The organism is Neorhizobium sp. T6_25 (assembly GCF_002968555.1).
Classification (GTDB): domain Bacteria; phylum Pseudomonadota; class Alphaproteobacteria; order Rhizobiales; family Rhizobiaceae; genus Neorhizobium.
The window spans coordinates 50,048-105,617 of sequence record NZ_PVBL01000009.1 but is presented as its reverse complement, the minus strand read 5'-3'; the positions used below and the strand labels follow the sequence as shown (position 1 = coordinate 105,617).

At 61.9% G+C, this 55,570-nt stretch carries 58 protein-coding genes (2 of these 58 cut by a window edge); 30 read left to right on the top strand and 28 right to left on the bottom strand.

The window, feature by feature from the left end:
- The 3 genes from C5L10_RS14670 to C5L10_RS14660 form a co-directional block, all read left to right on the top strand.
- On the top strand, nt 1–286 hold the 3' end of the coding sequence (locus tag C5L10_RS14670; protein ID WP_105430285.1) for an ABC transporter substrate-binding protein. 710 nt of this gene lie to the left of the window's left edge; 286 of the gene's 996 nt are visible here — the last part of the coding sequence; its start codon lies beyond the left edge, outside the window; its stop codon occupies nt 284–286.
- A 118-nt stretch (nt 287–404) separates the two neighbouring features.
- The gene (gene bmt / locus C5L10_RS14665; RefSeq protein WP_105430284.1) at nt 405–1,418 is read left to right on the top strand and encodes a betaine--homocysteine S-methyltransferase; all 1,014 of its coding nucleotides are present in this window, start codon (nt 405–407) and stop codon (nt 1,416–1,418) included.
- A 23-nt stretch (nt 1,419–1,441) separates the two neighbouring features.
- Nucleotides 1,442–1,786: a hypothetical protein gene (locus C5L10_RS14660; RefSeq protein WP_105430283.1), complete on the top strand. Its 345-nt coding sequence runs from the start codon at nt 1,442–1,444 to the stop codon at nt 1,784–1,786.
- 7 nt (nt 1,787–1,793) lie between these two features.
- Here the strand turns inward: C5L10_RS14660 and C5L10_RS14655 are convergent, their stop codons facing one another.
- From C5L10_RS14655 to C5L10_RS14640, 4 genes are all read right to left on the bottom strand, one after another.
- On the bottom strand, nt 1,794–3,878 hold the full coding sequence (locus tag C5L10_RS14655) for a VWA domain-containing protein (RefSeq protein ID WP_105430282.1): 2,085 nt from the start codon (nt 3,876–3,878) through the stop codon (nt 1,794–1,796).
- Nucleotides 3,875–4,402, bottom strand: a complete 528-nt coding sequence (locus C5L10_RS14650; protein WP_105430281.1) for an RNA polymerase sigma factor — start codon at nt 4,400–4,402, stop codon at nt 3,875–3,877. Before C5L10_RS14650 ends, C5L10_RS14655 begins: the two co-directional genes overlap by 4 nt.
- Nucleotides 4,403–4,485: 83 nt before the next feature.
- Nucleotides 4,486–5,163, bottom strand: a complete 678-nt coding sequence (locus C5L10_RS14645; protein ID WP_105430280.1) for a ferredoxin — start codon at nt 5,161–5,163, stop codon at nt 4,486–4,488.
- A 101-nt stretch (nt 5,164–5,264) separates the two neighbouring features.
- Nucleotides 5,265–6,839 (bottom strand): trimethylamine methyltransferase family protein, encoded by a 1,575-nt coding sequence (locus C5L10_RS14640; RefSeq protein ID WP_105430279.1) that lies wholly within the window; start codon nt 6,837–6,839, stop codon nt 5,265–5,267.
- A gap of 264 nt (nt 6,840–7,103) precedes the next feature.
- Between C5L10_RS14640 and C5L10_RS14635 the strand changes: the two genes are divergently transcribed.
- Entirely contained in the window at nt 7,104–7,805 is a 702-nt protein-coding gene (locus C5L10_RS14635) for a B12-binding domain-containing protein (protein WP_046599807.1), read from the top strand.
- A gap of 30 nt (nt 7,806–7,835) precedes the next feature.
- Here C5L10_RS14635 and C5L10_RS14630 read toward each other — a convergent pair whose 3' ends face one another.
- Nucleotides 7,836–7,994, bottom strand: coding sequence for an entericidin A/B family lipoprotein (locus tag C5L10_RS14630; protein WP_046636313.1), 159 nt, complete (start codon nt 7,992–7,994; stop codon nt 7,836–7,838).
- A 14-nt stretch (nt 7,995–8,008) separates the two neighbouring features.
- Here C5L10_RS14630 and C5L10_RS14625 point away from each other — a divergent pair, with 14 nt between their 5' ends.
- From C5L10_RS14625 to C5L10_RS14605, 5 genes are all read left to right on the top strand, one after another.
- Nucleotides 8,009–8,650, top strand: a complete 642-nt coding sequence (locus tag C5L10_RS14625) for a DUF1638 domain-containing protein (RefSeq protein ID WP_245448005.1) — start codon at nt 8,009–8,011, stop codon at nt 8,648–8,650.
- Between the two features lie 58 nt (nt 8,651–8,708).
- Nucleotides 8,709–9,482 (top strand): formyl transferase, encoded by a 774-nt coding sequence (locus tag C5L10_RS14620; RefSeq protein ID WP_105430277.1) that lies wholly within the window; start codon nt 8,709–8,711, stop codon nt 9,480–9,482.
- Nucleotides 9,483–9,611: 129 nt separating this feature from the next.
- Entirely contained in the window at nt 9,612–9,914 is a 303-nt protein-coding gene (locus tag C5L10_RS14615) for a virulence factor (RefSeq protein ID WP_046667157.1), read from the top strand.
- A 52-nt stretch (nt 9,915–9,966) separates the two neighbouring features.
- Entirely contained in the window at nt 9,967–10,929 is a 963-nt protein-coding gene (locus tag C5L10_RS14610; protein ID WP_105430276.1) for a methyltetrahydrofolate cobalamin methyltransferase, read from the top strand.
- A gap of 11 nt (nt 10,930–10,940) precedes the next feature.
- Nucleotides 10,941–12,977, top strand: coding sequence for an ASKHA domain-containing protein (locus C5L10_RS14605; protein WP_105430275.1), 2,037 nt, complete (start codon nt 10,941–10,943; stop codon nt 12,975–12,977).
- A gap of 2 nt (nt 12,978–12,979) precedes the next feature.
- Here the strand turns inward: C5L10_RS14605 and C5L10_RS14600 are convergent, their stop codons facing one another.
- Nucleotides 12,980–13,876 (bottom strand): LysR family transcriptional regulator, encoded by an 897-nt coding sequence (locus C5L10_RS14600; RefSeq protein WP_046611350.1) that lies wholly within the window; start codon nt 13,874–13,876, stop codon nt 12,980–12,982.
- Nucleotides 13,877–14,089: 213 nt separating this feature from the next.
- Here C5L10_RS14600 and C5L10_RS14595 point away from each other — a divergent pair, with 213 nt between their 5' ends.
- Both C5L10_RS14595 and C5L10_RS14590 read left to right on the top strand, forming a co-directional pair.
- Nucleotides 14,090–14,299: a hypothetical protein gene (locus C5L10_RS14595; protein WP_105430274.1), complete on the top strand. Its 210-nt coding sequence runs from the start codon at nt 14,090–14,092 to the stop codon at nt 14,297–14,299.
- 236 nt (nt 14,300–14,535) lie between these two features.
- On the top strand, nt 14,536–15,555 hold the full coding sequence (locus tag C5L10_RS14590; RefSeq protein ID WP_105430401.1) for a GlxA family transcriptional regulator: 1,020 nt from the start codon (nt 14,536–14,538) through the stop codon (nt 15,553–15,555).
- Between the two features lie 19 nt (nt 15,556–15,574).
- Here the strand turns inward: C5L10_RS14590 and C5L10_RS14585 are convergent, their stop codons facing one another.
- From C5L10_RS14585 to C5L10_RS14570, 4 genes are all read right to left on the bottom strand, one after another.
- Nucleotides 15,575–16,183 (bottom strand): GGDEF domain-containing protein, encoded by a 609-nt coding sequence (locus tag C5L10_RS14585; protein ID WP_105430273.1) that lies wholly within the window; start codon nt 16,181–16,183, stop codon nt 15,575–15,577.
- 17 nt (nt 16,184–16,200) lie between these two features.
- On the bottom strand, nt 16,201–17,049 hold the full coding sequence (locus C5L10_RS14580; RefSeq protein WP_046667003.1) for a response regulator: 849 nt from the start codon (nt 17,047–17,049) through the stop codon (nt 16,201–16,203).
- Nucleotides 17,050–17,207: 158 nt separating this feature from the next.
- Nucleotides 17,208–19,721, bottom strand: a complete 2,514-nt coding sequence (locus tag C5L10_RS14575; protein WP_105430272.1) for an FAD-dependent oxidoreductase — start codon at nt 19,719–19,721, stop codon at nt 17,208–17,210.
- A 152-nt stretch (nt 19,722–19,873) separates the two neighbouring features.
- Nucleotides 19,874–22,354 (bottom strand): mechanosensitive ion channel domain-containing protein, encoded by a 2,481-nt coding sequence (locus C5L10_RS14570; protein ID WP_245448004.1) that lies wholly within the window; start codon nt 22,352–22,354, stop codon nt 19,874–19,876.
- A 164-nt stretch (nt 22,355–22,518) separates the two neighbouring features.
- Here C5L10_RS14570 and C5L10_RS14565 point away from each other — a divergent pair, with 164 nt between their 5' ends.
- The gene (locus tag C5L10_RS14565; RefSeq protein WP_046599797.1) at nt 22,519–22,770 is read left to right on the top strand and encodes a GlsB/YeaQ/YmgE family stress response membrane protein; all 252 of its coding nucleotides are present in this window, start codon (nt 22,519–22,521) and stop codon (nt 22,768–22,770) included.
- A gap of 11 nt (nt 22,771–22,781) precedes the next feature.
- Here the strand turns inward: C5L10_RS14565 and C5L10_RS14560 are convergent, their stop codons facing one another.
- The 6 genes from C5L10_RS14560 to C5L10_RS14535 form a co-directional block, all read right to left on the bottom strand.
- Nucleotides 22,782–23,339 carry a DUF924 family protein gene (locus C5L10_RS14560; protein WP_105430271.1) on the bottom strand — a complete coding sequence of 186 codons (558 nt, stop codon included), beginning with the start codon at nt 23,337–23,339 and terminating at the stop codon, nt 22,782–22,784.
- 11 nt (nt 23,340–23,350) lie between these two features.
- A complete protein-coding gene (locus tag C5L10_RS14555; RefSeq protein ID WP_105403487.1) occupies nt 23,351–23,842 on the bottom strand; it encodes a heme-degrading domain-containing protein in 492 nt (163 codons plus the stop codon).
- 60 nt (nt 23,843–23,902) lie between these two features.
- Nucleotides 23,903–24,454, bottom strand: coding sequence for an FMN reductase (msuE, locus tag C5L10_RS14550; RefSeq protein WP_105430270.1), 552 nt, complete (start codon nt 24,452–24,454; stop codon nt 23,903–23,905).
- A gap of 117 nt (nt 24,455–24,571) precedes the next feature.
- A complete protein-coding gene (locus tag C5L10_RS14545) occupies nt 24,572–25,957 on the bottom strand; it encodes an FAD/NAD(P)-binding protein (protein ID WP_105430269.1) in 1,386 nt (461 codons plus the stop codon).
- Nucleotides 25,958–26,105: 148 nt separating this feature from the next.
- Nucleotides 26,106–26,408 (bottom strand): hypothetical protein, encoded by a 303-nt coding sequence (locus tag C5L10_RS14540; RefSeq protein ID WP_105430268.1) that lies wholly within the window; start codon nt 26,406–26,408, stop codon nt 26,106–26,108.
- A gap of 83 nt (nt 26,409–26,491) precedes the next feature.
- Nucleotides 26,492–26,857 carry a response regulator gene (locus tag C5L10_RS14535; RefSeq protein ID WP_046636327.1) on the bottom strand — a complete coding sequence of 122 codons (366 nt, stop codon included), beginning with the start codon at nt 26,855–26,857 and terminating at the stop codon, nt 26,492–26,494.
- A 349-nt stretch (nt 26,858–27,206) separates the two neighbouring features.
- On the opposite strand from C5L10_RS14535, the gene C5L10_RS14530 reads away from it, so the two are divergent.
- The 5 genes from C5L10_RS14530 (at nt 27,207) to C5L10_RS14510 (ending at nt 32,397) form a co-directional block, all read left to right on the top strand.
- On the top strand, nt 27,207–27,827 hold the full coding sequence (locus C5L10_RS14530; RefSeq protein WP_105430267.1) for a TerC family protein: 621 nt from the start codon (nt 27,207–27,209) through the stop codon (nt 27,825–27,827).
- A gap of 306 nt (nt 27,828–28,133) precedes the next feature.
- Nucleotides 28,134–28,643, top strand: a complete 510-nt coding sequence (locus C5L10_RS14525) for a cupin domain-containing protein (RefSeq protein WP_245282787.1) — start codon at nt 28,134–28,136, stop codon at nt 28,641–28,643.
- A 208-nt stretch (nt 28,644–28,851) separates the two neighbouring features.
- Nucleotides 28,852–29,259 (top strand): hypothetical protein, encoded by a 408-nt coding sequence (locus C5L10_RS14520; RefSeq protein WP_046667011.1) that lies wholly within the window; start codon nt 28,852–28,854, stop codon nt 29,257–29,259.
- A gap of 89 nt (nt 29,260–29,348) precedes the next feature.
- On the top strand, nt 29,349–31,886 hold the full coding sequence (gene secD / locus C5L10_RS14515; RefSeq protein ID WP_105430266.1) for a protein translocase subunit SecD: 2,538 nt from the start codon (nt 29,349–29,351) through the stop codon (nt 31,884–31,886).
- A 73-nt stretch (nt 31,887–31,959) separates the two neighbouring features.
- Nucleotides 31,960–32,397, top strand: a complete 438-nt coding sequence (locus C5L10_RS14510; protein WP_105430265.1) for a YqaA family protein — start codon at nt 31,960–31,962, stop codon at nt 32,395–32,397.
- Here the strand turns inward: C5L10_RS14510 and C5L10_RS14505 are convergent, their stop codons facing one another.
- Together C5L10_RS14505 and C5L10_RS14500 are read right to left on the bottom strand one after the other, a co-directional pair.
- Entirely contained in the window at nt 32,398–33,024 is a 627-nt protein-coding gene (locus C5L10_RS14505; protein ID WP_105430264.1) for a TetR family transcriptional regulator, read from the bottom strand.
- Nucleotides 33,025–33,039: 15 nt separating this feature from the next.
- A complete protein-coding gene (locus C5L10_RS14500) occupies nt 33,040–33,705 on the bottom strand; it encodes a class I SAM-dependent methyltransferase (RefSeq protein ID WP_046636333.1) in 666 nt (221 codons plus the stop codon).
- Nucleotides 33,706–34,042: 337 nt separating this feature from the next.
- On the opposite strand from C5L10_RS14500, the gene C5L10_RS14490 reads away from it, so the two are divergent.
- Nucleotides 34,043–35,404: an APC family permease gene (locus C5L10_RS14490; RefSeq protein ID WP_105430262.1), complete on the top strand. Its 1,362-nt coding sequence runs from the start codon at nt 34,043–34,045 to the stop codon at nt 35,402–35,404.
- Nucleotides 35,405–35,407: 3 nt separating this feature from the next.
- Here the strand turns inward: C5L10_RS14490 and C5L10_RS14485 are convergent, their stop codons facing one another.
- The gene (locus C5L10_RS14485; RefSeq protein WP_105430261.1) at nt 35,408–36,088 is read right to left on the bottom strand and encodes an HAD family hydrolase; all 681 of its coding nucleotides are present in this window, start codon (nt 36,086–36,088) and stop codon (nt 35,408–35,410) included.
- 119 nt (nt 36,089–36,207) lie between these two features.
- Nucleotides 36,208–36,354 (bottom strand): hypothetical protein, encoded by a 147-nt coding sequence (locus C5L10_RS14480; RefSeq protein ID WP_172717028.1) that lies wholly within the window; start codon nt 36,352–36,354, stop codon nt 36,208–36,210.
- Nucleotides 36,355–36,458: 104 nt separating this feature from the next.
- Here C5L10_RS14480 and C5L10_RS14475 point away from each other — a divergent pair, with 104 nt between their 5' ends.
- The gene (locus C5L10_RS14475) at nt 36,459–37,229 is read left to right on the top strand and encodes an SDR family NAD(P)-dependent oxidoreductase (RefSeq protein ID WP_105430399.1); all 771 of its coding nucleotides are present in this window, start codon (nt 36,459–36,461) and stop codon (nt 37,227–37,229) included.
- A 60-nt stretch (nt 37,230–37,289) separates the two neighbouring features.
- On the opposite strand, the gene C5L10_RS14470 is transcribed toward C5L10_RS14475, so the two are convergent.
- From C5L10_RS14470 to C5L10_RS14460, 3 genes are all read right to left on the bottom strand, one after another.
- On the bottom strand, nt 37,290–40,469 hold the full coding sequence (locus C5L10_RS14470; protein WP_105430260.1) for an efflux RND transporter permease subunit: 3,180 nt from the start codon (nt 40,467–40,469) through the stop codon (nt 37,290–37,292).
- Nucleotides 40,470–40,598: 129 nt separating this feature from the next.
- Complete coding sequence (locus C5L10_RS14465; RefSeq protein ID WP_046636336.1) at nt 40,599–41,783, bottom strand: efflux RND transporter periplasmic adaptor subunit; 1,185 nt, start codon at nt 41,781–41,783, stop codon at nt 40,599–40,601.
- Nucleotides 41,784–41,844: 61 nt separating this feature from the next.
- Nucleotides 41,845–42,639 (bottom strand): alpha/beta hydrolase fold domain-containing protein, encoded by a 795-nt coding sequence (locus C5L10_RS14460; RefSeq protein ID WP_105430259.1) that lies wholly within the window; start codon nt 42,637–42,639, stop codon nt 41,845–41,847.
- Between the two features lie 157 nt (nt 42,640–42,796).
- Between C5L10_RS14460 and C5L10_RS14455 the strand changes: the two genes are divergently transcribed.
- Together C5L10_RS14455 and C5L10_RS14450 are read left to right on the top strand one after the other, a co-directional pair.
- Complete coding sequence (locus C5L10_RS14455) at nt 42,797–43,732, top strand: LysR family transcriptional regulator (RefSeq protein ID WP_046667021.1); 936 nt, start codon at nt 42,797–42,799, stop codon at nt 43,730–43,732.
- A 198-nt stretch (nt 43,733–43,930) separates the two neighbouring features.
- Nucleotides 43,931–45,136 (top strand): CynX/NimT family MFS transporter, encoded by a 1,206-nt coding sequence (locus C5L10_RS14450; protein WP_172717039.1) that lies wholly within the window; start codon nt 43,931–43,933, stop codon nt 45,134–45,136.
- 29 nt (nt 45,137–45,165) lie between these two features.
- Here the strand turns inward: C5L10_RS14450 and C5L10_RS14445 are convergent, their stop codons facing one another.
- Nucleotides 45,166–46,581 carry an aldehyde dehydrogenase family protein gene (locus tag C5L10_RS14445; protein WP_105430257.1) on the bottom strand — a complete coding sequence of 472 codons (1,416 nt, stop codon included), beginning with the start codon at nt 46,579–46,581 and terminating at the stop codon, nt 45,166–45,168.
- 98 nt (nt 46,582–46,679) lie between these two features.
- On the opposite strand from C5L10_RS14445, the gene C5L10_RS14440 reads away from it, so the two are divergent.
- Both C5L10_RS14440 and C5L10_RS14435 read left to right on the top strand, forming a co-directional pair.
- Complete coding sequence (locus tag C5L10_RS14440) at nt 46,680–47,582, top strand: LysR family transcriptional regulator (protein WP_172717050.1); 903 nt, start codon at nt 46,680–46,682, stop codon at nt 47,580–47,582.
- Nucleotides 47,583–47,654: 72 nt separating this feature from the next.
- On the top strand, nt 47,655–48,596 hold the full coding sequence (locus C5L10_RS14435; RefSeq protein WP_105430255.1) for an acetamidase/formamidase family protein: 942 nt from the start codon (nt 47,655–47,657) through the stop codon (nt 48,594–48,596).
- A gap of 8 nt (nt 48,597–48,604) precedes the next feature.
- On the opposite strand, the gene C5L10_RS34315 is transcribed toward C5L10_RS14435, so the two are convergent.
- On the bottom strand, nt 48,605–49,372 hold the full coding sequence (locus C5L10_RS34315) for a BA14K family protein (protein WP_105430254.1): 768 nt from the start codon (nt 49,370–49,372) through the stop codon (nt 48,605–48,607).
- Between the two features lie 322 nt (nt 49,373–49,694).
- On the opposite strand from C5L10_RS34315, the gene C5L10_RS14425 reads away from it, so the two are divergent.
- From C5L10_RS14425 to C5L10_RS33665, 3 genes are all read left to right on the top strand, one after another.
- The gene (locus C5L10_RS14425; protein ID WP_105430253.1) at nt 49,695–49,931 is read left to right on the top strand and encodes a hypothetical protein; all 237 of its coding nucleotides are present in this window, start codon (nt 49,695–49,697) and stop codon (nt 49,929–49,931) included.
- A 692-nt stretch (nt 49,932–50,623) separates the two neighbouring features.
- Complete coding sequence (locus C5L10_RS14415) at nt 50,624–50,902, top strand: hypothetical protein (RefSeq protein WP_105430251.1); 279 nt, start codon at nt 50,624–50,626, stop codon at nt 50,900–50,902.
- Nucleotides 50,903–50,936: 34 nt separating this feature from the next.
- A complete protein-coding gene (locus C5L10_RS33665; protein ID WP_172717038.1) occupies nt 50,937–51,536 on the top strand; it encodes a hypothetical protein in 600 nt (199 codons plus the stop codon).
- On the opposite strand, the gene ligD is transcribed toward C5L10_RS33665, so the two are convergent.
- Entirely contained in the window at nt 51,481–52,524 is a 1,044-nt protein-coding gene (gene ligD, locus C5L10_RS14410; RefSeq protein ID WP_105430250.1) for a non-homologous end-joining DNA ligase, read from the bottom strand. The two genes, C5L10_RS33665 and ligD, sit on opposite strands and share 56 nt — an antisense overlap.
- A complete protein-coding gene (locus C5L10_RS14405; RefSeq protein ID WP_105430249.1) occupies nt 52,518–52,814 on the bottom strand; it encodes a hypothetical protein in 297 nt (98 codons plus the stop codon). Before C5L10_RS14405 ends, ligD begins: the two co-directional genes overlap by 7 nt.
- Nucleotides 52,815–52,984: 170 nt before the next feature.
- Between C5L10_RS14405 and C5L10_RS14400 the strand changes: the two genes are divergently transcribed.
- From C5L10_RS14400 to C5L10_RS14380, 4 genes are all read left to right on the top strand, one after another.
- A complete protein-coding gene (locus tag C5L10_RS14400) occupies nt 52,985–53,653 on the top strand; it encodes an SOS response-associated peptidase (RefSeq protein ID WP_105430248.1) in 669 nt (222 codons plus the stop codon).
- A 13-nt stretch (nt 53,654–53,666) separates the two neighbouring features.
- Nucleotides 53,667–53,885, top strand: coding sequence for a hypothetical protein (locus tag C5L10_RS14395; protein WP_105430247.1), 219 nt, complete (start codon nt 53,667–53,669; stop codon nt 53,883–53,885).
- Nucleotides 53,886–53,991: 106 nt separating this feature from the next.
- Nucleotides 53,992–54,336: a hypothetical protein gene (locus C5L10_RS14390; protein WP_105430246.1), complete on the top strand. Its 345-nt coding sequence runs from the start codon at nt 53,992–53,994 to the stop codon at nt 54,334–54,336.
- A gap of 295 nt (nt 54,337–54,631) precedes the next feature.
- A complete protein-coding gene (locus C5L10_RS14380) occupies nt 54,632–54,859 on the top strand; it encodes a hypothetical protein (protein ID WP_105430244.1) in 228 nt (75 codons plus the stop codon).
- A gap of 1 nt (nt 54,860) precedes the next feature.
- Here C5L10_RS14380 and C5L10_RS14375 read toward each other — a convergent pair whose 3' ends face one another.
- Nucleotides 54,861–55,570: the 3' portion of a Crp/Fnr family transcriptional regulator gene (locus tag C5L10_RS14375; RefSeq protein WP_105430243.1), read on the bottom strand. The gene runs 16 nt beyond the window's last position; the window shows 710 of its 726 coding nt (coding positions 17–726); the start codon falls outside the window, past its right edge; it ends in the stop codon at nt 54,861–54,863.

Genomic DNA, 55,570 nt, shown 5'->3' with positions numbered 1-55,570 from the left:
CTGCACCGCCGTGCCGAACTGCCCGAACCCGAAGGTCAATTCCTATCCGACGTCGCAGGCCTTCACTCTGGTCACCAAACAATTCGCCCAGAAGGCCGAGGTGGCGATGGACTATATCAAGAGGCGCAAGTGGACCAATACGACGGTCAACAGCGTGCTCGCCTGGCAGGAAGCGAACAAGAGCACCAACGAAGCTGCCGCCAAACATTTCCTGGAAAGCAGTCCGGATATCTGGACCAAGTGGGTCGCTCCCGACGTCGCCGACAAGATCAAGGCGTCGCTCTGAAGCGATTGCTTGAACCGGCGCTGCTGAAGCCGCCGGCGTCGCGAAGAGGCATGCGGCTGCGAGTTGCAATCATATAAAGGTTTCTTTATATGATATTTCCATTGCAAGGAACGCCGCCATGCCGACCGCCAACGCACTGACCGAACTTCTGGCCGAAAAGGGCGTGCTGCTGGCCGACGGCGCGACCGGCACCAATCTCTTCGCCATGGGCCTCGAGGCCGGCGAAGCGCCGGAACTGTGGAACGAGGCCGCGCCTGAAAAGATCGAGAAGCTGCATCAGGATTTCGTCGATGCGGGCGCCGACATCATCCTCACCAATTCCTTCGGCGGCACGCGCCAACGGCTGAAGCTGCACAAGGCCGAGGGTCGGGTGCACGAACTCAACCGGCTTGCCGCGCAGATTGCCCGCAAGGTGGCCGACAGAGCGGGCCGCAAGGTGATCGTCGCGGGTTCGGTCGGACCGACCGGCGAATTGTTCGTTCCGCTCGGAGCCCTGACCCACGAGGATGCGGTCGCCGCTTTCGCGGAACAGATCGAGGGCCTGAAGGCCGGCGGCGCCGATATCGCCTGGATCGAGACGATGTCCGCGCCGGAAGAAATCCGCGCGGCGGCCGAAGCTGCCGTCAGGGCCGGGTTGCCCTATACCTATACCGGCTCTTTCGACACAGCCGGCAGGACGATGATGGGCCTCGATCCCAAGCAGATCCACGGCGTGGCGAAGGATGTCGGCGAAGGCCCGGTCGCGGCCGGCGCCAATTGCGGTGTCGGCGCGTCCGATATCCTGTCGAGCCTGCTCGACATGACCGCCGCCGATCCCGACGCCGTTACCATCGTCAAGGGCAATTGCGGTATTCCGGAATTTCGCGGCGCCGAGATCTTCTATTCGGGCACGCCGCCGCTGATGGCCGAATATGCAAGGCTTGCCCGCGATGCCGGCGCAAGGATCATCGGCGGATGCTGCGGCACGTCCTGCGAACACCTGGCCGCCATGCGCGCCGCACTCGACGACTACACCCCTCGGCCGCGACCGACGATCGAGGAAATCGTCGACAAGATCGGCCCGCTGCGCAATAAGACCGCCAGCGAATCGGGCGGAGATTCCGGCCGGGAAAGACGCCGCCGCCGCGGCTGACCGTTGGGCTGAAGGACACAGACATGGCAAACATATCCCCGATCGGCAGCCGCGAAACGGTGGCGGAGAGCCTTTCCGCTTTCTCGGCCGAAAATCAGTCCTGGCTTATTCTGTTGATGGACAATCCGACATCCGACGATCTGCTGCTCGATGGTTTGCACCTCTACCTGCATAATGCGTCGGAAGCGAAGTTCCTGAATTCGCTGAAGCTGCAGAAATGCGGCGAGTGGATCGGCGACATCGCCCCTGCCCGGCTGCAGATCCGGCTGATGGAAGCGGCGAAGTCCAGCCAGCACCCGGCCTATTCGGCGTTTCGCGAGGGGCTCGCCCGCTCCGGCGGCCTGGAGCGGGCGTATCCCAAGGTTTGAGTGACGCCTAACGACGGTCGAGGGTTTCGGCGAGCCGCACCAGGTCGAGGAACCCGCCCCGATATCCGAACGCATCCTCGCCGCGGGCATTGCGCGCCATGTCGAGGATCAAGCGGTAGGGATAGGCATCGAGCGCATCGGTGCCGCGCAGTTTCTGACCGAAGGCGGCGACGGCCGTGGCGAAACGCACGTCCTGAGGTGCCGCCGAGAAGTCGCGCACCGCATTCATCTCCGTGACAACAGTGGTGATCAGCTTGCTGGTGTCGCCATCCGGCTGCTTGTAGCGGATCCTGACGAAGGCCATTTCATCGGAGACCGGGATGGGCGCCGACGCCGCGGCCGGGCCGTAACGGAGCGGGTCGTTGAGTGCCGAGGCACTACCTTTCGGCGTCACCTCGTAGATCGCCGTCACCGCATGGCCGGAGCCGATATCGCCGGCATCCACCCGGTCGTTGTTGAAATCCTCGCGCTTCAGCGCCCGGGTCTCGTAGCCGACCAGACGATATTCGCCGATCTGTTGCGGATTGAACTCCACCTGGATCTTGACGTCCTTGGCGATCGGGAAAAGCGTCGAGCCGGCCTCGTCGACAAGCGCCTTCTGTGCCTCGGCGAGTGTATCGATATAAGCGGCCGTGCCATTGCCGTTCTGAGCGAGCGTCTGCATCAGGCTGTCGTTGAGATTGCCCTTTCCGAAACCGAGAACCGAGAGGAAGATGCCGTCCTTGCGGCGCTGCTCGATGATCCGCTTGAGCTCTTCGTCGCTCGAAACGCCCACGTTGAAATCGCCGTCGGTGGCCAGCATCACCCGGTTGACGCCGCCCTGGATAAAGGCCTGGCGGGCCAGGCGATAGGCCGCATCGATGCCTTCGGCGCCGGCCGTCGAGCCGCCGGGCCGCAGATTGTCGATTGCAGCGAGAATCTTGTCCCGCTCACGGGCGGACGTCGGCTCAAGCACCGTCCCGGCATTGCCTGCATAGGTGACGATCGAGACCTTGTCCTCCGGCTTCAATTTGCCGACCAGCAGCCGGAAGGCGCTTTTCAGCAAAGGCAGCCTGTCCGGCGCGTTCATCGAGCCCGATACGTCGATCAGGAAAACAAGATTGGCGGCAGGCTGCGCGGCCGGCGCGGTCTCGAAGCCCTTGATCGCCACATGCATCAGCCGCGTGCCACTATTCCACGGCGTCGGCGTGACGGTGACGGTGGTTCGGAACGGTTCGTCGACCGTCTGCGGCCGTGGCCAGTCATAGGGGAAATAGTTGATCATCTCCTCGACGCGCACGCTGTCCGGATCCGGCAGATGTCCCTCCAGCAGCGAGCGTCGGACGAAGGCATAGGACGCGGTATCGACGTCGACGGAGAAGGTCGAGACAGGATCGGTCGCGACGCTCTTTACCGGATTGGTGTTCGCATTGGCGAAACGGTCGCGGCTTTCTTCGAGCGGCGGCAGGATTTCGCGCTCGGTTGGCGCATAACGGGGAGCGGCGGCCAATGGTACCGCGCGCTCAGCCATGACCGGCGGCGGTGCCACGGGAGCGGGCGTAGCCGCTTGAGCGGGTGCCACGCTTCGTTTGGCCGCGCCACCGTCGGCCTCCCGCTTGTTCAGCAGCCGGGCAACATCCGAGGCGTCAAAATCGCTTTGCCTGGAGAGTTGAGCCGATGGTGCAGCGTCACTGCCCCGTGCCGTTTCCTGCTGCTGCGGTTCAGCCGGCTTCGCGACTGACGGCACCGGAACTCTTTCCACAGTGGGCTTCGGCGCGTCCAGGACTTGCGGCAGGGCGACTTGGCCTGAAGTCGGCAGGTTTCCGCGCGTCAGTTCGAATGTCAGCAGTGCGGCTGTGGGAATGATCAGCATCGTCGCAAGCGCAGAGCCGGCGAGATAACGGTGTTGGGTGACCATGCGAGTGCTCCAGATCCGATTGAGAACGGAGCTTTGACGCTGCCACCGGGAGCTTCCTTTGCCGCGTGCGGCATTTTTTTCCGTCTCGTCGAACGCCTGCATGGCGGCGGCAAGCGCACGGGCGCGTGCCGCATCGGAAGCGCGGGGCGCTGGCGCAAGGTTGCCGAGCTGGTCGAATTCGTCCGTCATGGTCAAACCGCCTCCTTCTTCAGAAGGTCCTTCAATCGTTTGCGAGCCTCGTGCAGATGCCAGGAGACCGTGTTTTCGCTGCAGTCGAGAACGCCCGCCGCAGCCGCATGCGAGAGCCCCTCGCTATGGACCAGTAGGACCGCATCCCGCTGCTTTTCCGGCAGGCGGCGCACCGCGGCCCACAGCCAGTTACCTCGATCGTCTTCCTCCGGCTCCAGATGCGAAAAGAAGATCGGGTCGTTTGCAAGCCGGTCCTGGTCCCGTCGCCGGCGGGAGGACTGGCGCTGATGGTCGCGCACCGCATTCAGTGTCAGCGTGTAGAGCCAGGTGCGGAACGCCGACTGCCCCTTGAAGCTGCGGATCGCCTTGCCCAGGCGGATGCAGACGTCCTGGGCGATGTCTTCCGCATCGCTTTGCGAGCCCGACCAGCGCCAGGCGACGGCATGAATGAAATCGTAATGCGCCGCGACGAGCGCTGAGAACGCATTGCGGTCGCCCTGGCATGCCTTATCGAGGATTTCCGCGCTCACTTATCCGCCCGCTTTTCCGTCGCTTACGAGGTTAGACGTTCCGCTCCGGAAATTCCTTGGGTGCTCAAGAAAAACTTTTTCGTTCACCGCACCAGCGCTTCCATATGGAACCGGAGCTGCCCCGGCGGGTAGCGATGTTGCACACCCACCGGACAGGAATTGCGGGCAACACAGCCGGAGGCCATGCAGGTCATCTTGCTTGCATCGCTTGCAAGATAGGCGCTGCATCGGGCAATGTCGAAGCCCGACAGGCTGACCGCATTGACGGGACAGGCCGACAGGCAGGGCTTTTCGGCGCAATTCTCGCAAGGACGCTCGGCCGCACCAGGCGAATTCTCGATCGCAAACGGAAAACCAAAAGCGCCTCGATAACCGTGCCAGAGCCCGAACTGCGGATGGATGAGGATGCCGAGCGGCGACGACTTCAGACCTTCAGCCTTCATCGCCCATTGCTGGAACGGCTGCCAGGGCGGATCGGACGGGAAATAGGCAGCGGCTCCGAGCTGCTCGGCGAGCGGCCGGATCAAGGACTTCGACCACGTGTCGAGGGGATCGGGACCGTCATGGCCTTTTCGCCATTCCGTGAACGACGGCCAGATCGAACCGCCGACATTGCCGAGCAATACGACGGACCTGGCAAGGGATCCGTTGCCCAGCAACGGACCCTCGCCCGTTCCAAAATTCACCACGCCGCGGATCAGGATGCCGTGGGGTTCGAGCCCCACGGCAATCTCGTCGAGAACTGGTGAAGGCGGCCTCACCGAGGCCCCTGGTATCGGTAATGCGGTCGCCAGACACCCTCCTGGATGAAATCGGCGACCAGCCTGGCACCGCCTTGCTCCCTGGCGGCATCGGGCTCTCTTCAGGTGAAGGCGTCGGGCATCGAATCCTTGCGATCCTTGATGAATGCCAGCAGCGCCTCGTCGATCGCGGGATCGAGCGGCGGTGCTTCGTAGCTGTCGAGCCAGGAGCGGCAGAGCGCATTCGCGCGCTGCTCGATCCGCTTCTCGCCCTCGATTTCCCACTGTTCGAAGGAATTGTTGTCCATCAGTGCCGAGCGGTAGAAGGCCGTCTGGAAATGCGCCTGGGTGTGGGCGCAGCCGAGATAATGGCTGCCGGGGCCGACTTCGCGGATTGCGTCGAGGGCCTGGCCTTCTTCGGACAAATCGACACCCTGCGCCATCTTCTGCATCATGCCGAGCTGGTCCTGGTCGATCATGAATTTCTCGTAGGACGACACCAGGCCGCCTTCCAGCCAGCCGGCGGCATGCAGCACGAAGTTCGTGCCGGCGAGCAGCGTCGTGTTCAGCGTATTGGCCGATTCGTGCGCCGCCTGGGCATCGGGCACTTTCGAGCCGCAGAGCGAACCGCCGGTACGGAACGGCAGGCCGAGGCGGCGGGCAAGCTGGGCCGCGCCGTAAGAGACCAGCGACGGTTCCGGGGTCCCGAAGGTCGGCGCACCGGACTGCATCGAGATCGACGCCGCGAACGTTCCGAACAGCACCGGCGAGCCCTTGCGGATCAACTGCGTCAGCGCAGCACCCGCCAGCACCTCGGCAAGGATCTGCGTCAGCGTGCCGGTCACCGTCACCGGGCTCATGGCGCCAGAGAGAATGAACGGTGACACGACCGAGGCCTGGTTATGCCGCGCATAGACCTTCAGTGCGCCGAGCATGGTCCCGTCGAACACCATCGGAGAGTTGGCGTTGATAAGGTTCAGGGTGACGCAATTGTTCTCGACGAACTCGTCGCCGAAGACCAGCTTCGCCATGGCGACGGTGTCCTCGGCGCGTTCCGGTGCGGTGACCGATCCCATGAACGGCTTGTCGGAATACTTGATATGGCTGTAGATCATATCGAGGTGCCGCTTGTTGACCGGCACGTCGACCGGCTCGCAGACCGTGCCGCCCGACGAATGCATCGACGGCGCCATATAGGCGAGCTTCACGAAATTGCGGAAATCCTCGATCGTCGCATAACGGCGCTTGCCGTCGAGATCGCGCACGAAGGGAGGTCCGTAGACCGGCGCGAACACGGTCGCATTGCCGCCGATCTGGACATTGCGCTCCGGGTTGCGCGCATGCCAGGTGAATTCGCTCGGTGCGGTCTTCAGGAGTTCGCGGCAGAGGCCCTTGGGGAAATGCACCCGGTGGCCCTGGACGTCTGCACCCGCCTTCGCCCAGAGATCGAGCGCCTCCTCATCCTCGCGGAATTCGATGCCGATCTCTTCGAGGATCAGATCCGCATTGCGCTCAATGAGAGCAAGGCCCTCCTCGTCAAGCACCTCGTAGACGCCTATTCTGCGGGTGATATAGGGCAAGGAGAGGCCGGGACCGTTGCCTGCGCGGGCCGCGCGGCGGCCTGCCGCTCCCCGCTCGCCGCGGCCGCGTCTGGCCCCGCTGCCTGCCGGTTCCGTCTCTGGGGTCAAATCGTCCATGATGTTCCTCGCCTCCGCTTTGAAAAGCGCCTCAAGCCTTTTTGATGCGCCATGCTAGGCTCAAGCGCAAGCCGAGCCCCGCCTTTCTGCGTCACGGGTTTGTACAGGACAGACATCACGCAGTGATCTTCCGTCGTTTTTCCGACGCGCCGCTGTCGCATACGAAAGAAATTGCCAAGCAAATTAAAGGTACAGATAGTCGGGACGGTAAACGTCTGATTTGCCGGCCTTCGAACCGGCCCCTCGAACGAAGGGAAGCATTGCATGTCCGACGACGAAATCATCCTGGCGGAACTTTCAGACGAGGAACTCGTGCAGCAGATGCACGACGACCTTTACGACGGCTTGAAGGAGGAGATCGAGGAGGCGACTAACATCCTGCTCGCTCGCGGTTGGACGCCCTATGACGTCCTCACCAAGGCCCTGGTCGAGGGCATGCGCATCGTCGGCATCGACTTCCGCGACGGCATTCTTTTCGTGCCGGAAGTGCTGCTATCGGCGAGTGCCATGAAGGCGGGCATGTTCATCCTGCGGCCGCTTCTGGTCGAGACCGGCGCCCCGAAACTCGGCAAGATGGTGATCGGCACCGTCAAGGGCGACATCCACGACATCGGCAAGAACCTCGTCGGCATGATGATGGAGGGAGCGGGCTTCGACGTGGTCGATCTTGGCATCAACAACCCCGTCGAGAACTATCTCGATGCGATCGAGCGGGAACAGCCGGATATTCTCGGAATGTCGGCGCTTTTGACCACGACCATGCCCTACATGAAGGTCGTCATCGACACCCTGAAGGAAAAGGGCATGCGCGACGACTATATCGTGCTTGTCGGCGGCGCGCCGCTCAACGAGGAGTTCGGCAAGGCGGTCGGCGCCGATGCCTATTGCCGCGATGCGGCGGTCGCCGTCGAAACGGCAAAGGAATATATCCGCCGCAAGCACAACAGCCTTGCCGCCGGCGCTTGAAGCGCCGGACGGTTTGCTGACGGCGACGCTTTAGCGCGCAGCGCGATCGACCCGGCGGCCCGCGTCCTGCGTGGCGTTGACGGTATTGGCCGTATCCTGGCCCATGCCGCGAATGGTATTGCCGCAGGAAGTGAGAGAAACCATCGTCGCGAGAAGAGCGGCGATCACCGTGACTGTCTTGGCCGTCATGTTAGAATACTCCGATGGAGAGAGATGAAATCGTGGCGGAAATGGATTTTCCGGCAAAGGAACGTTCAACTCGCGAAAAAGTTCACGTAATCGCGTGCGGAGCGATCGCGCGGGAAATCCTTGCTGTTTCCAGGCAGCAAGGTCTTGGCCATATCGATCTCAATTGCCTGCCGGCGATCTGGCACGCCTATCCGCAGAAGATCGTTCCGGGTCTTGAAAAAGCCGTTGCCGAGGCGCGGAAAGCCGGCTTTGAAAAGATCTTCTTCGCCTACGCCGATTGCGGAACCGGCGGCGACATAGACCGGCTCTGCGCGCGAGAGGGCATCGCCCGCATCGAAGGCCCGCACTGTTATTCCTTCTTCGCCGGAAACGACGCTTTTGCCGCAAAAGCGGACGAAGACCTGTTCTCGTTCTTCCTGACAGACTTTCTCGCCCGCCAGTTCGAGGCCTTCGTCATCGAACCGCTCGGCCTCGACCGCCACCCGCAGCTGAAGGACATGTATTTCGGCAATTACCGAAAACTCGTCTATCTCAGCCAGGAGGAAGACGAGGTCCTTCAGGACAAGGCGCGTGGAGCCGCCGAGTATCTCGGCCTGGAATACGAATACCGCTTCACCGGCTACGGCGACCTCACGCAGGCGTTACGCTCGGTTTAACCGTTTCTTCGGGCCTTCGGCGGAAGAGTGCGGCCCTGCGCTTTTTGCGGGGGGATCGATGCAGGACGGGAATTCTCGGATCGTGGTGATGACATCAGGCGGGGTGAACCCGCAGGTGATGATCAACGCATTGGCAAAACATTTTCCCGACCTGCATGTCGTCGAGGAACAGCCGGAATCGAAAGGCACGTTGCTGAAACGCCGCGCCCGGCGGTTCGGCTGGCTTACAGCGCTTGGCCAACTGGCGACGATGATCGCGTCGCGGCTCACCAAGAGCGTGGCGGCAAGGCGCTCCGCCGAGATCATCCGCGACTACGGCCATTCCGCCGAACCGAACCCGGCAATCCCCGTGACGCACGTGCCATCGCTCAACGATCCGGCCTGTCACGCGGCGGTGACAGTCCTGAAGCCCGCCGCGATCTTCACCATATCCTGCCGCATCCTGTCGCCGCAGACGCTTGGCGCGATCCCCTGCCCGGTCATCAACTTCCACGCCGGCATCAACCCCATGTACCGCGGCCAAATGGGCGGTTACTGGTCGCGCGTCGAAGGCGACGAGAAGAACTTTGGCGCCACCGTGCATCTGGTCGACAAGGGCATCGATACCGGTGGGACGCTCTACGAGAAGCGGGTGGAGCCGGCGGGCTCGGATTCGCTCGCCACCTATCCGCTGCTGATGACCGCCACTTCCGTCGAGATCAGCGTCCGCGCACTTCAGGATGCCATCGACGGAACGCTGAAGCCGTACCAGCCGCAAGGCCCCTCCGCACTGCGTTTTCCACCGCCGATCTGGACCTGGCTCTATCACGGACTGACCCGGAAGATCTGGTAACCGGCATCCGGCCCGGCATCCCGCAAGGCAATCCCATCGCCGCGTCGTATTTTGCTGGGTGCGACGTCGTCGCAAGCGCAGTCTTGTCGCCCGCACCCGTGCATGCTGCACCTCAACACGGAGGAATTCATGGCCGACCGCATCGTCGTCTTCTGGCGGGATATTCCGGCGCAGGTGATCATCAAGAAGGGCCGCCAGACCGCCAAGCGGGAACTGTCGCTGCGCTTCACCGAGGCGATCGACATGTGCGCGATGCGCAGCGGCGCCGCCGGCACCGACGACTATCTCGCAGAATGGCGCAAGGCCGAACCGATCGCCGTTTCCGACGATCTTGAGGCCGAAGCCGACAGGGCGGCAGCCGAGCTCGAGGCAGCCTATGACAGGGAAAAACTCGTCGCGCTGGTGAAGACCGGCGGCCGCGAAACCGCCTGACGTTCAGACAATCACATCGTTTCTGCGCCGCATCGCGCGCCTGGAGGAAGAAATGACCCGCACCATCGTCGCATCCGCAACCCGGGAGATCGTGATCGGCTTCGACCAGCCCTTTTGCGTGATCGGCGAACGCATCAACCCGACGGGCCGCAAGAAGCTCGCGGCAGAGATGATCGTGGGCAATTTCGACACCGTCATCAGGGATGCGCTGGAGCAGGTTGCGGCGGGCGCCACCATGCTCGACGTCAATGCCGGAGTCACCTCGGTCAACCCCAACGAGACCGAACCTGGCCTGCTCGTCCGGACGCTGGAGATCGTCCAGGGCCTCGTCGACGTGCCGCTGTCGATCGACAGTTCGGTGACAGCCGCAATCGAGGCGGCGCTGAAAGTCGCCAAGGGCCGGCCGCTGGTCAATTCGGTGACCGGCGAGGAGGAAAAACTCGAGGCGATCCTGCCGCTCTGCAAGAAATATGACGTACCGGTGGTGGCGATCTCCAACGACGAGACCGGCATTTCGATGGATCCGGACGTCCGTTTCGCGGTCGCCAAGAAGATCGTCGAACGGGCCGCCGACTACGGCATTAAGCCGCACGACATCGTCGTCGATCCGCTGGTCATGCCGATCGGCGCGCTCGGAACAGCCGGCCTGCAGGTCTTTGCGCTGCTGCGGCGCCTGCGCGAAGAATTGAAGGTCAACACCACCTGCGGGCTCTCCAACATCTCCTTCGGCCTGCCGCACCGCCATGGCATCAATGCCGGCTTCATCCCGATGGTGATCGGTGCCGGAATGACGTCGGCGATCATGAACCCCTGCCGGCCGCAGGAAATGGAAGCGGTGCGCGCCGCCAACGTGCTCAACGGCACGGATCAGAATTGCGGTAACTGGATCATGACCTATCGGGACTATAAGCCGGTCGAAGGCGGTGGAACTGCTGCGACGGCTACACCTTCGGCTGCCAGCGGCCGACGCGGCGGCCGGGCCGCACGGGCTGGCGCCGGAGCGCGGACGGAGTAAGTACAGGTATCATGGCGGATATTTCCAAGAGAGATCCCCTCGTCCTCTTCATGCCGTCTGGCAAGCGCGGCCGGTTTCCGGTCGGCACGCCGGTGCTCGATGCCGCGCGCCAGCTCGGCGTCTACGTGGAGAGCGTCTGCGGCGGGCGGGCGACCTGCGGGCGCTGCCAGATATCGGTCCAGGAAGGACATTTCGCCAAGCACGGCATTACCTCGGCGAACGACCACCTGTCGCCGATCGGTCCCAAGGAGGAGCGCTACGACCGCGTGCGCGGGCTTCCCGAGGGACGCCGCCTCTCCTGCTCGACCCAAATCCTCGGCGATCTTGTCGTCGACGTGCCGCAGGATACGGTGATCAACGCGCAGGTGGTCCGCAAGGCCGCCGACGAGCGTGTCTTCGACCGCAATCCGGCTATCCGCATGTGTTATGTCGAGGTGGAAGAGCCCGACATGGAAAAACCACTCGGCGATCTCGACCGCCTGAAGGCGGCGCTTGCCGCCGAGTGGCATTTCGACGATCTGGATGTCGATTTCCACCTGATTCCCAAGGTCCAGCAGATTCTGCGCAAGGGCGAATGGAAGGTCACGGCGGCAATTCACAAGGACCGGGACGACGATCGCGCCCGCCTCGTCGCGCTCTATCCCGGCCTGAAGAACGAGGCCTACGGGATTGCCTGCGATATCGGCTCGACGACGATCGCCATGCATCTGTCGTCGCTGCTGTCGGGTCGCACCGTGGCGTCGGCAGGCACATCGAACCCGCAGATCCGCTTCGGCGAGGATCTGATGAGCCGCGTTTCCTATGTGATGATGAACCCAGACGGGCGCGAGGCGATGACATTAGCCGTGCGCGAGGCGCTGAACGGACTGATCGAAAAGGTCTGCGCCGACGGCGGCGTGTCCCGCGCCGACATTCTCGACAGCGTCTTCGTCGGCAACCCGATCATGCACCATCTGTTCCTCGGGATCGACCCGACGGAACTTGGCGGAGCCCCCTTCGCACTTGCAGTTTCCGGAGCGGTAAAGGTCAGATCATCCGAGATCGGCTTGCCGATGAACGACGGCACCCGCACCTATCTCCTGCCCTGCATTGCCGGCCATGTCGGCGCCGATGCCGCGGCGGCAACCCTGTCGGAAGGTCCGCACCGGCAGCAGGAGATGATGCTGCTGGTCGATATCGGCACCAATGCGGAAATCGTGCTCGGAAATTCGACCCGCGTCGTCGCGGCCTCCTCGCCGACCGGTCCGGCCTTCGAAGGTGCCGAAATCTCATCGGGCCAGCGGGCAGCACCCGGTGCCATCGAGCGTATCCGCATCGACGCCGAAACCCTCGAACCGCGCTTCCGGGTGATCGGCATCGAGCCCTGGTCGGACGAGCCGGGTTTCGCCGATGCAGCCGCTGCGACCGGCATCACCGGCATCTGCGGTTCGGCGATCATCGAAGTGATTGCTGAAATGTATCTTGCAGGCCTGATCTCGGAAGACGGCGTGGTGGACGGCGCGATGGCGGAGCGCAGCCCGCGCATCCTCCAGAACGGCCGGACTTTCTCCTATCTCGTGCATGACGGCGAGCAGCGCATCACCGTGACCCAGAACGACGTGCGCGCCATCCAGCTCGCCAAGGCGGCGCTTTATGCCGGCGTCAAGCTGTTGATGGACAAGCAGGGCGTCGACCATGTCGACCGCATCGGGCTTGCCGGCGCCTTCGGCACGTTCATCGATCCGAAATACGCGATGGTGCTGGGTCTTATCCCGGATTGCGATCTGGGCCGCGTCAAATCGGTCGGCAATGCCGCCGGCACGGGGGCGCGGATGTGCCTGCTGAACCGCGGCTACCGCCGCGAGATCGAGGAAACCGTGCGCAGGATCGAGAAGATCGAAACAGCCCTGGAGCCGAAATTCCAGGAGCATTTCGTCTATGCCATGGCCCTGCCGAACAAGGTCGATGCCTTCCCGCACTTGGCGGCGGTCATCACCCTGCCGGAGCGAAAGGCACCGGCCGAGGCTTCGGGAGAAGGCGGCCGCAGACGTCGCCGCAGCCGCGAGTAGGATCAGGCAGCAGCGGCAACCAGAGAGCCGAAAGCCTCGCGGATGCTTTCGGCCACAGCCTTGCCGGGCACGGAAAGCTGCGGTGCCGTCAACAGTCGGATATCGAAGTTGATGAGTTCCGGCAGGCCCTCTTTCGCCCCGAGTATCTGCATGTCGTCGGTGACGTAGGAGCGCGGGAACGGCGCGATCGCCAGATCGGACAGCACTGCGGCGCGCTGCGCCATCGTATGGGCGCTGGCATAGGCGATGCGATAGCTCCGCTTGTGCTTCTCGAGCTGGGAAATCGCATCATGTCGCCACACGCATCCGTCTTCCCAGACCGAGATCGGCAGCGGATCGCGAAGGTAGGCCGTGCCGCATTTGGCGCCGGCCCAGACCAGTCGTTCCGTGTGAATCATCTCGCCGGCCGTCGAGAAAGGCCGGGTCGCACAGTTGATCAGCGCCAGGTCCAGCCGCTGCTCGTCCATGCGCTTCTTGAGCGCCAGGCTCATGTCGACCGTGACATCGACCATGATGCCCGGAAAGCTTTCGCCGAAGTCCTTGAGAACCTTCGGCAGGAGGCGTTCGGCGATATCGTCCGGCGCGCCGAGACGTACCACGCCGGAGAGTTCCGGCATGACGAAACGTGACACTGCCTCGTTGGAGAGCGCCAGCATGCGCCGCGCATAGGAAAGCAACATCTCGCCATGCTGCGTCAGCGACACCGAGCGGGCGTCGCGCAGGAATAGCGTCGTCTTCAACTGCTCTTCCAGTTTCTTGATCTGCATCGAGACCGCTGACGGCGTACGCAGAACTGCATCGGCCGCGGTCGAGAAATTGCCGGTTTCGGCAATCGCCACGAACGTGCGCAATACGTCATTATCGAGCAGCGGAAGCGGCGGGCGGAATGGAACAGTCATGTCAGCCTCTATCAATAATTCTGAACTTAAGCACCATATCATTTCGTTTGATTGAATGTCAAACCGGCGGCATACTCAAAAACATCGGAAGCAAGCGTCGATACCAAACAGAATTTCATGAGACGCATAACTTGCATCCGATTGATTGATGGATTGACGGCGTTCATTGTCCCGACTGAGCGTTGTCCCATGAGACACCCAAGGAGAACTGACATGACTATGATCACCTATCAGGAGAGCGATCGCTCCCAGTCCCGGCCGTCATCGTTCGCCTCGCTCATCCGCCCTGCCCTGGACGCGGTTATCAGGCTTCGCGATCAATGGCGTCGTCGCCAGACCGAAAGAATGCTGGAAGGTCTGCCGGCAGAAATCCGCAAGGACATCGGGTGGCCGACGACCAATGCCGCACCGCATCGCCGATAACCCTCCCGCTCCATGGCCCGCCGACGCGAACAGCGAAGCGGGCCATGGAGTCTGAGACACGCATTGAGCCCATCGCCTTTGGCATTTAAGTCTGCGACCCGCTTATGTCGCAAAAATGTTATCAGCCTGTCGTCGAAAGCCCTTCTCCGCCGCCTTTCCCCGTGCCAATGTCGCTTTTGAAGAAAAGCGGGCCGCAATGTACGGCCACGAACAAGGGGAATGACGGCATGAATGTGATGACCAAAAACCCGACAGCAAAGCGCTCTCTCGTCTTTTTTCTTGTTCCCCATTTCACCATGCTGCCTTTTGCTGCGGCGGTGGAGACGCTGCGAATCGCCAATCGCATGCTCGGCTATTCGGCCTATACTTGGCGGCTCTGTTCCGCCGACGGCGAAAAAGTCTATTCCTCGAGCGGCATCGGGATCGAAGTAAACTCTTCTCTCGCCGATGAACGTCGCAACCTCTCCGGTGAAAACCGTCCGAACATGGTTCTGGTCTGCTCGGGCGTCTACGTGGAGGAGTTCAACAACAAGTCGGTCAACGCCTGGCTGCGCGAAACCTATAACCGCGGCATTGCCGTTGGAAGCCTCTGCACCGGAGCGCACGTTCTGGCCCAGGCCGGGCTTCTGAACGGCAAGCGCTGTGCGATCCATTGGGAGAACCTGCCAGGCTTTGCCGAGGCATTCCCGCAGGCGGAAGTCTATGCGGATCTCTACGAGGTCGATTCGAACCTCTATACCTGCGCCGGCGGCACCGCCTCGCTCGACATGATGCTGAACCTGATCAGCCAGGATTTCGGCGAGAACCTTGTCAACCGCGTCTGCGAGCAGCAGTTGACGGACCGCGTCCGCAACCCGCACGACCGCCAGCGCCTGCCGCTGCGGGCTCGCCTCGGCGTCCAGAACGCCAAGGTTCTGACGATCATCGAGGTCATGGAAAACAACCTCTCCGAGCCGCTGTCGCTGGTCGAGATCGCCGACGACGCCGGCCTCTCCCGGCGTCAGATCGAACGTCTGTTCCGCCAGGAAATGGGCCGCTCGCCGGCGCGCTATTATCTGGAAATCCGGCTCGACCGGGCAAGGCACCTGCTCGTACAGTCCTCCATGCCCGTGGTCGAGGTGGCGGTTGCCTGCGGGTTCGTCTCCGCGTCGCATTTCTCGAAATGTTATCGGGAGGTCTACAACCGTTCGCCGCAGCAGGAACGGGCCGAGCGCAAGCTCAACATGAACACGTCACGCACCGGGGTCGTGGCCTGAGCCGTGGGATTGCGGCGGGTCAGCCCGCCGTCTGCAGCACGATCGTATAGTCCGAGAGCACCCGATTCCTGCCATGGCTTTTCGCCATGAACAAGAATTGTTCTGCGGCGTTGAGATAATTGTCGAACGTTTCCGGGCCGCAGACCTCCGCCAGTCCGATCGAAACGGTCATCGAAAAATCGGCATCGCCGGAAACGATCCTAATGCCGGCGATATCAAGCCTCAGCTTCTCGCAGAATTCCGTCGCCGCGGCTACATCGAGACCGACCAGCAGCATGCCGAAGTCTTCGTCACCCAGCCGCGCAAGAAAATGTCGGCTGCCGCGACATGCGTAACCAAGCCTGGCGGCGGTGGTCTTGAGGACCTGGGCGACGGTTTCTTCGCAGTGGACAGCGTTCAACCGCCGAAAATGGTCGATGTCCACGATCGCGACGGCGCAGGCTATCCCCTCGGCAAGAGATTTCCTCACCAACGGTTCGCCAAGCCGATAAAATTCCTTCAGGCTGGCAAAACCGGTCAACGGATCGGTGGCCAGACTGGCCGTCTCCATCTGGATGCGCGACGGCGCCGCCAAACCGTAGGTCAGGCGCTCCTTCTCCCGGAAATGCTGGCTTAGAAGGTACGGCATGCGGAGTTCCTCGGGGATCAGGCGACGTTCTTCACCGCCGTTTCCTGACGTCTTGCCTGCATCGACCGGATCTGGATGAGCGTATCCAGGTTCTGGTTGACGCGGCAGTAAAATTCCTCGTCGATGAAGGGACGCAGCATGAAGTCATTGCCGCCGGCCTTCAGGAAACGGGCCGAAAGCAGCCGGTTCGAAGAGGACGACACGCCGATAATCCTGAGTTCGTGCGAGCCGCGCACCGAACGGATTCGGCGGGTGAGTTCGAAACCGTCGATATCGGGCATGTTGTAGTCGGTGACGACGAGGCCGATATCCGGGTTCTTCTTGAGAATATCCAAGGCCTTGGCACCGTTCTCGGCAACGCTGACCCGGAAATTGTAGCGCTTCAGACGGCTCGAGAGCAGCGCCCGTGCGGTCGGGCTGTCGTCGACGATCAGGACGTGGTGGCGATGATTGGTAAGGAACCGGCAGACCGATTCGGCCAGCATCTCGACCGCGAAGACGTTGTCCTTGAGGATATAGTCGACGATGTCCTTGGTCAGCAGCTTATCGCGGGTTTCCTCATGGAAGGTCCCGGTAAAAACGATGGTCGGGATCGACAGATCGACGAGATACTCCAGCGCTTCCCCGTTTTCCGCGCCTGGCAGATTGATATTTGAAATCGCCAGCATCACCGGCTCGGCGGAGCGGTCGTAGGCGTACTGCAATTCCTCGAAGTTGCGGCAAATCTCGACCTCGATGCCGAACAGCTCCTTGAGCCGGGTCCCGATCATCGATGTGAAGACGTTCGAATCCTCCGCAAGGAGAATGCGGGAGTTTGCCAGTGATTGGCCGGAATACTGCATCCCGGAGATGCCGAGGAATGTCATGGTGCCCCTATCGAATAAGATATTATCCCCTCTGATAACATCCCTAATGGAAACGGTTTGCAGAACCGTTAATCGGAGCCGCACTACGGTATCAAAACGGTACGGGCGGCCCGAAGACCGCCCGCTAACGTCAATGACTTCTTACTTTTAGCCGGTTTTCAGGCCCGCAGCGCAGCATTGTCGGTGTCGAACGGGCTTTCCGCCACGACGCTGGCATTGTAGAGGCTGCCGAGAATCTTGATCTTGAGCCTGGTGCCGGTCTCTGCATAACCCGGTTTGACCATCGCAAGCGCCAACGACTTGCCGATACGCCAGCCGTAGGCGCCGTTGGTGGCGCGGCCGATCAATTCGCCATCCTCGTTGTAGATCGCCTCCGACCCGCGGGCATCGACATCATTGGCGCCTTCGATGACCAGCGTGCAGAAATTCCACTTCAGCCCCTTTTCCTTGTAGGAAAGCAGGCCCTCTTTGCCGAGAAATTCCTTGTCGGTCTTGATGAACCGGTCGAGGCCGGATTCATAGGCATTGTACTCGATCGACATTTCGCGCGGGATGAGCCGGTAGGATTTCTCGACCGACATCGAGAGCATGGCTCGGATGCCGAAAGGCTTGATGCCGAATTCGGCACCGGCTTCCATCAGCTTGTCGAAGATGTAGTTCTGCATCTCGATCGGGTGATGCAGTTCCCAGCCGAGTTCGCCGACGAAATTCACTCGAAGCGCATGGGCGGATGCCATGCCGACGGAAATCTCCTTGCCGGACAGCCAGGGGAAATCCTTGTTCTCCAGGCTGGTGCGCGTGAGTTTCTTCAGAACCTGGCGAGACTTCGGGCCGGCCAGAACCAGCACGCCGAGCCTCTGGGTGATCTGGGTCAATTTGACCGAGCCATCTGTCGGGGCGAGCTTACGCAGGTAATCCTGGTCATGCGCCTCATAGGCGCCAGCCGACACGAGATAGAAACGATCCGGCGCCCACTCATAGACGGTGAACTCGGCACGCACCCCGCCCTGCTTTGTAAGCAGGTGGCAGAGCGCGATGCGGCCGCGCTTCTTCGGGATCGCATTGGCAAAGATCGAGTCGAGGAAAGCGCGCGCACCCGGGCCGGACACTTCCATCTTGGCAAAGGCAGACATGTCGAGCACGCCGACATTCTCGTGGACATTCTTGACCTCGTTGCCCACGTGGTCGAAATAGTTCGAGCGGCGGAAAGACCATTTTTCGACGATCCGGCCATCTTCCAGTGCCGGCGCATGATTGTGGCCGGTCAGCACCTCGACGCCGACGCCGAGGTCTTCCGAAGGCACTTCATAACCTTCAGGCGCGAACCAGTTGGCGCGTTCCCAGCCGTAGACGGAGCCGAACACCGCACCCATCTTCTTGAGCCGGTCATAGACCGGCGTCGTCTTCAACGGACGCGCGGCAGAACGCTCCTCGTCGGGATAATGCATCGTGAAAACATTGGCATAGGCCTCTTCGTTCTTCTCGATGAGGTAGCCTTCCGTTGCGTAAGGCCCGAAGCGGCGCGGATCGACGCCCATCATGTCGACGGTGGGTTCGCCATCGACGATCCATTCCGCCAGCTGCCAGCCGGCACCGCCGGCCGCGGTGATGCCGAAGGAATGACCTTCGTTCAGCCAGAAGTTCTTGAGGCCGGGCGCCGGACCGACGATCGGCGAGCCGTCCGGCGTGTAGGCGATCGCCCCGTTATAGACCTTCTTGATGCCCACTTCGCCGAAGGCCGGCACGCGCACGATGGCGGTCTCGATATAGGGCATCAGCCGGTCGAGTTCCTCGTTGAAGAGCTCGTATTCGCTCTCGTCGGACGGACCGTCGACGTAACAGACGGGTGCTCCGACCTCGTAAGGCCCCAGCAGCAGGCCGCCATTCTCCTCGCGCATGTACCAGGAGGAGTCCGATTCGCGTAGGACCCCCATTTCCGGCAGGCCCTTGGCCTTGCGCTCCTGGATCGCCGGATGCGGCTCGGTGACGATGTACTGGTGTTCGACCGGGATGACCGGAATGTTGATGCCGACCATCTCGCCGGTCTTGCGGGCGAAGTTGCCGGTACAGGAAACGACGTGCTCGGCGGTGATCTCGCCCTTGTCGGTGGTCACTTTCCAAAGCCCGTCCGGCTGTTGTTCGATGGCGGTGACGGTCGTGTTGCGATAGATCGTGGCGCCGAGGTCACGCGCACCCTTGGCAAGCGCCTGGGTGAGGTCGGCCGGCTGGATATAGCCGTCGTCCGGATGCTGGATGGCGCCGAGGATCCCATCCATCTCGCAGAGCGGCCAGATCTCCTTTACCTGTTCGGGCGTCAGGACATTGACCGTGACACCGATCGTCTCGGCGATCCCGGCATAATACATGTACTCTTCCCAGCGGTCCCTGGTGCGGGCGAGACGGATGTTCGAGACTTTCGAGAAACCGACATTCATGCCGGTCTCTTCCTGCAGTTCCTGATAGAAACGCACCGAATATTTATGCAGCTGGCCGACCGAATAGGAGAGGTTGAAAAGCGGCAGAAGACCCGCCGCATGCCAGGTCGAACCGGAGGTCAATTCCTTGCGTTCGATCAGGACGGCATCGCTCCAGCCCTTTTTCGCCAGATGATAAAGCGTCGAAACACCGACCACGCCGCCGCCGATCACCACCGCCCGTGCATGTGTCTTCATGGAAAGAACCCCTCTTCGGCCTCGTGCGGCCTTTTCGCAAACTGCAGGGACTATGCAATTCCGACAGGCGGGCCAAACGCCTGATTACGACATGCCAAGAGCCAGCCCGCGACGATCCTCAGAATGGCCGCGGGGCTCGAGCGGAGGGACGGTCATGCGCCGCCTCTTGCATCGTTCTCCTCCTGCGGGATCGGCCTGCCCCGATGAAAGATGATTTCCTGCTGCGGGAACGGGATATCGATCCCCTCCTCCTTGAACCGCTTGAGGATGGCGATCCTCAGATTGTTGCGAATTCTCAAGCCCTCGCCCATGTCGGCCAGATGGAACCTCAGCTCGAAATTGAGCGAGGAAGGACCAAAGCTCAGAAACTCCACGTGCGGTTCCGGATTGCGCAGCACTTCCGGCACCTGATCGACCAGTTCCAGAAGGATATCCATCACCTTCTGCGGATCGGTGTGGTGGCTCACCGCGACCGGCACCTCGGAACGCCCGATCTTGTTGCGATGCGTCCAGTTGCCGACCGGCGAATTGATGAGGTCGGAATTCGGCACGATGATCGACTGCTTGCGGAACGTCTCGATCTCTGTGGCGCGCACCGAAATGCGCTTGACGATACCTTCCGTCGCCCCGGTCACCACATGGTCGCCCACCTTGAAGGGCCGCTCGACGAGCAGGATTAGGCCGGACACGAAGTTCGAGACGATATTCTGGAGGCCGAAACCGATGCCGACCGACAAGGCGGACGCCACCAGCGCGAAGCTCGACAGGTCGATGCCGGCGGCAGAAACGCCGACGAGCACCGCGAGCCCGACGCCGAGATAGCCGATACCGGTCTTGACCGAGTTGCGGACGCCGAGATCCACCTGGCTGCGCGCCAGCACATTGCCGTCGATCCACTTCTGCACCCAGCGGGTGACGACGAAACCGAGGCCGAAGAGCAGAATGCCGCCGAGAATGCCGACGATCGAGATCGAGATGTTGCCGATCCGGATCTGCGTGAAGAAACTGTAGATCCAGGCTTCGATATCGGCGATCTGGAAGCCCCAGGTCAGCAGGATGAGGGGGATGCCGAGGATCAGTGCAAAGGCATAGATGCCCAGTCCCGCGACGAGCCCTGCCTGGTCGAGGGAGACCTCGCCGAAATTGAAGCTTTCGGCCAGCCGGCGACCGACCGCCGTATCCGTGAACGACCCCTGTTTCGAAACCGCCCTGCCCGACAGCAGCCCGATATAGATCAGCACGATCACCGCGCCGGTCAGCACAATCTGGGTCGAAGCGAACCGGGCAAGCCCCACATATCCTGTCAGCACCGACAGGATCAGGAGCAGGCCCATGATCCGGAGGAACAGTGGAAAGAAGCGCGGCCACCGATGTCCCGGCCCATCGGGATCTTCACCCTCGACAAGCCGCGGCTGGACGAAGGAGATGGCAATCAGGATCAGGCCTATGATCACCGACGCGAGCAGGCTTTTGACGATGGTCAGAACCAGCGGCGAATTCAGCGCCTCGCTGATCGCGCCGAGCAGGTAGTCGAGCCCGTTGACGATCGCCATGGCGAGCACGGCGAGCGTCAGCAGGCGGGCGCCGCGATTGGTGATGCGGACGAGCCGCCACTCCGGCTCGCCCGGCGCCAATACGCCATAGGTGAGCTTCCAGACGAAATTGACGAACCAGACGAAGCCGAAGAAGGTCACAATGATCGGCGTGATATCCGTCCGCAGCACGTTGAAGCCGTCGAGGAACAGGAAGGAGGCGACCAGGAAGGCCGCCAGCGACACGGTCTGGATGACCGTCGACCAGAACGCCACCGACAAACGCCTTATGTAGGAAGGATGCTCATGGTCGTTTCGCCGGATGAAGCGCCCGAACAGCCGGTATCCTCCGGACAGGAAGAGCATGGCCGCGCCGAGCGACAGCGCCAGAGCGCCCAGCAGCTGCAGCTTCTTGAATTTCCAGACGAAACTGATCCAGCCGCTGAAGGTGGAGGCGAAATTCCTGACCTCGGCGACGAACGCGTGGCCGGCATCGGCAAACAATTCGCCCGACAGCTCGGTGTGGCGGAACAGCGTCTGGGTAAACAGCGTCCGGCGCAGATTGGTGATCGTGTTGGCGACCTGGTTCGCGCTGTTGGAAAGCCGGCCGGCGTCGTCGACGATAAGATTGAGCTCGGAGCGCTCGTTCAACAGCCGGTTGCGCTCTTCGACGACCGCGGGCGCTTCCGGAGGCTGGCCGGCTGCCGGCGCCTCGCCGAGGCTTTTGAGCCGGGCCTGGATCTGTTCGACGCGGGTGCGCATGGCATCCGAGGCCGAGCGCATTTCGCCGACGATCGTTTCCGCCTGGACCCTGAGTTCCGCAAGGCGCGCATCGTCATCGGCGTCGCTTTGGATCCGGTTGCGGAAGCTATCGAGCCGCTGACGGATCGTGTCGATCTTGCCCTTCATGTCCGAATTGATGGAATCGAGGGTGACGTCGGGTGGCACCTGCTCCTGGCGCTGTCCCTGCGCCTGCTGTTGCGTCTGGGCCAGCACATGCGACGGCGAGCCCAGCTGGACGGCGGCGGTCATGAGTGCCGCAAAGAGCACGCGGGTTACCCGCAGAATGGTTGAACGGCCGGTCGTGGGAAGTTCTGTCAAATGTCTGCTCTTTTGTCTTTCGATCGGATTCGTCGGCGAAAATAGAGTGACTTCTGGGCGAAGAAAAGGAATGCTGTAGTCCAGGTTCCAGGAATTGTTCCAATTCCTGGAACCTGGAACATTTCTTCGCGTTTCCCCGTCCCAACAATCATTGAGGGTAAGTCATGGAACAGGCAGGTATCGGCTGGATCGCAGCCATCATCATCGGCGGCATTGCCGGCTGGCTCGCCGAAAAGTTCATGAAAAGCGACATGGGCTTGATCATGAACATCATCCTGGGCATTGTCGGCGCCATCATCGCCAATGCCATTCTCGGCGTCTTCGGCGTCGTGCTCGGCGGCTGGATCGGCTATCTGATTGCCGGCTTCATCGGTGCATGCATCCTGATTGCCGTCGCACGCATGTTCCGCCGATAACTACTTCAAGATCAGAAACCGGCGCCGGGCTTGGCAAGATATTCGAGTTCGGCGGCGGTCGATTCCCGGCCGAGCAGCGCATTGCGGTGCGGGAAACGGCCAAATTCGCGGATCACCGCGCGGTGACGTTCCGCATAATCCAGATATTCCGCATCACCCAGCAATGCGAACAGCTCAACCGACCGATCCTGATCGGCGAGCGTCTCCGAATGTTCGAAGGGAAGATAGAAGAAGCCGCGCTGCTCGGGCAGAACGGCCATATCCGCGCCCGCCTCGATCGCCAGCCTTGCCTCACGCAAGGCCAGCCAATCCGTTGCGAAGGCAAGCGGGGTGCCGCGATAGAGGTTGCGGGAAAGCTGGTCGAGCACGATCACTGCCGCCAGCCGATTTTCCGGGGACGTCCGCCAGGCGTCGAGCTCGCCGCGGGCAAGCGAAAGATGAGTGGCCGCGAAATGCCGGCGCATCGCCTCGTCGAGCGCCTCGTTCTTCTCGAACCAGTCCGTGCGGGTCAGCTCCTTGAACCAGAAGGTGAAAACTTCCTCGGGGGTTTTTATGTCGGCCTGCGCCATGGCATATCTCCTTAGTCGAGACGGAGTGTGGAGATATCCTTGCCGGTCATCCGGGCAAGGGCTTCGACGACCATGTTATGATCCTCGCGCTGCGGCAGGCCCGACACCGTCACCGCCCCGATGCAGCCGACACCGGCGACCTTGATCGGAAAGCTGCCGCCATGCGGCGCGTGGTCCGCTGCGGGAATACCGTATCGGCTTTCCACCGTATCACCCTGGAGCTCGAGCTTCCGCCCGATTGCATAACTCGACTGGAAAAAGCGGAACACCAGATTGCGCTTGCGGCGTACCCAGTTTTCGTTATCTGCGGTGGTGCCCGGCAATGCCGTGTAGAAGGCCGACATCGAATGTAGCCGCACGTCGATGACGACGCTCAGGCCCCGTTCGACGGCCATATGGCGAAGCAGCGATCCGAGGTCCCAGGCAGTGGTCAGGTCGAACCGGTCGAAGACGAGTGCCTTCTCCTGTTCCGCGATCTTCGCCATGTCTTCTTCGATCGTCATGCGTTCCCCTCCGGATTGCGATGGCGGGGATTGATGACGACAAATCCGGCGAAAGTAAAGTTACTCGGCGGCAGCGAGTTCCCGGACGGGGAAGAAGGCGGCAAGCTCGTCGACGGCAAACCCGATCCGTTGCTGCAGGGATTCCGAGACGATCCGATAGTCGGCGAAATCGCGATCGGAGGCGTAGACCGCCGTCGGCAATGTATGGGCCATGAAGAAGCCGAACAGCGGCCGAAGCTGATGTTCGACCATCAATGCGTGCCGGTCGCCGCCGCCGGTTGCGGTGATTAGGATCGGCTTGGCGCGCAATTGTTCCGGATCGATCAGGTCGATGAAATGTTTGAACAGGCCGGGATAGCTGCCCTTGTAGGTTGGCGAACCGACGATCAGGAAATCGGCATCCACGACATCGGCGAGCACCTTGGCGGCGGCTTCGTCGAGATCGCCCTGGCGTTGTGCCTGACCGAGAGACGGCCCGACATCGGTGAGGTCGTGAAGCCGGGTGTCGAATCCATAACGTTCGGCTGCCACGGAAGCGATGTGTTCGACCAGCGCAAAAGTCTTGGATGGGCGGTTATAGCTCCCCGCAAGACCGACGAGTTTCAGGGCCATGGAAATTCCTCTCTGCGCAATGACTTTCTCTAGATTAGCGAGGGTACCGCAGCATGAAAGCAAGGAACCTGCCGCAGATATCCCGTCAAGAGAAAATCATGCTCAGAGAATGCCTGGTCACGCGATGCGGGCCGTCCGCGGCGCAGCGCGGGCGATCTGGGTCGTGATCTCTTCGGCAAGCGCCTTCGCCTGGACACGGATGTCCGGCACCGCCGTGATCTCCCAGAACTGGCCGGCCGTCAGCGCTCCGGCTGCAAACAGGCCCGGCTGCGGCCGGCCGTCCGGGTCGAGAACCCGAGACTGCCGATCGACGCAAATGCCAAGTCCGAGTTCGTCCATGGAGATCATCTGTCGATTGCGCATCTCCGTCAGCAGCGGCGAATGGCCGATGCCGGCGCGCTCCATGCCTGTGCAGTTGACGATCCAGTCGGCATGGAGGGAGACGATATCCGGCGTGCCGCGCTGCCTGAACTGGACACGCGCACCCTCGCCATCCCTGTCGATCGAGCGGAGGAAGCCTGCATGCACGGTGACCGTGCCATCCTTCAGAAGCGCGTCGAAGCGAGCGAACACCTCGGGCGCGATACGATGGCGGTGGACATTCCACCAGGCCAGCGCGTGCCGAAGGAAACGGGACCGCTGAACGGCACTGAGGCTCTGCCACAAAGCCTGGGTCTGGGGTCGGAGGCCATCGACGACGCCTCGCCAGTCGGCACCCTTCTCCACCTGCCGGCGCAAAGCGTGAAGCAGGGCGCTGATTTCCCGGGTATCGGGCAGGTCCGGCGTGACCGGAGCGGCGCGTCGGGTCGGATGCGGGTGCGGCACCAGTCCGCGCCGCGACAGGACATGGATGCGGCCGCGATGGCCCTGGGCCCGCAGCGACAGGACCTGGTCGATCATTGTTAGTCCAGAGCCGAAGATACAGAGTTCGTCGGTGCGGCCCACGCGCGAAAGCCACCCCAGTCGCCAGGGATTGTCGATGGTTCGGGCGCCGACGGCCGAATCGATGCGATCCTTCGGCAGAGGCAGATCGGCATTGCCGACGCCGAGTGCCAGGATAACGCTACGAGCCCGCAGTTCGCCGCCATTGTCGAGATGGAAAACGAGCCCGTCCTGTTCGCAGTGGACGCAGGCGGTGGCCTTGGCCCGGATGAAATCCACATGCGCCCGCCGCTCGCGGGGCCTCAGCAGCGAGGCCAGCGTGTCGCGCAGGTAGAGGCCATAGTCGCCGCGAGAGGCGAAATCCTCGGGAAAAGCCGCTCTGCCCTGACGGCGCAGCCATTCGACGAAATCGTCCGGCCGATCCGGAAACACGCTCATCCGCGCCGCCGGTACATTGAGGCGGTGCAGGTAAAATTCGGTGCGGTAGGCGGTACCCCGCCCGAAGCCGGGATCATCTCCGACCACGGCGATCGAAGCTGAGGCCGGCAGGAAGCGAAGGAGATTGATGGTAAGCGCAATTGCGGAAAAACCGGAACCGACGACGGCGACATCATAAGTCATCAAGCACACTCCTCGTCCTTGGTTGCTCTGGGCGAAAGGCTGTCTTGGGGACCACGGGAAGAGGTTTTTGGATCCGCTTCCCTGGCCGCTTCAATGTCTACCAACTTAATAGAGATTGACGAAGAGTAAAGGCGTTTTCGTGTCTCTGTCAGTTGCACGCCTGTTCAGGCCGCGGCAGCGTCGGGGCTTCGGCGCTTGGATTGGTATTGCTCGGCGTCCCCGGCGGCTGGCAGTGATCTTCGTGATCGACGGTGCCGGTCGTGCTGTTGGTGGTCGTCGGATCGGTAACGCCGGGAAGCGTCGTGACCGTCGAGGCGCCGGAATTGGCATCGGGTGTCGTCGCTGTCGTGCCGGGCAAGGCGGGAGTTGCGCCAGGGCCGGATGTCTGGGCCAGGACGGGTGCCGCAAGCGACAGCGAGAGGGCGGAAAACGCAATGAACCTCTTCAGCATCTGAAATTCCTCCGGTTGATCGAAGGAGGTAACCGGAAGCCATGCCACTTGGTTCCGGCGGCCCGTCTTCGGCCCGCCGATGTTCAGCCTGGCATCATCTCGTGGATTGAGGACAGCAGCAGGTCGTGCTGATAGGGTTTCGGCAGGAACACCGTATTGGTCGGCAGAAGCATCGGATCGAGGCTGACGACGCCCGACGTGATGATGATGCCGATGCTCGGGCGGATGGCGCGGATACGCTGAGCAAGCTGAATGCCATCCATGGAGCCCGCCATGTTGACGTCGGTGAAGACAATGTCGATATCGTCGCGGTTGCGGAACAGCACCATCGCCTCGTCGGCATTGCCGGCTTCCAATACGTGATGTCCGACCTCTTCCAACGCATCGAGCGTGGTAAAGCGGATCAGCGGTTCATCCTCGACGACAAGCACAACGGCCTTCTGCGCCATCAACGTCTCCTTCATCCCTTGAATGCTTGCCCCCTCAGCTTTCCCGAAGCGAAAAAACTCCGCGCCGTGAGTGGCAGGTTGGGGACCTGCTCCGCCGTGAGGCCATATAGGGGGCAGGTGAGTCGCGGCAAGTGGAGGTAGAGCGCCGTGAAAATCTGCGGCTCGGATCGTCTGCCTTCTCCCCGGGCGAAATCCGCTTCGATAGCGGACGATGCCGTTTGACAAAACGCAAAATGCGCTTGCCAAGCGCCTGGAAATATTCTGTACCAGTCCACATAAAAGCATGACTAGAAGATCAGCATAGCCTCATACCCCTCAATCTACTCCCGATTCAGGTTCACGCTTCATCATGGAACTCTTCACCGCAGGCGGCTTTGCGGCGCTTCTCGAGGTCATTGCCATCAACCTCGTTCTTTCCGGCGACAATGCCATCGTCATCGGCCTTGCCGCCGCCGGTCTTCCTGTCGAACTCCGCAAGAAAGCGATCATCTTCGGCATTTCCGCCGCCACCGTACTGCGCCTCGTGTTTGCGGTCGTCGCCACCTATCTTCTGGCGATCAAGGGGCTTCAGCTTGCGGGCGGCCTGCTGCTCGGCTGGGTCTGCTGGAAGATGTGGGGCGAACTGCGCGAAGGCCACAGCGATGACGCACATGCTGCCGCCGAAGCGAAGGAAAAGGCCGCCAACAAGACCTTTTTCCAGGCCGCCACCCAGATCGTCGTCGCCGACGTCTCCATGTCGCTCGACAATGTGCTTGCCGTCGCCGGTGCCGCCAAGGAACATTCCATAGTGCTCGTCGTCGGCCTGATCATCTCGATCGCACTGATGGGCGTGGCGGCCAACTTCGTCGCCAAACTCCTGTCCCGCTTCCGCTGGATCGCCTATGTGGGCCTAGCCGTCATCGTCTATGTGGCCCTCGACATGATCTACCAGGGCTCGATCGAAGTCCTGCCGCTCATCCAGGGCGTTTGAGGCTCCTTCACCCACGAAGGTCGGCGGTGTTTCGCGACGCGATCCGCAGTGCAACCGGCAAGCGGCGGTTCGATCTGCCGCTCGCGCGGGAGAGGCTAAAGAGGTCATCGGCGCGTGACAGTGCGTTGATTTGAAACAGGAAAGCTATTCTTTCCTTACCAAGTCTTTGACATTTGGGATGTTCCCATTGATCATGTTCATCGAGCAAAGCTACGTGGCCTCCAGCCGGCATGACGCCGGTCAGGGGCTCGCGGACCCCCTACTCGCAAGAGTTGGTGAGCCCCGTCCTAGTCAATGAGAACGATCTTGAGCCATAGCCACGACGATCATCACCACCCTCATGACGATGACCATGACGGTCATTCCAACGTCGATTGGCGCGAGCACGGCGTGAAAGTCATTCCGGGCAATTCCCTCGATCCCAACACCGCCCAGACTCCCGGCATGAACCGCGCGACCGCGATCAACAACGCCCGTGCCGGCGCCGAGAAGATCTGGGCCGGGACGGTGACGATCCATGCCAACGCCAAGACCGGCGCCCATCACCACGGCGATCTCGAAAGCATCATCTATGTGCTCAAGGGAAAAGCGCGGATGCGCTGGGGCGACAACCTGGAATTCGTGGCGGAGGCCGGCCCCGGCGATTTCATCTACGTGCCGCCCTATGTACCGCACCAGGAGATCAATGCCAGTCCGGACGAAACGCTGGAATGCGTGCTCTGCCGCTCCGGCCAGGACCCGGTCGTCGTCAATCTCGATATCGAACCCATCGAGAAGCCGGAAGAAGTCCTGTGGAAGGACCCGATCCACAAATAGAGGCGGCGTTTCCTGGTCTCATGCAGACCGATCGGCAAAAGCGCCGAATTCCGACCCGCAATGCCCTGATCGGCGCAAATGCCGCCGCAATCTGCCGTTACGCTCCCAGCCGACTGGAGATTGACCGCCTCCCACCTCTCCTTTAGAAGGCGGCATTCCGTTCCGAAGCCAAGACTTCGGGATTTTTAACGCTCCGGAGCTGATGCGGATGGCGCTGTTTCCGCAGGACAAGCGGACGAGAAACGGACGCGAACAGGAAAGCCACCTGTCGCGCTGGCCGGTCTTTGCCGCCGCTCTGCTGATCGCCGCGCTGTTCGGCCTGCTGTCGAGTGTCGTCAAGGACGTACAATTCCCCCGCGGCATTCTTTCGGCCGACAGGACCAGCGATACTCCGCACCTCACCAAGCGCGAACCTCTGCGCGCACTGGCAGCCCTGGACCGCAAGGACGCAACGGGCGCCCATTGGCACACGGGCGGCGGTGCGCTGGAAGCCCGCGCCATCGAGATCACTTTCCCGATTTTTGTCCCGGCCTTCGCCTCGAAGCCGTCTTCCCATCCGGCGGCCTCCCCGTTCTGGCATGGTTCGCTGCCGCGCGCGCCGCCGGCCCGCGTCTGAGATATCGCGCGCCAAGCGCTTGAACGACATCAGCATTCAGCCCTAACCGCTCGACAAGAGCGTGGCTCGGGCTCAGCAGGATTAAACATATGAGAAATTCCCCATGGTTGGTGGCGAGCTATGCCGTCATCATCATTCTCGGCATTCTGGTCGCACTGCCGAACGTGATCCCCCAGTCGGCGCTCGACCGCATGCCGTCATGGCTGCCGCATAGCCGCGTGGCACTCGGCCTCGACCTGCGTGGTGGTTCGCACCTCGTGCTCGAGGTGGACCGTCCCGACCTGATCAACGAACGCGTCCAAAGCCTGCTGCAGGACGCCCGCCGCGTGCTGCGCGACAAGAACATCAACACTTCGGCGATCCGCCGGTCCGGGGATACGATCACCGTTGCGGTGCGCGACGCGGCCCAGCGCGCTGCAGCCGTGACGGAACTCCAGACGCTAGCCAATCCGATCGGCCTCGGCACGAGCGTCGGCGGCAGCGATCTCGCGATCACCACGCCGACCGACAACACGATCTTGATCGCCCAGACGGAAGCCGGCATAAACTCGCACATCACCGCGGCTGTCGAGCAGAGCCTTGAAATCATCCGCCAGCGCGTCGACCAAGTCGGCGTCGCCGAGCCGACAATCCAGCGGGTCGGATCGGACCGCGTCCTCGTGCAGCTCCCAGGCGAGCAGGATCCCTCCCGTCTTCGCCAGCTCCTCGGCTCGACCGCCAAGATGAGTTTCCATCTGCTCGGCCAGCAGGGCGAGGCCGGCGTCACCATGCTCGCCGACGAGCGCGGCAACCAGTATCCGGTCCTCGACCGCGTCGAACTGTCCGGCGACCGACTGACGGATGCCCGCGCCGCCTTCGACCAGCAGACCAACGAACCGGTCGTCAACTTCCGCTTCGACAGCGCCGGTGCCAACCGCTTCGCGCAGATCACCCAGCAGAATGTCGGCCGTCCCTTTGCGATCGTGCTCGACAACAAGGTGCTCAGCGCGCCGGTCATCCGCACGCCGATCACCGGCGGTTCGGGCCAAATCTCCGGCGGCTTCTCGGTTTCGGAAGCCAACACGCTGTCTGCGCTGCTGCGCGCCGGCGCCCTGCCCGCCAAGCTGACCGTCATCGAGGAACGCACCGTCGGTGCCGACCTTGGTGCCGATGCCATCGAGATGGGCATTTTCACCGGCATCATCGGCTTCGGCCTGGTCGTCGCCTTCATGCTGTTTCTCTACGGCACCTGGGGCATCCTCGCGAACGTCGCGCTGTTCATCAACGTCATCCTGACCTTCGCCGGCCTGACGCTGATCGGCTCGACGCTGACCTTGCCCGGCATCGCCGGCGTCGTGCTCGGCATCGGCCTTGCCGTTGACGCCAACGTCCTCATCAACGAACGCATCAAGGAAGAGTCGCGCAAGGGTCGCAGCGCCTTTGCGGCGATCGACGCGGGCTTCAAGCGCGCCTATTCGACCATCGTCGACAGTAACGTCACCAGCTTGATCGCCACGGTCCTGCTCTTCTGGTTCGGCTCCGGCCCGGTGCGCGGTTTCGCCGTCACCATGGGCCTCGGCATCATGATCTCGATGTTCACGGCCGTGTCCGTCGTTCGCGTCGCGATGGTGTTCATCACCGCCCGCAGGAAGCTGAAGAAGATCGACATCAGGCCGCTGCTGCCGATCAAGCTCGTTCCGGACGGCACCCATATCCACTTCATGAAGGGCCGCTTCCTCGGCATCGGCGTCTCCGTCATCCTGTCGATCGCCTCGGTCGTGCTGTTCTTCACGCCGGGCCTCAACTACGGCGTCGACTTCCGCGGCGGCATCCAGATGGAAGTCACCACCACGCAACAGACCGACCTTGCAGCCTTCCGCTCCGGCCTCGGAGAGCTCGGCCTCGGCGAAGTCGCCCTGCAGGAATTCGGCGGCAACAACCGCGTGCTTGTCCGCGTCGAGCGCCAGCCCGGCGGCGAGCAGGCCCAGACGGTAGCCGTCGAGAAGCTGAAGGCGGAGATCACCAAGATCGACCAGACCGCCAAGGTGGAACGCACCGAAGTGGTCGGCCCGAAGGTCAGCGGCGAGCTCGCCACCGCCGGCTTCCTGTCAGTCGGTCTCGCCTCGATCGCCATGATGATCTACATCTGGGCGCGGTTCGAATGGCCGTTCGCCGTCGGCGCGATCGCGACGCTCGTCCTCGACGTGACGAAGACGATCGGCTTCTTCGCGCTGACCGGTCTCGACTTCAACCTGACGGCCATCGCGGCATTGCTGACGCTGGTCGGTTATTCCGTCAACGACAAGGTCGTGGTCTACGACCGCATGCGTGAAAACATGCGGCTCTACAAGAAGATGTCGTTGCGCGACGTGATCGACCTATCGATCAACGAAACGCTCGCCCGAAGCCTCTATACTTCGGCAACCGCCTTCCTGGCCCTGCTGCCGATGGCGATCTGGGGTGGTAGCGCTGTGGAGAGCTTCGCGGTGCCGATGGTCTTCGGTATCGCGGTCGCAGCGCTTTCGTCGGTCTTCATCGCGGCGCCGATCCTGCTCTTCCTTGGCGACTGGCGCACCCGCCACAAGGCGCAGGCCGAAGCCGCCGGCGAAAAGGCCGTCGGCGACGGCGAACGTCCCAGCCAGGCCTGAACCTCCTTGGAATGAAACAGAAAGGGCGGATTTTCATCCGCCCTTTTTCATTTGGCTCGGCTATAGCTCCATCATGTTCGATTTCGCCGCCTATGCAGGTCTATTCTCCGCCGCCTTCATCGCCGCCACGATCTTTCCGATGCAGTCGGAAGCAATCCTGGTCGGGCTTATCCTGGCCGACCGGTATTCGCTCGTCGGTCTGCTGCTGGTTGCTTCGGTCGGCAATACGGCGGGCGCTGCAGTCAACTGGCTGCTCGGGCGGGGCGTCGAGCGGTTTCGCGACAGCCGCTGGTTTCCGGTCAGCGAGGACAAGCTGGACAAGGCGCAGGTCTGGTATCGAAAATACGGAAAATGGTCGCTGCTGCTGAGCTGGCTGCCGATCGGCGGTGATGCGATCACGGTTGCGGCCGGCGTACTCAAGGAACCGCTGCCGACCTTCCTGATCCTGGTGTTCATCGGTAAGGCGCTGCGCTACGTGGTACTCGCCGCGGCGACGCTCAGCCTGATCTGATCAGCGCCCCTGCCCCTCGTTGCCGAAATCGGCAAGCGTCTTCCAGAAATCGCCGAAGAACTGATGCGCGAAGGTTTCGAGCGAGGTGCTCGGCGGCTGTTCGTTCCAGAGTTCTCCGGCCGCCCGCAAGGCGCCTATGACCACAGCGGCAAGCAGGCGCACGCGCAGCCGCTCCTCGTCGCTCCGGCTTCGAGCCTTCAGCGCTTCCGTGAGCTTCAGCTCGAGCTTGGCATATTTGAGCTGGTCGCGGGCCTTCAGTGCCGGCGTGCGACGGATCAGTTCTCCGAGTGCCATCGCTCTTTCGTCGGCCGCCGAGACGATGGCGCTGACAAGGCCGTGCTGCACCGCCTTGACCGCCGGCTCGTCCGCTGGCCTGGACGCAATCGCCGCCATCAGATGGTCGGCAAAACCGTCCTGCCAGGCGAACACGACTTCTTCCTTGGACGGAAAATAGTCGAAGAAACTGCGTTTCGAGACCTCGGCGCGTTCGGCAATTTCCTCGATGGTCGTGGCGTCGAAACCGCGCTCGAGGAACAGGCTCATCGCCGCTTCCTCGATGCGTTCGCGGGTCTGCCGGCGCTTGATTTCCCGCCGGCCCTCCTTTGCGCCATCAGTCGTCCTGGTCATTGCATCCGATTTTGTTCAGCCGCCCGCTTCGTCGGCATTGTGGACCGGACTAGCCTCTGCCTCGGCACGATATCTGGAACGCTCCCGCGTCAGGTCCAGCGGCTTGCGGCGGGAAATCCGGTAGACGGCAGCCGGCGGCAGGTTGCGCACGGTGTGGCCGATATGCACGGCCTTCAAACCCAGCCGGTCGAGGATCGGCCGCGGCACGGGGCAGCGCGGGCCGTAGGTGAACTGATAGAAGGAACCGCCCGGGCGCATATAGGTAAAGGCACCGCCGAGGATCGCGGTAATCTTGCGCGGCGACATGGAAAGCAGCGGCAGGCCGCTGATGACCGCGCCGACCGGTTCGCCCTCGAAAATATCTTCATGGGCGAGCTTTGCCGCGTCCATCTGCAGAACTCGCGCTTCCGGAAACCGCCGCTGCAGGCCGGGAACGAATTCCGGACCGTATTCGATCAGGGTAAGGTCGGATTGGGCAACGCCGCGCGCCAGCAGCGCACGGGTGAACACGCCGGTGCCCGGACCGAGTTCGATGACCGGACCGTCGAGGGGAGCTATCTCCTGGGTCATCAGCCGCGCGAGCGAATCCCCCGAAGGCGCCACCGCCGCAACCCGCAATGGATTGCTGATCCACGAACGGAAGAAATGCAGGAAATCGGAGAATGCGGCATCTGCTGTCATGGTCAGAGACTCACCGGTTTGAAAATGCAATCGAGTATTCCGCCGACCTTGACAGCCCGCATGGCAATTCCAAGGCATCGGAACCTCCGTTCAAGAAAAATACCCATATCGGCCGCAGAATTGTGCAGTGCAGCGCCTACACCGTCACATTTAAGAGATATTTGCACCAAGTGCAAGATTTCAACCAGAATTTTTAAATTGGGTTTTCGGCCTGGAGACGGAACGGCCTGAAACCTCTATATTTTTTCTGGAACAACCGGATTTTGTTCGGGAACAACCGGCGCTTGTTCCCATTGAACAATCTCCCGGAGGGAATCGATAACATCAGGAGGAGTTTATGAAAAAGCCGGTCACTGAATTGGGCGAACAGAAGACGGAACTCCAACGGGTGATGGGACCCGGATTGCTGCTGCTGTTCATCGTCGGGGATATTCTCGGAACGGGCATCTATGCCCTGACCGGCCAGGTGGCCAAGCAGGTCGGAGGGGTGGTCTGGCTGCCCTTTCTGATCGCCTTCGTCGTCGCCCTCCTTACCGCCTTCAGCTATCTCGAACTGGTCACCAAATATCCGCGCGCGGCCGGCGCCGCGCTCTATACCCACAAGGCCTTCGGCATCCACTTCGTCACCTTCCTGGTGGCCTTTGCGGTGATGTCGTCGGGCATCACCTCGGCGGCGACCGCATCGCGCGCCTTCGCCTCCAACTTCGCGACCTCGCTCAGCCTCGATCTCGGCGCCTGGGGCGTACCGCTGATCGCGGTCGGTTTCATCGCTCTGGTTGCCGCCATCAATTTCCGGGGCGTCGGGGAAAGCGTCAAGATGAACGTGCTGCTGACCGTGGTCGAACTGACCGGCCTGCTGATCATCATCGGCATCGGCTTCTGGGCGATTGCCGGCGGCCAGGGCGACGTTTCCCGCGCCTGGACCTTTGCGGCGCCCAATAATGGCGGCGTCTTCTGGCCGGTCATTGCGGCCACCACCCTCGCCTTTTTCGCCATGGTCGGCTTCGAGGACTCGGTCAACATGGCCGAGGAATGCAAGGAGCCGAGCCGGATGTTCCCGAAGGTGCTGCTGACCGGCCTGGCGGTAACCGGCCTGATCTACGTGCTGGTGGCGATCTCGGCGATCACGCTGGTGCCGGCCAACGAACTCGGCCAGGGCGAAACGCCGCTGCTGAAGGTCGTGCAGGCCGGTGCCCCCGGCTTTCCGATCGGCATCTTCGCGGTCATCACCATGTTCGCGGTGGCCAATTCCGCACTGATCAACATGATGATGGCGAGCCGTCTGATCTACGGCATGAGCCGCGAAGGGGTTCTGCCGCCGGTGCTCGGCAAGGTCCATCCGGGCCGTCGCACGCCCTATATCGCGATCGGTTTCACGTCGCTGCTGGCGGTCGCGCTGATCCTGTTCGCGGGAGGCGTTCCAGCGCTCGGCGGCACCACGGCGCTGCTGCTTCTCTGCGTCTTTGCGATCGTCAACGTCGCGGTGCTGGTGCTGCGCAAGGACACCGTCGAGCACAAGCATTTTCGCACCCCGACCATCCTGCCGGTCCTCGGTGCGATCTCCTGTGCCTTCCTCGCCGGCCCATGGACCGGCCGCGATCCGGTCCAGTATCTGATCGCTGCCTGCCTGCTCGGCCTCGGCGTCGTGCTCTGGGTCGCGACCATCAGCATCATGCGGGCGTCGATCCAGCCCGCCTGAGGCTCAGTCCTTGCGGCGAACCGAAAGTCGTCCGTCCTCGCCGATATGCGGCACCACATCGAGATAGCCGGGTATTTTCGAATGCCCGGTTTCGATCGGATGGGAATGGGTGGCGGTGATGACCATGACGTCGGCCCCTGCCGCCTCGCCCGCCTGGATGCCGGCAGGCACGTCCTCGAATACCAGCACGTCCGACGGGCTGACGCCGAGACGTTCCGCACCCAGGATATAACCTTGCGGATTGGGCTTGCCGACGGTGACGTCTTCGGCAGTCACCATGTAGCGCGGCTGCGGAATGCCGGCCGCGGCAAGCCGGACCTTGGCGAGCTCGATCGGCGACGACGTGACGATCGCCCAGCGCTCCGGAGGCAGCGCGGAGAGGAATTCCACCGCGCCGGGGATCGGTACGACCCCTTCGACATCCTCGATCTCGCCGCGCAGGATGCCCTCGGCCTCGGCGACCGGATCGACGCCTGGAAGGTTCAGTGCGCTGATCGTGTCGATTCCGCGCTTGCCATGCATGGTCGGCAGGAATGCCTCCACGTCGAAACCCATTTTCGCCGCCCAGCGTCCCCAGACGCGTTCGGCGGATGCGATCGAATTCAGGATCGTGCCGTCCATGTCGAACAGGAAAGCTGCATAGGTTTTTTCGGGAAGGGAGATGTCGGCGGCGGGAAGAGGCACGGAAAGTTCCTTTAGCGTCGGATTCCGACTCGGGGATATGGCCGGAACTGCCGCATTCCGAGTAAATGCAATGATGTCGAAAGGCAATTGCCGGCAAAGAACCGGTGATCTCGTTCGGGCTATTTCGATCGCGAACGCAGGAATTGAGACAGGGCAACGCCGATCGCGATGCCCACGGCAACACCGATGCCGATATTGTCGAAAACGGCTGTCCCGAGCACCGTGCCAAGCCCGACGCCGACGGCTATTCCTGTCGCAATGGTCATCGCGAGACCATTGCGCGCCCAGATGGCGAGAGTTTGTCGTGCATCCTTGTCTTCCCGCATCGAAGCGATAGAACTTGGCGACCAAGCCGGACAAGGAGGATGTTTTGGCCAATATTTCTGTACGGCATGCGGACCTGGCCGATCGCGGCGTGCTGATCACCGGTGGCGGTTCCGGCATCGGCGCCGCCCTGGTGGAAGGTTTTGTGGCACAGGGCGCCAAGGTCGCCTTCATCGACTTTGCCGACGACCCCAGCCGCGAACTGGTGGAACGTCTTTCCAGGACCGCCCGGCATCCGGTCCTCTACCAGAAGGCCGATCTGCGCAATGTCGCGGAGGCGAAAGCCGCCGTGGACAGGACTGCGCAAGAACTCGGGTCGCTATCGGTGCTGGTCAACAATGCCGGCTGGGACGACCGCCACGAATTCGAGGCGGTCACCGAGGAATATTGGGACAACGCCCAGGCGATCAACATCAAGCAGATGTTCTTCGTCTCGCAGGCGGCGGTCCCGCACCTGCGCAAGGCCGGCAGCGGTGCGATCGTCAATTTCTCCTCGATCGCCTACCTGCTCAACATGGGCGGGCTGCCAGCCTATGCGACAGCCAAGGCCGGGATCATCGGCCTGACCAAGAGCCTTGCCGGAAAGCTCGGGCCGGAAAACATCCGCGTCAACGCCATCCTGCCGGGCATGATCGTCACCGAGCGGCAGAAGAAACTCTGGCTGAACGACGACAGCATCACGGCGATGGTGGCGCGCCAGTCCCTGAAGCGGGTGCTGGTGGCTGAAGACCTTGTCGGCCCCTGCCTGTTCCTCGCCTCGAATGCCTCCGCCGCCATGACGGCGCAGACAATCATTGTCGATGGCGGTGCCCTCTAGACATAAAAATACCGCGCGGGTTCCCGGTGGAAAGAACCCGCGCGGCGCCGGAGGTAGACCTTACTCCGCTGGAGAGAGAGCGGGAGCCGCCTCCTCCGTACCGTGCTGCCGCAGAGGGCGGCTGCCGGTAAGCAAACGTGCCAGCATGTAGAAGACCGGTGTCATGAAGATGCCGAAGAACGTCACTCCGATCATGCCGGAGAACACCGCGATACCCATGGCGGAGCGCATTTCAGCACCGGCACCGGTCGAGACGACCAGCGGCACGACACCCATGATGAAGGCCATGGACGTCATCAGGATCGGACGCAGGCGCAGCCGGCTTGCCTCGACCGCCGCCTGGAACGGCGTCCTGCCCTGGAACTCCAGTTCTCGGGCGAATTCCACGATCAGGATCGCGTTCTTCGCCGAGAGACCCACAAGGACCACGAGCCCGATCTGGGTGAAGATGTTGTTGTCTCCACCGGTGAGCCAGACGCCGCTCAAGGCCGCAAGCACACCCATCGGCACGATCATAATGATCGCGATCGGCAGCGTCAGGCTTTCATACTGGGCTGCGAGCACGAGATAGACGAGCAGCAGCGCCAGCGGAAAGACCACGATGCTGGAATTGCCGGCGAGGATCTGCTGGTAGGTCAGGTCCGTCCATTCGTAGTCGATCCCGGAAGGCAGCGTCTCCGAGACGATCTTTTCGATCGCGGCCTGAGCCTGGCCCGACGAGAAGCCCGGTGCCGGACCGCCGTTGACATCGGCGGAGAGGAAGCCGTTGTAGCGGGTCGTGCGTTCAGGACCGGTCTGGGCGTCCACCTTCAGGAGGGCCGAAAGCGGGATCATCTGGCCGGACTGCGAACGAACCTTTAACTGGCCGATATCTTCCGGCTTGGCGCGGAATTGCGCATCGGCCTGAACCCGGACGCTGTAGGTGCGGCCGAAGGCGTTGAAGTCGTTGACATAGAGCGAGCCCAGATAGACCTGCAGCGTTTCGAAGACGTCGGTCACCGATACTCCAAGCTGTTCGGCCTTGGCGCGGTCGAGATCGGCGTAGAGCTGCGGCACGTTGATCTGGAAGCTCGAGAAGATGCCGGCAAGTTCCGGCGCCTGGTAGGCCTTGGCGATGACCGCCTTGGCCGCCTCGTCCAGAGCCTGGTTGCCCAGGCCGGCGCGATCCTCGATCTGCAGCTTGAAACCGCCCGTCTGACCGAGACCGTTGACCGGCGGCGGCGGGAACATGGCGATGAACGCATCCTGGATGCCGGCATATTTCTGGTTCAGCGCCATGGCGATGGCGCCACCGGAAAGCTCCGGCGTCTCGCGCTTGTCGAAATCGTCGAGCACCGCGAAGACGATGCCGGCGTTCGAGCCGATCGTGAAGCCGTTGATCGACAGGCCCGGGAACGCGATGGCGTGTTCGACGCCGGGCTGCTCCAGGGCGATGTCGCTCATCCGCTTGATCACCTCTTCCGTGCGGTCGAGGGTTGCGCCGTCGGGAAGCTGAGCGAAACCGATCAGGTACTGTTTGTCCTGCGCCGGCACGAAACCGCCCGGCACCGCGTTGAACATGCTGTAGGTCATCGCGACAAGCGCGAAGTAGATGATCATCACCAGGCTCTTGCGGGAAAGGAGCCCGCCGACCGTGCGTCCGTAGCCATTCGAGGCGGCCCCGAAGGCGCGGTTGAAGCCGCGGAAGAACCAGCCCAGGATCGCGTCCATGAACCGCGTCAGCCAGTCCTTCTTGGCGTGATGGTCCTTCAGCAGAAGGGCTGCCAGCGCCGGCGACAGGGTGAGCGAGTTGATCGCCGAAATGACAGTCGAAATGGCGATCGTCAGCGCGAACTGCCGGTAGAACTGACCGGACAGGCCGCTGATGAAGGCAAGCGGCACGAAGACCGCGACCAGCACGAGCGCGATCGCAATGATCGGGCCGGACACTTCCTTCATGGCCTTGTAGGTCGCATCACGCGGACTGAGGCCGTTCTCAATATTGCGCTCGACGTTTTCGACCACCACGATCGCGTCGTCGACGACGATACCGATCGCCAGCACCAACCCGAACAGCGTCAGCGCGTTGATCGAGAATCCGAAGGCGTACATGACCGCAAACGTGCCGATGATCGAGACGGGAACGGCAATCAGCGGAATGATCGAGGCGCGCCATGTCTGCAGGAAGAGGATGACGACGAGCACGACGAGCGCGATCGCTTCAAGCAGGGTCTCGATGACCTTCTCGATCGAGGCGCGCACGAACTTGGTCGTGTCGTAGACGATCTCGTATTTGACACCTTCCGGCATCACTTTCTGGAGTTCGTCCATCGTCGAACGGACGTTATCGGCGATTTCGATCGCGTTGGAACCGGGTGCCTGAAGAACGGCGACGGCGACGGCCGGCTGGCCGTCAAGCAGCGAACGCAGGGTATAGTCCGCCGCGCCGAGCTCGATGCGGGCGACGTCGCGCAGCCGCGTGATCTCGCCGTTCTCGCCGCTCTTGACGATGATGTTGCCGAATTCCTCCGGGGTGCGCAGGCGCCCCTGGGCATTCACGTTGAGCTGCAGGTCGACACCCGGCCGGCTGGGCGATGCGCCGATGATGCCGGCCGCCGCCTGGACATTCTGTGAACGGATCGCGTTCGAGATATCGCTTGCGGCGAGCGAATGTTCGGCCGCCTTCTGCGGGTCGATCCAGACGCGCATCGAATAGTCGCCGGCGCCGAACACCTGAACCTGGCCGACACCCTGAATGCGGGTAAGCCTGTCCTTGACGTTCAGCGTCGCATAGTTGCGCAGGTAGGTGATGTCATAACGGTCGGAGACGAGATTGACGACCATGATGAAGTCGGGCGAGCTCTTGACGGTCGTGACACCGAGCGCACGCACTTCCGCCGGCAGGCGCGGTTCCGCCTGGCTGACGCGGTTCTGCACCAGCTGCTGCGCCTTGTCTGGGTCGGTGCCCAGCTTGAACGTCACAGTCAGGGTCAGCACGCCGTCGGACGTCGCCTGGCTCGACATGTAGAGCATGTCCTCGACGCCGTTCACCTGCTCCTCGAGCGGTGTTGCGACGGTCTCGGCGATGACGGTCGGGTTGGCGCCAGGATAGACGGCGCGCACCACGATCGATGGTGGCACGACTTCCGGATATTCGGAAATCGGCAGGGACCGCATGCCGATCAGGCCCGCGACCACGATGAGGATCGACAGCACGGCCGCAAAGACCGGTCTGTCGATGAAAAACCTGGAAATATTCATGTCAAAGCCCTCTCTCCGGGGTTGAACAAGAGGCGAAACGGCCCTGGCTCGCGGCCGACAGGCCGCAAGCTCCACGAACCGGAACTGGATGAGTGTTGGAAAGCGGCGGACTAACCGCCGCTCAGAGCATTACTTGTTGGCGACCTTCGCCTCTTCCTGGGGCTGGACAACTGCGCCCGGACGGATGCGCTGCAGGCCGTTGACGACGATCCGATCGCCCGGATTGAGGCCCTTCTCGACGATCCGCATGCCATCGACCGCAGTGCCCAGCTCCACCTGCCGGTACGCAACGGTATTGGCCGCATCGACCACGAAGACAAACTTCTTGTCCTGATCTGTGCCGACGGCCTTTTCGCTGACCATCAGGTGATCCTGCGCCTTCGGCTGGCCCATGCGGACCCGCACGAACTGGCCCGGGATCAGCTTGCCGCCCGGATTGTCGAAGACGGCGCGCACGCGGATCGTGCCGCTCGAGGCGTTCACTTCGTTGTCGATCAGCTGCAGCTTGCCGCGGATCGGCGTGCCGTTGGTAGCGAGCGTGCTCACCTCGACCGGCACCTGTTCGATCGCCGGTACGCCGTCGACGAGCGGAAGATCCGCGAGCGTGCGGGCCACCAGTTCTTCACCGGCATCGAAGCTCGCATAGATCGGATCGGAGGAAACCAGCGTTGTCAGCGGGGCGGAGGCAGAACCTGCCGCTACCAGGTTGCCCACCGTGATTTCCAGCTTGCCGACCCGGCCGGCGATCGGAGCCCGGATCTCGGTATAGTCGAGATTGAGCTGCGCCGTCTTCAACGCCGCCTTGGCGGATTGAAGATTGGCCAGCGCTTCGCTCTGGGCGCTCTGGCGCTGGGCGAGATCGCTCTGAGAGATGGTGTTCTTCGAGACGAGGTTCTTGCCGCGCTCGAGTTCGGTGTTGGCAAGTTCCACCCTCGCCTGCGCCGAGGCCACTTGGCCTTCGGCCTGAGCGACCGCCGCCTGGTAGGGCTCCGGATCGATGCTGACGAGCAGGTCACCCTGCTTCACCAGACCGCCTTCGCGGAAATGCACCGACTGGACGGCGCCGGTGACGCGCGGCCGGATCTGGACGCGGTCGACAGCTTCCAACCGGCCGGAGAATTCCTGCCAGGTGGAAACGTTGCGCGGCTCGACGGTAGCGACCGTCACGGGGACGGCCGGAGCCGCAGCAGCAGCCGTCGCAGGCGCGGCATTGGCGCCCTGAGGCAGATCGAGATAAACCGAGGCACCGGCAATCAGTGCAGCCGTGCTCAGTCCAGTGCCCCACAGGGCCCAGCTTTTGATCTTCGAGGTCATTGGTAGTCTCCTTACGGCCTTGGGAAGGGGCCGTTATTTGCCTTCAAAATAAATCATGCTACTAACTTAACTCTTTGGCGAAGCTTGTGAATTCAGCACAAAGTGCTGTCATCCACTCGCCGTCGCCTTCTCTGTAAATGCCCGTCCAGCCACAGCTGGCCGGGAAAATCTTTCGCCTGACCGAAACGCCGGCCTCACTCAGGCGCGCCGCATAACCAAGCGTTTCATCGCGCAACGGATCGTCTTCCGATGTCACGATGAGAGCCGGCGCGACACCCGAAAGCCGCGAACAGAGGCAGGGTGCCGCATAGGGATGCTGGAACCCGCAATGGGAGCCGAGATAATGGCTCCAGCCCTCGGCCCAGCGTTCGCCCATGCCGATCTCGTCCGCCTTGCGGAAGGATTTCGTCGTCATCATCGGGTCGATCATCGGCGACAGCAGAATCTGCCCGCTCAGTTCGCCCGGCATCAGATCGCGCGCCTTCAGCGCCACGCCGGCCGCGACATTGCCGCCAGCCTCGTCACCCGCCACGAAAAGCAGGGACTTCGCGCTGCCGAACTGCTTGCGCCGGCCGGCCAGGCATTGAAGCGCCGCAAAAGCGCATTCCATCGCCTGCGGAAACATGTTCTGCGAGACGCTGCTGTAATCGGCTTCGAGTACCACGGCGCCGGACTCGGCCAGTGCTTTTGCAACTGGACGTTCGTTTTCGCCGCGTTGCTCATTGAGAAACGCCCCGCCTCGCAGATATAGAACCAGCGGCGGAGCCTTGGCCTTGGCGGCTCCTTCATAGACACGCATCGGGACAGCCGGCATGGCCGACTTGTCAAATGCGATGTTTTCCCACTGCGCGGTCATTGAAAAATCCTCGGACAAACCCCTAGTAAAAGCGGGGTACTTGCCGTCAATCTTGAACCTGATATTATTATTCGGGTGAAAACACACAAGTTCACGGCATTCGACAACACTATTCCATATTTCGGAACAATGTTGCGGCGCAGCAGGAATCAGCACAATGGATCAGCTTTCGGCAATGCGCGTATTCGTTCGCGTCGTGGAAACCGGTAATTTTACCCGGGCTGCGGCGACCCTCAACATGCCCAAAACGACGGTGACCAATCTCGTCCAGAGCCTCGAGAGCCACCTGCGCACCACGCTGCTCAACCGGACGACCCGCAAGGTGATGGTGACGACCGACGGCGCGCTCTATTACGAGCGGGCGATGCAGATCATCTCAGAGCTCGACGAACTCGACGGCAGCATCTCGAATTCGCAGAGGCAGCCGTCCGGGCGGCTGCGGGTGGAAATGGCCGGCGCCTTTGCCGATCTGCTGGTCATTCCGAATTTATGCGATTTCCATACGCGTTTTCCGCAGATCAGGCTCGATATCGGCGTCGGCGACCGGCTGGTCGACTATATCGCCGAAAATGTCGATTGCGCGCTGCGCGCCGGCACCCCGACCGACCAGTCGCTGATTGCCCGCAAGGTCGGCGAGATCAGCATGTCCGCCTATGCGGCACCGCTCTACATCCGCAATTTCGGGGCGCCCGAACGCCCGCAGGACCTGCAGGAAGACCATTTGGCAGTCGGCTACCTGAGTGCCCAGTCCGGCCGGGTGAGATCCATGGAATTCCATCGCGACGACGAAAACGTGGAAATCACACCCCGTTACGTGGTCTCCGTCAACGATGCCCGGACCTATGTGAACGCGGCCATATCCGGCATGGGCATCGTGCAATCGCCGCGCTTCATGGTCAGGGAGGCGGTGGAGAAGGGCGAACTTGTCGAAGTGCTCTCCGACTGGCGCTGCGGATCCCTGCCCCTCTACATCGTCTATCCGCAGACCCGCCACCTCTCCAACAAGGTGCGGGTCTTCGTGGATTGGCTCGCCAAGCTGGTTCAGAACCTCAAGGTCGAGGAAAGCCGCGAGCAGATGCGCAAGGCGAGTTAGGCTTTACTTACGATGCAGCGACGACCGCCCTGATGTCGTTCGGCGCCTTCCTGGGTTGGACGCCGTTGTCCCGGCACGGCGTCGTTCGGCGCTCCGACAGCCAAGAAATCATGCGCTGCGCAAAGGAATTTATGCCTGAGCTAGGACAGGGATGATAAAGCGCTCGGACGTTTGTTCGATGAATGGAATACCGACAGCATGACTCGTTGGGGACATGTCACAATCGCTGTTCTGGGCGGCATCGCCGCTGCCCTGCATGTGGGCAAGGTGCCGCCCGCCATCCCGCTGCTGCGCTCCGAGCTTGGCATCGACCTTGTGGCCGCCGGCTGGCTGATGGGGCTTTCAAGCGCCCTCGGCGCCGCCTGCGGCATCCTGATCGGCCGTTTCACCGATTACCTGACCCATCGCCGCGCCATGATCCTCGGTCTTGCCCTGCTGATCGCCGGCAGCCTGATCGGCGCCCTCACCCCTTCGGAAACCGTGATCTTCGCCAGCCGCGTGCTCGAAAGCGTCGGTCTCATCATGGTCTCGGTTGCCGCCCCCGGCCTGATTGCTGCTTCAGTCGCGCTACGCGATACCGGCCTTGCCTTTGCGGTCTGGGGTATCTGGATGCCGGTCGGCGTCGCGGTGATGATGATGATCTCGCCCTTCCTGCTGCCGAGCTTCGGCTGGCAGGGTTCATGGATTTTCGCCGCCATGCTCAGCGTCGTCCCGATGGTCGCGCTGCTGACGATGAAGGTGCCGAAACCGCAGGCTGCGGGACATCCGACAACCTCGCTGCTGACGGCCGTCAGCCTCACAGCCTCCCGACCGATGTCCTGGATACTGTCGGGTATTTTTGCCGCTTACAGCGCCAGCTTCATGTCCGTCTTCGGTTTCCTGCCGACGCTGCTGATCGAGGAAATGGGAACAGGCCTGACGGCTGCGTCCATCATGACCGCGCTCGCAGTGCTCGCAAACGGCGTCGGCAACCTCGTCGGCGGCGTCTTCGCGCGTTGGGGCGCCCCGCGCTGGGTGTTGATCGCCGGTCCCTGCGTGATGCTGACGCTGACCGCCTTCGTCGTTTTCGGCCATGGTTTTCCCCTCTGGATGCGCTACGGAGCCTCGGTGCTCTACGCGGTGTCGGGCGGTGTCCTGCCGGCGACCATCATGGGCTCGCTGCCCGTCTATGCGCCGCGCCGCGACCTCGTCGGAACATTCAGCGGCTTCGTCATGCAGGGGTCCAATATCGGCCAGGTCTTCGGACCAATGCTGCTCGCCTCGATCGTTGCGGCATCCGGCTGGCAGGGCGCGCCTTTCTACATCGCCGCAGCAACGGGCCTCGGCCTGATCCTTGCGCTCTGCCTGCGCCAGACCGAACGCCGCATCGCGGCGACGAGGCCGGAAACCGCCGGAACGATGTGAAAAGAGCGCCGGCCGCCTTGAAAATACCTTCAGACCAGAACTGCCCGAGGCTCCAGCATCGCTTCAAGCCCGAACAGCCCGAACTCGCGGCCGATGCCTGATTGCTTGAAACCACCGAACGGAGCCAGCGGCTCATGCGGCGCACCATTGACCACCACGCGACCGGATTCAAGCCGGTCGGCAACCTTGCGGGCGTGGTCGAGATCACCGCTATGGACATAGGCCTGCAGGCCGTAACTCGTGTCGTTGGCGATCCGGATCGCGTCCTCATCGTCTTCATAGGAAATGACTACGAGGACCGGCCCAAAAATCTCTTCGCGGGCGATCCGCATTTCATTGGTGACGTTGGTAAAGATCGTCGGACGGATGAACCAGCCGCGGTCTATCCCATCGGGACGCCCTTCTCCGCCAGCAAGGATCTCGGCGCCCTCTTCCCGACCAAGCCGGATATAGGACTGCACCCGGTCAAACTGCTTCTGGCTGACCATCGGCCCGACCCGCACCTGCGGGTCCTTCGGATCGCCGGTCCTGATCGCCTCCATGCCCGTTTTGAGATGCATCAAGATTTCCGGCAGCCGGCTTTTCGGCGCCAGGATGCGGGTGCCGGCAATGCAGGCCTGGCCGCTATTGGTTAGCCCCATCGTCAACACGGTGGGGATTGCCTGATCGAGATCGGCGTCGGCAAGAATGATGTTAGCGCCCTTGCCTCCCAGTTCCAGGGTAACCCGCTTAAGTGTTTCCGCACCAGCTTTGAGAATCTGCTTGCCAACGGCGGTGGAGCCCGTGAAGGTCACCTTGGCGATGTCCGGATGGGCGCTGAATTCCGCCCCGGCCACATCTCCTCGGCCGTTGACGATATTGAAGACGCCCTTCGGCAGACCGGCGTCATGGAGGCATTCAGTAAGGATTTGCGTCTGCATACCGCTCATCTCGCTCGGCTTGATGACAATCGTCGAACCCGCGGCGATGGCGGTCGCGAGCTTGCCGCAGATGAAGCCGTAATTGCTGTTCCAAGGTGTGATCGCCGCCACCACGCCGAGCGGTTGCATGGTCACCTCGGCTCGGCCGATCCGGCGGGTAAAGTCATAATTCTCCAAGGTCGCGGCCATGTTGAGGAAGGCCGAAGCGGCATGCGACACCGAAAAGCCGGTGAAATAGTGCGGCGCGCCGTATTCTTCGGCCATGGCCGTCGTCAACTCTTCGGTGCGGGCGGAAACGGCGGCGCTCAAGCGCGTCAGCATGTCGATGCGCTCGGCCTTGCTGGTCCTGGAAAAGGCCGGAAAGGTACGCTTTGCGGCGACAATCGCGGCTCTGGCATCCTCGCGATCGCCAAGACGGACGCTGCCGATCTTTTCCTCGGTCGACGGATTGAAGAGGTCAACCGTCTCCTGTCCATGCGGGGTGACAAAGGCGCCGTCGATATAGATCTCGGTAATACTGCGCATCGGTTTCTCCTGTGTTCGATGCGCCTTATCTGGCATCCCAGGATTGATCTGATAAGCTGGCGAGAACGTCACCGCCTGATAAGGAATTACGGACAATGATGCGCGGAACCCTTTCCGAGCTGGAAGCGGTGGTGACTGTTGCCGGCCGCGGGGGCTTTCGGGCGGCCGCCCGCGAACTTGGCATCTCGTCATCGGCGCTGAGCCAGCAGGTCGCGTCGCTCGAAGCGCGGCTGGGCATCCGCCTCTTCAATCGCACCACCCGTAGCGTCACCCTGTCGTCCGCCGGAGAGCAGTTCGTTGCCGAAGTGACGCCGGCGCTCGCGGCGATCCGCAACGCCGTCGACCTTGCCGACGAGCACCGTTCCGAACCCTCCGGCACGCTGCGCATCAACACCGCGCTTGGCGCCGCTCGAATGATCCTGACACCGCTGGTGCTGGAGTACCTGCGCCGCCATCCGCAGATGAACATCGAAATGCTGACCGAAGGCGCTCTGGTCGATATCAACGCCAAAGGCTTCGATGCCGGCGTGCGCATTCTCGAAGCCGTGCCGCCCGACATGGTCGCGATCCCGATCGGCCGCATGATCCGGCCCGCCATCGTCGGTTCGCCAAGCTATTTCGAGGATCGGGACAAACCGCGCGTGCCGGCCGACCTCAACGCGCACCGCTGCATCCGTGCCCGCATGGCGAGCGGCTCTATCTATCGTTGGGAATTCTCAAAACGCGGCGAAGCCTTTGCAGTAGACGTGCCCGGCCCGCTGATTCTCGACGAAAGCGACCTGATGTTGCGTGCGGCCCGTGATGGCGCCGGCCTTGCCTATCTCCACGAATGGCAGGTTGCAGAGGATGTCGCGACAGGCCGACTGGTTCAGGTGCTCGACGACTGGACACCTTCTTATCCCGGCCTCTGCCTCTATTATCCGGGCCGCCGGCACCTGCCGGCTAAACTGCGTGCCTTCGTCGATCTGATCCACGAAGTCAATCGACGCGAAGACGGCTAGGCTCGATTTGCGGACTGGCGTGCAAAGTAAAATCGGCTAGTCTCTCGCCTTATCAGATAAGCGAGCCCGGTCATGCAACATCACGTCTCCGCCTCTTCCAAAACCTGCGCCTGGGGTTATTTCGACGCCGCCCGGGAGCCGGTGCTGACGATCGACAGCGGCGACACGGTGGTGATCGACACGGTCTCCGGCCCTGCGGAAGTTCTGCCCAGGGAAGGGTTCACCATCCTTCCCGAACATCTCGAAATTCACGAAAACTGCCGGCCGATCATGCAGGGCCATATCCTCACCGGACCGGTCGCTGTGCGCGGCGCCAAACCTGGCCAGGTCCTGGAGGTGAAGATCCTCGACGTCGAGCTGCGTCAGGACTGGGGCTATAACGTCATCCGCCCGCTTGCCGGCACGCTCCCTTATGATTTCGAGACGCCGCGGATGATCACCATCCCGCTCGACAAGCAGAGGAATGTCGGCCGCCTGCCCTGGGGTCTCGACCTGCCGCTGGCACCCTTCTTCGGAGTGATGGGCGTCGCTCCGCCGCCGAACTGGGGCCGCATCACCTCGATCATGCCGCGTTCGCACGCCGGCAATATCGACAACAAGGAACTGGTCGCCGGCACCACGCTCTATCTGCCGATCTTCAACGAGGGCGCGCTGTTCTCCTGCGGGGACGGCCATGGCGCGCAGGGCGACGGCGAGGTCTGCATCACCGCGATCGAGACGGCACTGCGCGGCACATTTCAGCTTGCGGTGCGCGACGATCTCGATTTCGTCTATCCACGGGCTGAAACGCCGACGCATTACATCACCATGGGCATGGATCCGGATCTAGACCAATGCGCCGTCATGGCGCTGCGCGACATGATCGTGCTGCTCGGCGAAAAAGGTGGCCTGTCGCGGGAAGATGCCTACACGCTCTGTAGCCTTGCCGGCGACCTGCGCATCACCCAGACCGTCAACGGCTGCAAGGGCGTGCATATGATGATGGCGAAGACCCTCGTCGAGCGCCCCGCCTGAGCCGGTGGTCAGCCGAAAGGCGATTGGCACTGGCGGCGCGGGCCGCCGGCGAAAGGCTGATAGCTGTTGTCCTCCGCCTGATAGGACCGGTAACGGGCAAAACACCATTCCTCATGGGATCCGGCCGGAACGTCGGCATCGATCGCCTGCGATTGGGCGTAACCTGCTGCACCGCCGTCGGCCCGCTGGTTGACGCGGGCAGCTGGTCTTTCCGGAAGCGGCTGCAGCTCGTCCTGCATCTGCGGGGCTTGCGGCTCGTCCAGCGCCTGGTCACGCATCGGTGCGGCGGCGACAGTCTCGGTCGCGGCGGCGCCCGGTGCCTGACACTGCCGACGCGGGCCGCCGCTCAAGGGCTGGTAGCTGTTGTCTTCGATGCGATAGGACTTGTATCGCGCGAAACACCAGTCCGCCTGCGCGGGATCGACCATGGCTTGCCGCTCTTCCGCCGGCTGCGGGACGGCGGCCGGCTGTTGCGGATTGATCGAGGCGGTCACGGTATTGTCGACGGCTGCCCCCGCAGCGGCCTGCTGAACAGCGGGCATGTCCCGCATATCGGCCGCAACTGAAGCCGGAGGCGTCGCAGTCGGCAGGCGCTGATAATCCTGGCTGGCGGTGTCGACGACCTTGGGTTTTGAGGTCCACAGGTCCGGCGTATTCACATTGGCGAACTTATGGGGTTCGGGTTCGGCGATCACGTTCGCGGTGATGATCACGCCGCTCAGGAACACCAGAACGAGCAGGACAAGACTGCCCAAAAGCAAGAGGATTGGCTTCATGACCGCGCTCCCATTTCGTCTTGCAGACCAAATGCCGATCAGGCGCCGGAGTTCCCGTCGAGGGAGCAAAAGAAACAGGATTGGAGATCACGGATAATGACAGGGCGACATGCGCCCATCTTCGTCCAACTCTTCGAAAGAGGAGATGGTGGGTGATGTAGGGCTCGAACCTACGACCCGCTGATTAAGAGTAATCGCTATAACTCTACAACCGGCGCAAAACCGCAATACCGGTTTCCAATGGGGTCTTCAATACCCCCTTGATTACCCGTGAACAAACGGCGAATTGGAAACCGCCGACTAGCGCCCTATCCTCTCTTGCATGACCGACATCCCTCCCCCGACCGTCCCAGAGGACGCCGAGAACCGCCACCTGTTCTGTCAAATGGCGATCGAGATCCCGCTGCAGGATTTGATCCAGGCTGCAGTTAAGGCCGGATGGGACGAGCCCGAGGTGCTGACCGCGATCATAGAGGTTGCTGACAACCTCATGTTGGCGCACGGCTCGAACGCGGAACTTGATGCTCTTCTCAAGGCGCTGAGACGTAAACTCGACTAAGAGGCATGCCGGTAAAGAGGGAAAGCGTTCTAAATCCATCGACGAGCGAGGCGCACTCCTTGCCTTAACATGCTCCACGTCAGGACCGCCGTTCCGAACACTAGAACTGCTATGGGAATAAGCACCTTTAGATTTAGCGGGTTCGCCATCAGGGTTGATCCAAAACCCAAAACTATCAAAGTGGCCAACAGCCAGAAATTGGAGATCTCAAGAACTTCCCCGTACCAAGTACCTGGGTAACAACGGATGCCAAATTCTTCGTGGGTGCAGCCCGAGAAGTTCAACAATATCACCCACGCCAAAACCGACACGAAAAAGATGAGCCAGAACCACCCAGCCATTATCGCCGGGACATTCGTGACAATGAACCATGCGTACGCCCTGGCTTCCGACATCGCTCTTCCCTAGCATTGTTCCAGAACAAGTTGAACCACGGACGGGCGGCAGACAATAGCCAAAAAGACGCCCGCCGAAGCGGGCCGAGTCGAGGGACAGTCTGGAGTAGTCTGGAACGCAGCGGAGTGCGAGTGCTGATGGATGGAAGGGCCGCTGCGTCTGTTGTTCGAACTGCGACTGATGACGAACGTTCCCGCGCCGCATGGCGATATCCTCTCCGCCCCCTCATTTTTGCGAGGTTTCCTCGTGCCCGGATAGGGATATACCTATGCGGGTGATTCTCCGAGGGAGACGGAATGGACTTGGTTGTATTTGGGTATCAGATCGTACCGGGCCGTGACGACCCCCTGGCCTTCGCGGCTTCCCTTGAGGAATGCCAGCGCGATGCCTTATCCGAGCGGGACGAGCTTCGGCGGACTGACCCGGATCTCGAACCTCTCGGGGCAATGGCGATCTACCGGCTTACTCTAACTTGGCCCGACACCGACGGGCTGCTTGCGGTCTTGAACGAGAAGACTTCGCTGCTCGACGCCATTGTCGTCGATCGCAAGCTTGTGGGTCTGGTGGCCGATTGACTGAGCACCTTTGGACCGGGCAGTCCGGCGACTGATGACCTTCTTCCACGAAAGCTACCTCACCTTGCGAGTTTGCAGCATGAAAACGGAAATCGTCACGTCGCGTAAGAAGACAATCCTTTTGCTTCTCGGGTCCCTTGTCTTCGTCGCAGTTAGTTGGTCTTTGCCGGACGAGAGATTCTATCTCCGGCTCTTTGGGGTAGCGCTTTTTTCGGCCAACGCGATTATTTTTGTACTGATGCTGGTTCGCCCGTCGCGGCTATCTTTGGACCAGGATGGGCTAAGTCTTTCCGGCGGATTTCGTCTTTCACCTATGAAAATCGCATGGCGCGACGTGGAAGGTTTCGTTGTACGCCGTGCTCAGCCTGGCACTTCACTGATTGGCTTTAACTATAGCGTACACGCCTCCAGTAAACCGCGCGGTGCAGCGTTTTCGCGGGGCAGCACGGGCGTGGATGGCGGACTTCCCGGCGGATGGTCGATGTCGGACATCGCGCTCGTCGATATGCTCAACGCGTATCGCGAACAGGCACTGGCCAATGACGAAACGCTTCGACTGCCGGAAAATTTTCCACGACCTATTCCGGCAAGCCGTAGATCTCCGACGTGTCATCCGGATCGCGCAACCCCTTGAACGACGGATGCCGCAGCTTCCCGTCATTAGTCCATGCCCGGTACTCGATCTCCGCAACGAGCGCCGGAGCGGTCAGCACCAGGTTCTTTCCAGGCACCTTCACGGGCGGCAGCTTCGTCTTGAGCTTGTCGAGTTGCTTCTTCAGCGATCGGGCAACGTCATGCTTGAACCCGGTCCCGACACTGCCGACGTACTTGTATCCGTCCCGATACTGCGCACCCAGCAGCAGGCTCCCGATCGCGCCGGGCAGCGCCGTTGACGGCTCATAGCCGATGATGGCGAAGCTTTCGCTCTGGACGCATTTGATCTTGAGCCAATCGCCGGTGCGTCCGGACCGGTATGGCCGGTCGCGATGCTTGGCGACAATGCCTTCCAGGCCGAGCTGGCAGGCGTGGGCGAGAAAATCATCTGGGTCGGCGTCGAGTTCTTCCGAGATCCTGATCGCCGCCCCCTGCCCGTCCAGCACGTCCTCGAGCAAATGCCGGCGAGCGGAGTATTCCATTGCGCGCAGATCGTGCCCGTCGAGATAGAGGAGATCGAAGGCGTAGAGGATCGAGTTGCGGGATGGCAGTTTGCCGCCTGCCTTACCGGAGGCACCAAGGGAGTTCTGCAGCAGGCCAAAATCAGAGCGCCCCTGCTCGTCGAGGACAACCGCCTCGCCGTCGAGGATCATGGTGGTCGGACCGAGAGCCTTGGCAGCGTCGGCAATAGCCGGGAACCGATGCGTCCAATCGTGCCCGCCCCGAGTAATGATCCGGACGCCGGCCGGCTCAATGTGCACAGCCAGGCGGTATCCATCCCACTTGATTTCATAGGACCAATCATCGCCGAGGGGCGGCTTGCTCTTCAGTAGCGCCAAGCACGGCTCCATTCGATCGGGCATGGGATCGAAGGGAAGATGGGGCTGATTCGGGTCGCGCCGCTTGACGGGCCGGCTTTGCAGCGGCGCGGCTCCCTCGTGCAGAAGCGGCTTGGCCCGCCTCACGATGACATGCGGCGGTGGAAGCCGTCCAGAAGCTCCACGGCCCGATACAGCACTTCACCAGAAGACGGTGAGTAATCGGCCGCGATTTCCTGATGCTCTCGGTCGATCTTTTCCGCCAAGTGTTCAATGTCCGGGGCGGCTTTGTCATGGACCGCTCGCGAGATCAAGGCCGAGTAATGCAGACTTCCGGCGACCCGAACCAGAACTCGATCGCGCTGTTCGACAGTCAGTTCTGAAAACGCCGAATCACCTTTCGGGATCAACTCGGCTTTTGTGCTTATCTCACCAGCCATATGCAAAACTCCATGATCGAGTGATTCGCGACTCAATCGAGGAACGCCGCGATAGTTCCGAATCATCCGTGCCGGAATTTCACAAGCGGTAGCCGCGCGAAATTTGTTTCGAGCGATTGTAGGAAACCGCTACCTCTCTACGTCCTTGGTACGAAGACGGGAGAGAAATCATGTGCGGACGCTTTACCCACCACCTGCCGTGGTCGGAGATCCACCGACTGTATCGGCTGACGCTGGATAAGGACCGTGGCCGCAACACCCAGCCTCGTTACAATATCGCCCCGACGCAGAGTGTTCTCTTTGTCCACCACGACAAGGAAGGCAACCAGGTCGTTGACGAGGGGCGTTGGTGGCTGGTGCCGCATTGGGCAAAGGAAATGCCGAAGGCAACCCTGTTCAACGCCCGCAGCGAAACGGCGCCGACCACGCCGGCATTCAGAGATGCCTTCAAGGCTCGCCGGTGTCTGATCCCGGCCGACGGCTTCTATGAATGGACGGTTTCGCGGGAAGACGGGAAGAAGGACCCCTGGTACATCTTCCAGCCCGGCGGGGCACCCTTCTCCTTCGCCGGCCTGTGGGCGCACAATGACAAGCTGGGCGTGACGAGCTGCACGATCCTGACGGCCGGAGCCGAGGAGCCGATGCGGCAGCTTCATGACCGACAGCCGGTTATCCTCGATCCCGCCTTCTATGACGAGTGGCTGTCCGCTGAGACGCCTGTCCCACAGGCCACGGAACTGCTGAAACATCATCTGGACGGCCAGCTCCAGTTCCACCGGGTCTGCCGGGACGTGAACAGCTCCAAGTTTCAGGATGCAATGGCGATCAATCCGCTCTAACGGGAGACCTGCCGTGCCCAAGTTCGTCGACCATCACCGAGGCTACCGCATCGCGATCTACAGCCCCAATGACCACTATGCGGTCATAACTCCGCCCGGCGGCAACGCCGTCCTGCAACTTAGGGAACAGGTTCCGCGCGCGACCCTCGTGGAGGGCTTGGCAACCTGCCTCGAACGGGCGCGGCAGCTGATTGACGGATTGGTCCAGGGATCGACCGAACAACCCCGTTGACTCTCCGGCCGACCAGAACATAATTAGAACGCTGGACCGCGACCAAGGCGGTTATCCACAAACGATCCACAGCCTTATCAACACGCTTAGGCGTGAAGGAGAAGTCATGTCTGAGGATGACAATGGCCTGAGACATCTTGGCGAACCAATCTGCGCCAAATGTGGCGGCGGGCTGGTCTATGAAGGCGAGGCGCCGGAGCCCGGCGACATCATCGAGTGCGAGAACGCGAAGTGCGGGCGCAGGGGCACCTATGCCGAGGTCACGGCCGATTGCGAGGCGGTCTACGCTCAGTTCCAGGACTGGTATCTTCAGCAATCGGCGCTGGGAGGGCCGACAATGAAGGAGATCCGGAGGTGGAAGCCAAAGGGAAAACGCAAGTTCACGATGAAGATCGTGGGCGCTGGGCGAGCCGATGACCTGAAGCGAGGTTTCAAAGCCATCGAGCTATGACGTCCGCTTGGAAGAGGAAATACCGTTGGGTGCGGACGTGGCCCGGCGAAACGGGCCTGAATGGTAAGCCCCACGAGGACTACGTCGGCTATGACGGGAAAGCGTATATCGGGAGGATCTTTCTCGACCAGCAGACCCTAAAGGCCGGAGCGTGGCGCTGGGCAGGCGGGATGCCGGAGCGCTGCCGCACGATGACGATGCCGAACAGCGGATGGCTTCCGACGGCTGCCGAGGCGGCGAAACAGGTCGAGGATTATTGGGACGCTATGCTCGCAAACACCGGGATACACAAGAGATGAGCGATGATCGCACTGCCACTCACCCAGCCGCGCCGGTGCATTTCGAGCACTGGTGCGAACGTCCCGGCTGCAAACAGTGGGGAGGCTTCGGCTTCGAGCGCGACAAGACGAAGACGGATTGGTTCTGTATGGAGCATCGGCCGGAAACGTATCGCGGCATGCAGGTGCGCAGAAGCTCGGAAATGCATGTGAGCGCCGAATCGCCAGCGGAAGGCACAGCTTAAGTCAGGACCGCCTGATCGTGAGCCCGATATGCTTTTCGTATTCCTGCTCTGGGACGCCATATGATCCGCCAGCGATGTCTTCCAGCTTTGACCGGTCCACGACCTTGATGTTGCCGCGGGTTGCCTTGATCGCGTGAACACCTTCGAGAATGTGAATCTGATCTGTGACGCCGGAGCGGCGTACCCCGAGCATAAGCCCGAGGAACTCGTGGGTGAGCGGCAGATCGTCGTCTTGCACACGGTCGTGGCACATCAGAATCCAGCGTGCCAATCGCTCAGGCATGTTGTAGCGGGCATTGGCGAGAGCTGAGTGCGCGAGCTGCAATTCGCAGCAATGGACATATCTGAGGAGCACATCGTTCGCAGAGGGAACCTGTTCGACTGCTGATAGAAGCGCAGATACCGGAACTGAAATTCCGCTTCCCTCAACCTGAATGAATGTCCTGTTCGGGGTCTGGTTCACCTTGAGAAGCACGTGCGCGCCTGCCATGCCATCATGCCCGATATGCCCGACTTCCACCGACTCATCGTCCGAGTTTGTCGCCACCAGCGACGCCAGCCCTCGCTCCAGGAAGTAAACCACTTCTGTCGGCACCTCGGGCGTGACCATCTCGAACTTCAAGGGAAGCTCAACCGGCCGCATGTGGGGTTGCAGGATTTCGAACGCTTCAGGAGGAAGAGCGCGAAGGAGAAGATTTCGAATCCTAGACT

Excerpts from the sequence above, each read along its gene's own strand:
- bmt (WP_105430284.1), top strand. The coding sequence starts at position 405 with ATGCCGACCGCCAACGCACTGACCGAACTTCTGGCCGAAAAGGGCGTG.
- C5L10_RS14660 (WP_105430283.1), top strand. The coding sequence starts at position 1,442 with ATGGCAAACATATCCCCGATCGGCAGCCGCGAAACGGTGGCGGAGAGC.
- C5L10_RS14640 (WP_105430279.1), bottom strand. The coding sequence starts at position 6,839 with ATGGACGATTTGACCCCAGAGACGGAACCGGCAGGCAGCGGGGCCAGA.
- C5L10_RS14635 (WP_046599807.1), top strand. The coding sequence starts at position 7,104 with ATGTCCGACGACGAAATCATCCTGGCGGAACTTTCAGACGAGGAACTC.
- C5L10_RS14630 (WP_046636313.1), bottom strand. The coding sequence starts at position 7,994 with ATGACGGCCAAGACAGTCACGGTGATCGCCGCTCTTCTCGCGACGATG.
- C5L10_RS14625 (WP_245448005.1), top strand. The coding sequence starts at position 8,009 with ATGGAGAGAGATGAAATCGTGGCGGAAATGGATTTTCCGGCAAAGGAA.
- C5L10_RS14620 (WP_105430277.1), top strand. The coding sequence starts at position 8,709 with ATGCAGGACGGGAATTCTCGGATCGTGGTGATGACATCAGGCGGGGTG.
- C5L10_RS14615 (WP_046667157.1), top strand. The coding sequence starts at position 9,612 with ATGGCCGACCGCATCGTCGTCTTCTGGCGGGATATTCCGGCGCAGGTG.
- C5L10_RS14610 (WP_105430276.1), top strand. The coding sequence starts at position 9,967 with ATGACCCGCACCATCGTCGCATCCGCAACCCGGGAGATCGTGATCGGC.
- C5L10_RS14605 (WP_105430275.1), top strand. The coding sequence starts at position 10,941 with ATGGCGGATATTTCCAAGAGAGATCCCCTCGTCCTCTTCATGCCGTCT.
- C5L10_RS14600 (WP_046611350.1), bottom strand. The coding sequence starts at position 13,876 with ATGACTGTTCCATTCCGCCCGCCGCTTCCGCTGCTCGATAATGACGTA.
- C5L10_RS14595 (WP_105430274.1), top strand. The coding sequence starts at position 14,090 with ATGACTATGATCACCTATCAGGAGAGCGATCGCTCCCAGTCCCGGCCG.
- C5L10_RS14590 (WP_105430401.1), top strand. The coding sequence starts at position 14,536 with ATGACCAAAAACCCGACAGCAAAGCGCTCTCTCGTCTTTTTTCTTGTT.
- C5L10_RS14585 (WP_105430273.1), bottom strand. The coding sequence starts at position 16,183 with ATGCCGTACCTTCTAAGCCAGCATTTCCGGGAGAAGGAGCGCCTGACC.
- C5L10_RS14580 (WP_046667003.1), bottom strand. The coding sequence starts at position 17,049 with ATGACATTCCTCGGCATCTCCGGGATGCAGTATTCCGGCCAATCACTG.
- C5L10_RS14575 (WP_105430272.1), bottom strand. The coding sequence starts at position 19,721 with ATGAAGACACATGCACGGGCGGTGGTGATCGGCGGCGGCGTGGTCGGT.
- C5L10_RS14565 (WP_046599797.1), top strand. The coding sequence starts at position 22,519 with ATGGAACAGGCAGGTATCGGCTGGATCGCAGCCATCATCATCGGCGGC.
- C5L10_RS14560 (WP_105430271.1), bottom strand. The coding sequence starts at position 23,339 with ATGGCGCAGGCCGACATAAAAACCCCCGAGGAAGTTTTCACCTTCTGG.
- C5L10_RS14555 (WP_105403487.1), bottom strand. The coding sequence starts at position 23,842 with ATGACGATCGAAGAAGACATGGCGAAGATCGCGGAACAGGAGAAGGCA.
- msuE (WP_105430270.1), bottom strand. The coding sequence starts at position 24,454 with ATGGCCCTGAAACTCGTCGGTCTTGCGGGGAGCTATAACCGCCCATCC.
- C5L10_RS14545 (WP_105430269.1), bottom strand. The coding sequence starts at position 25,957 with ATGACTTATGATGTCGCCGTCGTCGGTTCCGGTTTTTCCGCAATTGCG.
- C5L10_RS14540 (WP_105430268.1), bottom strand. The coding sequence starts at position 26,408 with ATGCTGAAGAGGTTCATTGCGTTTTCCGCCCTCTCGCTGTCGCTTGCG.
- C5L10_RS14535 (WP_046636327.1), bottom strand. The coding sequence starts at position 26,857 with ATGGCGCAGAAGGCCGTTGTGCTTGTCGTCGAGGATGAACCGCTGATC.
- C5L10_RS14530 (WP_105430267.1), top strand. The coding sequence starts at position 27,207 with ATGGAACTCTTCACCGCAGGCGGCTTTGCGGCGCTTCTCGAGGTCATT.
- C5L10_RS14520 (WP_046667011.1), top strand. The coding sequence starts at position 28,852 with ATGGCGCTGTTTCCGCAGGACAAGCGGACGAGAAACGGACGCGAACAG.
- secD (WP_105430266.1), top strand. The coding sequence starts at position 29,349 with ATGAGAAATTCCCCATGGTTGGTGGCGAGCTATGCCGTCATCATCATT.
- C5L10_RS14510 (WP_105430265.1), top strand. The coding sequence starts at position 31,960 with ATGTTCGATTTCGCCGCCTATGCAGGTCTATTCTCCGCCGCCTTCATC.
- C5L10_RS14505 (WP_105430264.1), bottom strand. The coding sequence starts at position 33,024 with ATGACCAGGACGACTGATGGCGCAAAGGAGGGCCGGCGGGAAATCAAG.
- C5L10_RS14500 (WP_046636333.1), bottom strand. The coding sequence starts at position 33,705 with ATGACAGCAGATGCCGCATTCTCCGATTTCCTGCATTTCTTCCGTTCG.
- C5L10_RS14490 (WP_105430262.1), top strand. The coding sequence starts at position 34,043 with ATGAAAAAGCCGGTCACTGAATTGGGCGAACAGAAGACGGAACTCCAA.
- C5L10_RS14480 (WP_172717028.1), bottom strand. The coding sequence starts at position 36,354 with ATGACCATTGCGACAGGAATAGCCGTCGGCGTCGGGCTTGGCACGGTG.
- C5L10_RS14470 (WP_105430260.1), bottom strand. The coding sequence starts at position 40,469 with ATGAATATTTCCAGGTTTTTCATCGACAGACCGGTCTTTGCGGCCGTG.
- C5L10_RS14465 (WP_046636336.1), bottom strand. The coding sequence starts at position 41,783 with ATGACCTCGAAGATCAAAAGCTGGGCCCTGTGGGGCACTGGACTGAGC.
- C5L10_RS14460 (WP_105430259.1), bottom strand. The coding sequence starts at position 42,639 with ATGACCGCGCAGTGGGAAAACATCGCATTTGACAAGTCGGCCATGCCG.
- C5L10_RS14455 (WP_046667021.1), top strand. The coding sequence starts at position 42,797 with ATGGATCAGCTTTCGGCAATGCGCGTATTCGTTCGCGTCGTGGAAACC.
- C5L10_RS14450 (WP_172717039.1), top strand. The coding sequence starts at position 43,931 with ATGACTCGTTGGGGACATGTCACAATCGCTGTTCTGGGCGGCATCGCC.
- C5L10_RS14445 (WP_105430257.1), bottom strand. The coding sequence starts at position 46,581 with ATGCGCAGTATTACCGAGATCTATATCGACGGCGCCTTTGTCACCCCG.
- C5L10_RS14440 (WP_172717050.1), top strand. The coding sequence starts at position 46,680 with ATGCGCGGAACCCTTTCCGAGCTGGAAGCGGTGGTGACTGTTGCCGGC.
- C5L10_RS14435 (WP_105430255.1), top strand. The coding sequence starts at position 47,655 with ATGCAACATCACGTCTCCGCCTCTTCCAAAACCTGCGCCTGGGGTTAT.
- C5L10_RS34315 (WP_105430254.1), bottom strand. The coding sequence starts at position 49,372 with ATGAAGCCAATCCTCTTGCTTTTGGGCAGTCTTGTCCTGCTCGTTCTG.
- C5L10_RS14425 (WP_105430253.1), top strand. The coding sequence starts at position 49,695 with ATGACCGACATCCCTCCCCCGACCGTCCCAGAGGACGCCGAGAACCGC.
- C5L10_RS14415 (WP_105430251.1), top strand. The coding sequence starts at position 50,624 with ATGGACTTGGTTGTATTTGGGTATCAGATCGTACCGGGCCGTGACGAC.
- C5L10_RS33665 (WP_172717038.1), top strand. The coding sequence starts at position 50,937 with ATGACCTTCTTCCACGAAAGCTACCTCACCTTGCGAGTTTGCAGCATG.
- C5L10_RS14405 (WP_105430249.1), bottom strand. The coding sequence starts at position 52,814 with ATGGCTGGTGAGATAAGCACAAAAGCCGAGTTGATCCCGAAAGGTGAT.
- C5L10_RS14400 (WP_105430248.1), top strand. The coding sequence starts at position 52,985 with ATGTGCGGACGCTTTACCCACCACCTGCCGTGGTCGGAGATCCACCGA.
- C5L10_RS14390 (WP_105430246.1), top strand. The coding sequence starts at position 53,992 with ATGTCTGAGGATGACAATGGCCTGAGACATCTTGGCGAACCAATCTGC.
- C5L10_RS14380 (WP_105430244.1), top strand. The coding sequence starts at position 54,632 with ATGAGCGATGATCGCACTGCCACTCACCCAGCCGCGCCGGTGCATTTC.